Origin of the sequence: Pseudomonas sp. C9, assembly GCF_002000165.1 — a bacterium.
In the GTDB taxonomy this organism is placed as follows: Bacteria; Pseudomonadota; Gammaproteobacteria; order Pseudomonadales; family Pseudomonadaceae; genus Aquipseudomonas.
On record NZ_MPAK01000001.1, the window covers coordinates 980,164 to 1,036,655 of the forward strand.

A 56,492-nucleotide genomic window follows, 5' to 3' on the forward strand; every position below is an offset into this window, starting at 1 on the left:
GAAATGACGGGACACAAACACAAAAAAGGGCGCCGATGGCGCCCTTTTCATTACTCTGCCTTAGTGCTGCAGAGCCGGTTTTTGCGTCCCGTTGATCGGGATGCGCTTGGCTTTCGCCTCTTCTGGAACGATGCGCAACAGATCAATGCTCAACAGACCGTTACGCAGGTCAGCGGCTTTGATCTCGATGTGATCCGCCAGGCGGAACGACAGCTTGAACGCACGCTGGGCGATGCCTTGGTGCAGGAAGGTCACGCCTTCGCTCGCGTCACGTTTGCCACCACTGATGGTCAGCACACCTTTCTCGACTTGCAGGTCCAGGTCTTCTTCCTGGAAACCGGCGGCGGCGACGACGATGCGGTATTGGTCATCACCGTGTTTTTCCACGTTGTAAGGTGGGTAGGTGCTGCCTGGCTCATTACGCAGGGCGGTTTCAAACAGGTCGTTGAAACGGTCGAAACCCACCGAGGAACGGAACAGTGGGGCCAGGGAAAATGCAGTAGTCATGGTTCAAATCTCCTGAAAACATCAGCAAGGTTTTTTGTCTCCGCGACCCGAATTCGGCATCGCGTAACCCTTAGATAGGGACCGCTGATTGCATTTCAAGAGATTATTTCGAGATTTTTTTCAGGCCGCTTCCGGGAGTCTCAGGCCCAACAAACGGCTGACCTGATCCAGTTCGGTCTCGCGACGCAGGACAGTAAACAGCTCGACGGCTTCCGGATAATTGCGCGTCAACATGGCCAGCCACTGCTTCAAGCGACCGGGGGATTGGCGGGGAGTCATCTGCGCCTTAGCTTGCAGCCAGAAGTCTTGGATCAGTGGTAACAGCTCGGCCCAGGTCATCTCGACGACGGCTTCACCGGCGCGTGCCGCCGCGATTTGCCGGGCCAGGTCCGGACGCGAGACCAGGCCGCGACCGAGCATGATGTCTTCCACGCCGCTGATTTCGCGGCAACGACGCCAGTCTTCGACACTCCAGATGTCGCCATTGGCAAACACCGGCACCTTGACCACCTCTTGCACTCGCGGGATCCACTCCCAGTGCGCCGGTGGTTTGTAGCCATCGGTTTTGGTCCTGGCATGCACCACGATATGCGCCGCGCCGCCTTCGGCCAGGGCTGTGGCACACACCAGCGAGCCGTCCGGGCTATCGAAACCAAGGCGCATCTTGGCGGTCACCGGGATGTGCGCAGGCACCGCACGACGCACGTGTTCGACGATTTCGTTGAGCAGTTCAGGCTCTTTGAGCAGCACCGCGCCGCCGCGAGACTTGTTGACTGTCTTCGCCGGGCAACCGAAGTTCAGGTCGATGACTTCAGAACCCAGTTCACACGCCAGCGCGGCGTTTTCGGCCAGGCACACCGGATCGGAACCCAGCAGTTGCACGCGCAGCGGCACGCCGGAGGCGGTGCGGGCACCGGTCAGCAGTTCAGGGCCGAACTTGTGGTAGTAGGCAGGCGTGAGCAGTTGATCGTTGATCCGGATGAACTCGGTCACGCACCAATCAATACCGCCCACACGGGTCAGCACGTCCCGCAGGATGTTGTCGACCAACCCCTCCATGGGCGCCAAAGCAATTTGCATGAAAAACACACTCGACGAAAAACGTGCGGCAGTTTACTGGTTTCGGCGCGCAGAAGGTATTTCGTCAGACCGGACGGTGACGATTGTGCAGACGCCATCGCGGGCAAGCCCGGCTCCCACAGGGTTAGCGTCGTACACAAATCTGTGCCCAGCACCGAACCCTGTGGGAGCCGGGCTTGCCCGCGATGAGGCCAGCGAAGACAGGTTAGATCGCGACTGCCAGCGCCGGGCCGTAGCCCTCGATGAACTCGGCCGGCATGCGCTTGGGCTTGCCGGTCGACAGCTCGATGCAGACGAAGGTGGTTTGAGCCCGCAGCAAGGTGGTGTTGTCGCTCGGGCGCTTCAACTGGAAGTGTCGGGTCATTTTAAGGCGCTGATCCCAATCGACGATCCAGGTCGCCAACTGCAATTCGTCATCCTCATAGGCCGCGGCCAGGTAATCGATCTCGTGCCTCACGACCGCCATTGCCCTGTCCAGCCGCCGGTACTCGACCAGATCAAGGCCCAGACGCTGCGAGTGGCGCCAGGCACAGCGCTCGAGCCACGTCACGTACACCGCATTATTGGCGTGACCCAGCCCGTCGATGTCCTCGGCGCCTACTTGCAGATCAATGATAAATGGCGTTGCCCGATCCCAACTCATGCCCCACTCCCGGTCAGATAATGTCCACCGGGGCAGTGTAACGGATGCCTACGCCGATTGGCGCGATTGCAGACTGCGACCGGCCAACAGTGATAGCACGCCATCAATGACCCGAGGATCGGCCAGCACCCGCTGATGGCCACCCTCTTGCAGACGCAACAAGCGGCTGTCGAACCAGGCTTCGTGGATCAGCTGGGATTCCTTGACCGAAACGTAGCAGTCATCCTCGGCATGGACGATCAGACCGGGCATGTCGAGTTGATAGTGCGCCACATCCAGTGCCGCAGCGCGCATGCCCACATCTTTCTCAACCTGACGAATAAATGCCGAGCGGGCTTTGGGGGGCAGTCGTACGTACTTGGCGAAACCGCGCAGCACCCCGAGAATTCGCGCCGGAGCAGCGATAGTCACCAGGGTTTCGGTACGCAGGCCCAACTGCACGGCGAGCATGGCACTGGCGCCCCCCATCGAATGACCAATGACCGCTTGCAGCGGGGGCAGTTCGGCAGCGGCTTCCAGCATGGCCCGGGCGAACAGAACGACGTTGGCTTCTTCACCGGGTGAGCGACCATGCGCCGGGCCGTCGAGGGCGACCACGGTGTAACCGGCCTCCACCAGCGCGGTGATGAGGCTGGCGAACTGCGTCGGCCGACCTTCCCAACCGTGCATCAACAACACCGCAGGGCCTTGCCCCCAGCGCAGCGCCGAAAGGCCGAAACGCAGCGTGATGCGTTCGGACTTCGCCAGCAACGGCAGCTCCCAATCACGCGGCGGCAGTTCTCGCGGCGTCATGAATGCCAGTCGCATTTTACTCGCGACCAGTTTCGGGGCGAACCAGCCCAAGGTGCCATTAACGCCACGAACCCACTTCAACGTGCTCATCGCATTCTCCCCAGGCCGCAGCCTTCAGGTCACTGCACCGCAGATTTGGCGGCGCGCAGTAATCGATCGGACAACTCTCCCGGCCCCAGCGCCCGCGCCAGAGCCAGACCACCCACCATCAACGCCATGTCAGCCAGGGCCTTGTCGGTGTCTTCCGGGCTGGCCGCCAACTGCGCGACCATCATTTCCACATGCTCATTGAGTGCGACACGAAACGCGTCCGGCAGCCGCCCCAGTTCACCAACAGAAGCCGGAATCGGGCACGCCGACTCGGAGGAATCACGGTGTTTGCGTGACAGGTAAAAAGCCGCCACCAACGCGCGACGCTCTTCGCCAGTCAACTGGGCGTCCATGTCAGCAATCAGGTCACGACGGTGACCCAGCAATTGCTTGAAGGCCTCCAGCATCATGGCGTCCTTGCTTTCGAAGTGGGCGTAGAAGCCGCCGACGGTCAGGCCGGCTGCGCCCATGACTTCGCCCACGCTCGGCTCTGCCGGGCCGCGCTGGATCAGCGCTGCACTGGCAGCCTTGATGATGCGTTCGCGGGTTTGTGCTTTTTTATCGTTCATCGTTGCCTCCGAATATTACGACTAGAATATTATTCTCATAATAATTTTACGCAAGTCGTGGATGTGACCGCTGGTCTGAAGAACAGTTTGAAAGAATTAGGGGGATTTGGCCAAACGCCAGACAAACAAAAGGGCCATTCAATAATTGAATGACCCTTATAAAATCCCGCAGAGCGGGTAATCGTGGCGTCCCCTAGGGGACTCGAACCCCTGTTACCGCCGTGAAAGGGCGGTGTCCTAGGCCACTAGACGAAGGGGACGCAAAACCTTCTATACAACTGATCAGTGCTGAGAGCTGATCGATTCAAAGTCTGCGTGGCCAGACCTTGAACTGTAAAATTGGTGGAGCTAAACGGGATCGAACCGTTGACCTCTTGCATGCCATGCAAGCGCTCTCCCAGCTGAGCTATAGCCCCGATTTATCGCCTGGCGGCGGAGCAGCATCTTGCGACACTGCTTCTGTAAAACTGGCGTCCCCTAGGGGACTCGAACCCCTGTTACCGCCGTGAAAGGGCGGTGTCCTAGGCCACTAGACGAAGGGGACGCAAACCCTTCTATACAACAGATCAACGCTGAGTGTTGATCGCTTCAAGGCCGGTGTGGCCAGACCTTGAAGTGTAAATTGGTGGAGCTAGACGGGATCGAACCGTCGACCTCTTGCATGCCATGCAAGCGCTCTCCCAGCTGAGCTATAGCCCCTCATCGCTGAGGACGGGGCGAATCTTAATGGCGGATCGAAAAGCTGTCAAACTTATTTTTAAAATATTTCAAAGTTTTTTGCCGACATAACAATCACTTACCGCCGAACCCCGTAAATCCGAGGCCAGATCCGTCCCTGTAGCAGCTGCCGCAGGCTGCGTTCGAGTGCGCAGCACTCGCGATTCGGCCACCCTGCCCTTTCAGACAGAATGTGTAGCGGCCACAAAGGGCCGCTGCGCAGCCCAACGCAGCCTTCGGCAGCTGCTACACGGGAACGGAGTGGATCAGGCGATGTTGCCCAAGAGTTTTTCCCATTCCTTGTTTTCTTTCTTCGACACGCCGCCCAACAAGTCAATTGCCTGGCGCAGACGGAAACGGGTCAGGTCCGGACCGAGGATTTCCATCGCATCCAGCACCGACACCGAGCTGGCCTGGCCAGTGATCGCGGCAAACATCAGCGGCATGGCGTCACGCAGCTTCAATTCCAGCGATTCGACCACTGCCTGAATCGTCGCGGTGATGCTGTCCTTTTCCCACTGACGCAGGCTTTCCAGCTTCCACAGGATCAACTGCATCAACTGACGCACCTGATCGCCCGAAAGCTTCTTGGATTCGAACAATTTGGCATCCGGATTCACGCCGCCGGCAAAGAAGAAACCGGCGAGCGGAGCCACCTGGCTGAAGGTTTCAACGCGGCCCTGAACGTGCGGCGCGATCTTCATCATGTATTCCGGGTTCAGCGCCCAGGTCTGCAGGCGCGAGGCGAACTCTTCCACCGGCAGATCACGCAGCCATTGGCCGTTGAGCCAGGACAGCTTCTCGATGTCGAAAATCGGCCCGCCCAGCGAGACTCGGCTCAAGTCGAAGTTGTCGACCATTTCCTGCAGCGAGAACTTCTCGCGCTCGTCCGGCATCGACCAACCCATGCGGCCCAGATAGTTGAGCATCGCTTCCGGCATGAAGCCCATGCGCTCGTAGAACGTCACCGAGGTCGGGTTCTTGCGCTTGGACAGCTTGCTCTTGTCCGGGTTACGCAACAGCGGCATGTAGCACAACTCCGGTTGTTCCCAGCCGAAGTACTCGTAAAGCAGGATCAGTTTCGGCGCCGACGGGAGCCATTCTTCGCCGCGCAGCACGTGGGTGATACCCATCAGGTGGTCGTCGACCACGTTGGCCAGGAAGTACGTCGGCAGGCCGTCGGTCTTCATCAGCACTTGCATGTCCATGCGATCCCACGGGATCTCGACATCGCCACGCAGCATGTCCGGCACCACGCACACGCCTTCGCTCGGCACTTTCATGCGGATGACGTGCGGCTCGCCTGCCGCCAGGCGACGGGCGACTTCTTCCTTGGACAGCAACAGCGCACGGCCGTCGTAACGCGGGGTTTCGCCGCGTGCCATTTGCTCGGCGCGCATCTGGTCCAGCTCTTCGGCGGTGCAGAAGCACGGGAAGGCATGACCCATTTCAACCAGTTGCTGGCAATACTTCTGGTAGATATCGCCGCGCTCGCTCTGACGGTAGGGACCGTGCGGGCCACCGACGTCCGGGCCTTCGCTCCAGTCGATGCCCAACCAGCGCAGGGCGTCGAAAATCTGCTGTTCGGACTCGCGGGTCGAACGCAACTGGTCGGTGTCTTCAATCCGCAGGATGAACTCACCGCCATGCTGCTTGGCAAAGCAGTAGTTGAACAAAGCGATGTAAGCGGTACCTACGTGGGGGTCCCCGGTAGGCGATGGCGCGATGCGCGTGCGGACGGTGGTCATGGCAAGTCTCGAAATGAAGATAAAACAAAGGGCGAATGGTAACAGGCGATACCCGCCCCGCTCCAGTGAACAGGGCATTTAAGCCAAGTTTGCGTCTACAGAGCGCGTATGGCGTGGTGAATGGCCGAATATCAACCGATGGCATTTACCGCTTGTCGGCTGTATGACAGATTCACCTGCTGATAACTTTCCTTACAATTTCTCGACTACAGTCTGCCCCATGCCTGCCCAACTCAAGCGTCGCCTGTTTATTTTCTTGTTGCTCGTCCTGCTGATTGCCGGGGCCTTCTTTGCCCAGTGGTTCTTCAAGGGGCGATTTTATGAAAGCACCGATAACGCCTATGTCCAGGGCGAGATTACCCGCGTCTCAAGCCAGTTGAGCGCGCGCATCGACCAAGTCTTGGTACACGACAACCAGCATGTCGAAAAAGGCCAGTTGCTGGTCAAGCTTGAAGGCGCCGACTTCCACCTCGCCGTTGACCGTGCCAGCGCTGCCCTCGCCACTCGCGAGGCCGAACGCCTGCAAGCCCAAAGCAAGCTGACCCAACAATCGAGCCTGATCGCGGCCAGTGAAGCGCAAGTCGCGTCCAGCCAGGCGAGCCTCGGCCGGTCGCTCATCGATTTGACTCGCGCCCAAACCCTGCGCAAACCCGGTTTTATTTCCGAAGAACGGGTGACCACCCTGTCCGCCGATAACCACATCGCGCGCTCGCAGGTCGTCAAGGCTCAGGCGGACGCCCAGAGCCAACGCCAGCAGGTCAACGCCCTGACCGCTGAGATCAAACGTCTTGACGCGCAGATCGCCAACGCCAAGGCCGACCTGGCGCAAGCCGAACTGAACCTGACCCGCAGCGAAATCCACGCACCCATCAGCGGCCTGATCGGCCAGCGCGCTGCCCGCGAAGGCCAGGTGGTGCAGGCCGGCGCGTATTTGCTGTCGATCGTCCCGGACCAGGACATCTGGATTCAAGCCAACTTCAAGGAAACCCAGATCGGCCACATGGTGCCTGGCCAGAGCGCCGAACTGATTTTCGACGCCTACAGCGACACACCGATCAAGGCGCGAGTCGACAGCCTGTTCGCCGCTTCGGGCGCGCAGTTCAGCCTGTTGCCGCCGGACAATGCCACGGGCAACTTCACCAAAGTCGTCCAACGGATTCCGGTCAAACTGACCTTCGCCGCGGACAATCCGCTGCAAGGGAAGATCCGCCCGGGCATGTCTGTCACCGCCAAAGTGAACATCAAAGACGCCCCTGGCGATGGCCGGTGATCAACTGATCCGCCCGGTCGGCGAACCGACCCGGCGGGACTGGATCGCAGTCATGAGCGTGATGCTCGGCGCCTTCATGGCCGTACTTGACATCCAGATCACCAACTCCTCGCTCAAAGACATTCAGGGCGCCCTGTCGGCCACCCTTGAGGAAGGTTCGTGGATTTCCACCTCGTACCTGGTGGCGGAAATCATCATGATTCCGCTGACCGCCTGGCTGGTGCAATTGCTCTCGGCGCGGCGACTGGCGGTGTGGGTTTCACTGGGATTCCTCGCCTCCTCGCTGCTGTGTTCCATGGCGTGGAGCCTGGAAAGCATGATCGTCTTCCGCGCCATGCAAGGCTTTACCGGCGGCGCGCTGATCCCGCTGGCGTTCACCCTGACGCTGATCAAACTTCCGGAACATCACCGCGCCAAGGGCATGGCCATGTTCGCCATGACCGCCACCTTCGCGCCCTCCATCGGCCCGACGCTGGGCGGCTGGCTGACCGAGAATTGGGGCTGGGAATACATCTTCTACATCAACGTGCCGCCGGGCCTGATCATGATCGCCGGCCTGATGTATGGCCTCGAAAAGAAGGAAGCGCACTGGGAGCTGCTCAAAAGCACCGATTACATGGGCATTCTCACCCTTGGCGTCGGACTCGGTTGTTTGCAGGTGTTTCTGGAGGAAGGCCATCGCAAGGACTGGCTGGAATCGAACCTGATCGTAACCCTGGGCAGCATCGCACTGATCAGCCTGATCACCTTTGTGATCGTGCAGTTTTCCAAACCCAACCCGCTGATCAACCTCGGCATCCTGCGCAATCGCAACTTTGGCCTGTCGAGTATTTCCAGCCTGGGGATGGGGGTCGGGTTGTACGGCTCGATTTATCTGTTGCCGTTGTATCTGGCGCAGATCCAGAACTACAACGCCCTGCAGATCGGCGAAGTGATCATGTGGATGGGCGTGCCGCAGCTGTTTTTGATTCCGCTAGTGCCCAAGTTGATGAAGTACATTTCGCCAAAGTGGCTGTGCACCCTGGGATTCGGGTTGTTCGGGCTGGCGAGTTTTTCATCGGGAGTGCTGAACCCGGACTTTGCCGGGCCACAGTTCAATCAGATCCAGATCATCCGCGCGCTGGGCCAGCCGCTGATCATGGTCACCATCTCGCTGATCGCCACCGCGTATATCTTGCCGCAGGACGCGGGGTCGGCGTCGAGCCTGTTCAACATCCTGCGCAATCTCGGCGGCGCGATTGGCATCGCCCTCCTCGCCACCCTGCTGGATGCGCGAACCAAGACGTATTTTGATTATTTGCGCGAAGCCATTGTGCCGAGCAATGCGCAGGTGGCCGAGCGGCTGTCGTCGATGGCGGACAGGCTAGGCAATGAGACGGCGGCACTGGCGAAAATCAGCGAGATTGCGCACCAACAGGCGTCGATCATGGCCTACAACGATGCGTTTCACTTTGTCGGGATTGCGCTGGGGGTGAGCATGCTGGCGATCTTGTTGACCAAGAAATTGCCAGAGGGGATTAAGGCTGGGGAAGCACACTAAGACCGAGTACGCCCCTATCGCGAGCAAGCTCGGCTCCTACATGTAGGAGCCGAGCTTGCTCGCGATGGAGGCCTGACAGGCACCGCAAATCTCAGACAGTAATCAACCGCTCCCGCAACTTGCCAATCTCATCACGCATCTGCGCCGCCGCTTCAAACTCCAGGTCACGCGCGAGCTGATACATCTTCTCTTCCAGGGCTTTGATACGCTTGGCAACCTCGCCCGGCGAGCGCAATTCCGCTTCGTACTTGGCGCTTTCCTCGGCAGCCTTGGCCATGCCCTTGCGCTTCTTGCTGCGCGAACCCGGCACGGTGGCGCCTTCCATGATATCGGCGACGTCCTTGAACACGCCCTTGGGCGTGATGCCGTTGGCCAGGTTGAAGGCGATCTGCTTGTCGCGCCGCCGCTCGGTTTCGCCAATCGCCCGCTCCATAGAGCCAGTGATGCGGTCGGCGTACAAAATCGCCCGGCCGTTGAGGTTACGTGCCGCCCGGCCGATGGTCTGGATCAGCGAGCGCTCGGAGCGCAGGAAGCCCTCCTTGTCCGCATCGAGAATCGCTACCAGCGACACTTCCGGCATGTCCAGGCCTTCACGCAGCAGGTTGATCCCCACCAGCACATCAAAGGTGCCCAAGCGCAGATCACGAATAATTTCGACCCGCTCTACCGTGTCGATGTCAGAGTGCAGATAACGCACGCGAACGCCGTGGTCGGCCAGGTAATCGGTCAAGTCTTCGGACATGCGTTTGGTCAGGGTCGTGACCAGAACCCGCTCTTCGAGCGCAACGCGCTTGGTGATTTCCGAAAGCAGGTCGTCGACCTGGGTCAGCGCCGGGCGGATTTCGATTTGCGGATCAACCAGCCCCGTCGGACGCACCAACTGCTCGACGACGCGGCCGGCATGCTCCGCTTCGTAATTGCCCGGCGTCGCCGAGACGAAAATCGTCTGCGGGCTGATGCTTTCGAACTCGTCGAAACGCATCGGCCGGTTATCCAGCGCCGACGGCAGGCGGAAACCGTATTCCACCAACGTCTCTTTACGCGAGCGGTCGCCCTTATACATGGCGCCAACCTGCGGCACGCTGACGTGGGATTCGTCGATCACCAGCAAGGCGTCAGCCGGCAGGTAGTCGAACAACGTCGGCGGCGCCTGGCCGGACTCACGGCCGGACAGGTAGCGCGAGTAGTTTTCGATCCCGTTGCAGTAGCCCAGTTCGAGGATCATCTCCAAGTCGAAGCGGGTGCGTTGCTCCAGACGCTGGGCCTCAACCAGTTTGTTGTTGGTGCGCAGATAATCGAGGCGTTCCTGCAACTCGACCTTGATCCCTTCGACGGCGCCCAGCAGGGTTTCACGCGGCGTCACGTAGTGGCTTTTCGGATAGAAGGTAAAGCGTGGCAGCTTGCGGATCACTTCGCCGGTCAGCGGATCGAACGCCGACAGGCTCTCGACCTCGTCATCGAACAGTTCGATGCGGATCGCTTCGAAATCGGATTCCGCCGGGTGGATATCAATCACATCGCCACGCACCCGAAAAGTCGCACGAGCGAAGTCCATGTCGTTGCGGGTGTATTGCAGGTCCGCCAGGCGACGCAGCAGCGCACGCTGATCGAGTTTGTCGCCGCGATCCACGTGCAACACCATCTTCAGATAGGTCTCCGGGCTACCCAGGCCGTAGATGCACGACACGGTGGTGACGATGATCGCGTCTTTGCGCTCCAGCAACGCCTTGGTTGCGGACAGGCGCATCTGCTCGATGTGGTCGTTGATCGAGGCGTCTTTCTCAATGAAGGTATCGGACGACGGCACGTAGGCTTCGGGCTGGTAGTAGTCGTAGTAGGAAACGAAGTACTCCACCGCGTTGTTCGGGAAGAACGCCTTGAACTCGCCGTACAACTGCGCGGCCAGGGTCTTGTTCGGCGCCAGCACCAGGGTCGGACGCTGCACTTGTGCAATCACGTTGGCGATACTGAAGGTCTTGCCGGAGCCGGTCACACCGAGCAACGTCTGGTGCGCCAGCCCGGCTTCGATGCCCTCGACCATCAGGCGGATGGCTTCTGGCTGATCGCCGGCGGGCTCGAAGCGGGTGACTAGCTGGAATTCAGACATTCAATACCCCTGGATTCGCGCCTGCCCGGTCAAATGGGACAGCAACGAAAAAGACCGCAAACGGCTAAAACCGCCCGAGGAAAAAACTGGATTGTGCTCAATGTGGAGTCGATTGCCTGCTCTTTCAAGGCAAACGTCCTACATCCGGCGAATCGTTTGACGTCAGCATTCGACTAACGGTCGGAAAATAATCGGAAAAACTTAACGGAAAAGCCCAATCGTCTGTCGCCATCGATCGCAGATGGCCTCTATACTAGCTCCCCGTTTGTGCACCGCTCTAGTGCATTCGGCTGGAGCGCGACACGTCCCTCCATTCTCCATTCAGAGCCGCCGCAAAAATGAGCCTGTTCTCCGCTGTCGAAATGGCACCACGCGATCCAATCCTGGGCCTCAACGAAGCATTCAACGCCGATACCCGTACCAACAAGGTCAACCTGGGGGTCGGTGTTTACTGCAACGAGGAGGGGCGAATTCCACTCCTGCGCGCCGTTGTCGAAGCCGAGACGATTCGCGCCGCTCAACACGCTTCCCGCGGCTACCTGCCAATCGACGGTATCGCTGCCTACGACCAGGCAGTGCAGAAACTGCTGTTCGGCAACGACTCGCCACTGATCGCCGCTGGCCGCGTCATCACCACCCAAGCGGTGGGCGGCACTGGCGCACTGAAAATCGGTGCCGACTTCCTCAAGAAACTGCTGCCGAACGCCGTTGTGGCAATCAGCGACCCAAGCTGGGAAAACCACCGCGCACTGTTCGAGACCGCCGGCTTCCCGGTACAGAACTACCGCTACTACGATGCCGCGACCCACGACGTTAATCGTGCCGGCCTGCTGGAAGACCTGAACGCCCTGCCAAACGGCTCGATCGTTGTGCTGCACGCCTGCTGCCACAACCCGACCGGCGTGGACCTGAGCCCTGCCGACTGGAACAACGTGCTGCAAGTCGTCAAAGCCAAGGGTCACGTACCGTTCCTCGACATGGCCTATCAAGGTTTCGGCGATGGCATCGACGAAGACGCCGCCGCTGTGCGCCTGTTCGCCGAATCGGGTCTGACGTTCTTCGTATCCAGCTCGTTCTCCAAATCGTTCTCGCTGTACGGCGAGCGCGTTGGTGCGCTGTCGATCGTCAGCGAGTCCAAAGAAGAAAGCGCGCGCGTACTGTCGCAAGTCAAACGCGTCATCCGTACCAACTACTCCAACCCGCCAACCCACGGTGCAAGCATCGTCGCCGCTGTGCTGAACAGCCCGGTATTGCGCGCCCAGTGGGAAGAAGAACTGGCTGAAATGCGCCTGCGGATTCGCGGCATGCGCATCCAGATGGTCGACACCCTGGCAAAAAACGCGCCTCAGCGCGATTTCAGCTTTGTGGGCCGCCAGCGTGGCATGTTCTCTTACTCCGGCCTGACGGTTGAGCAAGTCACCCGCCTGCGCACCGAGTTCGGCATCTACGCCCTGGACACCGGCCGCATCTGTGTGGCTGCGTTGAACCAGAGCAATATCGACGTGGTGACCAAGGCCATCGTTCAGGTGATCTGAGTCGTCGCGTGATTGAAAACGGGAAGCCTTATGGCTTCCCGTTTTTTTATGGGTTGCAGATATCTCTCGACCCGACGGCCAAGCCCTCTAGACTGCACACCATCCCATTGTGGGAGCCGGGCTTACCCGCGATGAGGCCATCATATTCAACATTGATGTTGGCTGATCGACCGCTATCGCGGGCAAGCCCGGCTCCCACAAGTTATGAGTAAACACGAGAATTCTTGCGAGAACCCCATGAAAAACGATGACCTACGCGCTGACCGCGATGAGCTGGACCACTTCGTGCCTCGCACCCCAGCCAAACGCGGCAACAACCTGGTGCTGCAAGTCGCAGCGGGCGTATTTCTTGGCGGCCTGGCCTTGTGGCTGGTGCAACTGGGCGCCACGATGCTCTATGCCAAACTGATGCTCGGCACCCTTACCTTCGGCGGTTAAGCCAGTTCGGTGGCACGCTGACTGGCGGCGTCGTCATAGGCGACGTAGAGCGATTCCGCCACCTGACTCTTGATGGCCTTGGTGCTTTCAAGCCCCAGAACAAACCCTTCGGCCTTGCCGCCAGCACGGTTCAACTCCTCGGCGTTGCTGGCCTGAGTGATTGCGTCGAACAGTTTTTCGGCGTGCGGGCCAACCCCTTTGGGCAAGCTGATCTGAGCGATGCTCATGCGAACACCCCGTTGTTGAGAGGTGTAAGGATTGAATGGTTCATGGCGCGTACCTTTTCGGCGAATGGCCGGCAGCGCGTGTGACCACTTCCGGGCGGCCATGGTAGACCCCTGAAACGATTCTGGTAACCGCCCACGACCGATTAACCGCCGTCTGTCCCGACGAATCGGTCAAGTTGCTATCAGACGCTTGACTTCTCTTTTTGAATCAGTAACATAGGCGCCATTCCGCGATAGCTCAGTTGGTAGAGCAAGTGACTGTTAATCACTGGGTCCCTGGTTCGAGTCCAGGTCGTGGAGCCAGACAAGGTTCCAGAGAAGGCTTTCAAAATCTCTGCCCCCCCGAAAAACCCGCCTTCTGGCGGGTTTTTTTCGTTTGCAGGTCAAGCGAATACTGGCGGATGCCATTGCCCCCCATAGAAGCTAGAAGCCAAGAACCAAGCCAAGACGGAGGCCCCATCAACGGCCGCCACCTGGAAAGCGTTGCCCTCGACTGGCATTACGGCACGACCAAAGCACACAGTGATCGGTGGCAAGCGGTACTCAAGCAACGTGAGTGTTCGCTGCAAGCTCATGCGCGGGCTCAGGCTTGATCTTGAACCAGAGGGCGTACATCGCTGGCAGGAACACCAGGGTCAGCACTGTGCCGGCAAACGTACCGCCAATCAGGGTGTACGCCAGCGTTCCCCAGAACACCGAATGGGTCAGCGGAATGAACGCCAGCATCGCCGCCAACGCCGTGAGAATCACGGGCCTCGCGCGCTGCACAGTGGCTTCGACCACTGCGTCATAAGGCGACAGACCGGCTTGCTTATTAGAGTGAATCTGGCCAATGAGGATCAGCGTGTTGCGCATCAGAATCCCTGACAAGGCAATCAATCCCACCAAGGCGTTGATCCCGAACGGCTGCTGGAACAGCAGCAGAATTGGCACCACACCAATCAGGCCCAAAGGCGCGGTGGCGAACACCATCATCATTGCCGACATCGAGCGCACCTGAACGATGATGGTCAGCAACATCAGCGCGATCATGATCGGGAACAACGGCAGCAATGCCTTGTTTGCTTTACCCGACTCCTCGATCGCGCCGGCAAACTCAATGCGGTAGCCCGCCGGCAGCTTTTCGATGATGGGTTGCAACTGCGTTATCAAGGCGTTGGAGACATCGGGAGGCTGAAGACCTTCAGCCACGTCACCGCGCACGGTTATCGTCGGCGTACGATCACGACGCCGCAGAATGGGCTCCTCCATGCGCACATCCACCGCCCCTACCTGAGACAGCGACACGCGCTGCCCTTGGGCGCCGGTCAGCGTGAAGGCGGCAATTTTCGATGGATCCAGACGCGTCTCTCCCGCCGAGCGAGCGACCACCTGAACCGAACGAATGTCCTCACGCACCTCGGTGACAGGCACCCCCGTGAGCAGAAATTGCAGCTGTTGCGCGACATCGCTCGAGGTCAAGCCGAATGCTTGCAGGCGATCCTGATCCAGCGTGAGATGAAGTGCCGGTGCGCGCTCGCCCAAGTCGGTGTTGACGGTCCTCATCAGGGGGCTGACGCTCATGACCGCACGCACCTGCGCGGCGATATCTCGTAACACCGCGGGGTCGGCGCCCATAACCCGAAAGGCCACCGGATACGGTGAATAAGGACCAAATACCAACTGCGTCACCCGCACCCGAGCTTCAGGCGCCAAGCCATCGGCCGCCGCTTGTCTGAGGCGGAGCTTGAGCGCCTCACGCTCTTGCTGATTCGCGGTCAGGACGACGATTTTTGCGAAGGATGGATCGGGTAGTTCAGGGGCCATCGCCAAGTAGAAGCGCGGCGCGCCCTGGCCAATGTAAGCAGTGACGATCTTGGCCTCCGGCTGCTGAGCCAACCACGCCTCGACCTTGGCCGCCGCCTCATCAGTCTGTTCGATAGAGGTGCCGTAAGGCATCTGCACCTCAACCAGCACCTCAGGTCGGTCGGACGTGGGGAAGAACTGCTTGTTGACCACGCCCATGCCCAAAATCGCAACAACAAACAAGCCCACGACGGATGTCGCCACCAGGCCTTTGCGGCGGATCACACTGCCCAGCAGGCGCCTGAAACGCTGGTAGTTCGGTGTACCGTAAATCGCCGTATGCCCGCCTTCAGGCACCTTGATCTGCGGCAGCAGTTTGACGCCCAGGTAAGGGGTAAACACCACGGCCACCACCCAGGAAGTGATCAGCGCGATGCCAACGATCCAAAACATGTTCGCGGTGTACTCACCAGCGGTCGACTTGGCAAAACCGTTGGGCATAAAGCCGATCGCTGTCACCAACGTTCCCGACAACATCGGCGCGGCCGTGTGGCTCCAGGCATAAGCGGAGGCCTTGATTCGGTCGTAGCCCTCCTCCATCTTCACCACCATCATTTCAATGGCAATGATTGCATCGTCCACCAGCAGTCCCAGCGCCAGAATCAACGAGCCCAGGGTAATTCGATCAAAGTCTTTGCCCGTGGCCGCCATGACAATGAACACGGCCGCCAGGGTCAGCGGCACCGCCGCGGCAACCACAACGCCGACACGCCAGCCCATGCTGAGAAAACACACCAGCAGCACCACGCCCAAGGCAGCAAAAAACTTCACCATGAACTCGTTGACGGAGGCGCCAATATTCACCGCCTGATCCGTGACCTTGGTCAGGCTCATGCCCAAAGGCATCTGCTCGTTGATCGCTGTGGCCTCAGCGTCCAGCGACTTCCCCAAATCCAGGCCGTTCCAGCCGTCGCGCATGACCACGCCGAGCAACAGTGCCGGCTCGCCGTTGTTACGTACCAGGAACGTCGCGGGGTCCTCATAACCACGCTTGACCTCAGCCACATCGGACAACTTGAGGGTTCTGCCTTGCACCGTCAGTGGGGTATTGCGAATCTTCTGCAGGTCATCAAACGCGCCATCCAGGCGGATGAAAACCTGTGGGCCCTTCGCTTCTACCGAACCTGCCGGGGTTATCATGTTTTGCGTGTTCAACGCACTGAAGATGTCTCGTGCGGAAATGCCCAGTGTCGCCAAACGCTCGTAGGACAGCTCGACAAAAATGCGCTCGGCCTGTTCACCGATGATGTTGACCTTCTTGACACCCGCCACATGCAGCAGACGCTGGCGCAAGCTCTCGGCTTCGCGCACCAATAGACGTTGCGGCTCGCCCTTGGCCTTGAGCGCATAGAGCGCGAAGGTGACATCGGAATACTCATCATTGACCATCGGGCCGATCACCCCAGACGGCAACCCCTTCTGCTCATCCAGGATTTTCTTGCGCGCCTGGTAAAATTCCTCCTGGACGGCTGAGGGGGGCGTGCTGTCGAGCAGGTACACCGTAGTGAATGCCAAGCCGGGCCGGGTAAAGGTCTCGGTTCGATCGTACCAACGCAGTTCCTGCATGCGTTTTTCCAGCTTTTCTACCACCTGGTCTTGCATCTCCTGGGCCGTCGCCCCAGGCCAGGCAGTGACCACCGTCATTTGTTTAATGGTGAATGCGGGATCTTCCGCACGCCCCAGTTTGAAGAAGGCGTACAACCCACCCACAGAAATCAGCAGGATCAAAAACAGGGTGATTGAGCGCTCGCGTACGGCCAGCGCCGAAAGATTGAAGCCGCTCATCGACTTACCTCAACCACTGAATTTTGCGGAGCATCGGCGAGTTCAGTCCTGACCTTCTCTCCCTCGCTCAGCAAGTGAGCACCCAATGCGACAACTCGATCACCCACCTGCAGATCCCCCGTCACGCGCACGCTGGCCTCATTATTCAGGCTGCGAACCTTGATCGGGCGCCATGCCACCTGCTCCGGTTCCCCGCCCACCACCCAGACCCCCGGGCCTTTACCGGCGTCGTAGAGGGCCCCCATGGGCACCTGTAATTCCTTGGCATCAGCAACATCCGTGTCAGCGATAACCACTGAGATCGTCGAACCCAGGGTGGCGTTGGAGAGCGCCCCCTCCAGCACATAACGCGCTTCAAACGTTCGGGTCTGTCGGTCGGCAGAGTCGGACAACTGGCGTAAACGCGCGCTACCTGCAGTCTGGTGCTGGCCGTATAACTCAACCGTCGCCGCCGAGCCCAGCGCAGGACGTAACGTCTCGGGTAACTGGATCACGGCCTCGCGCTGCCCTGAATGGGCAACGCGTACCACCACCTGCCCTGCGCCAACTACCTGCCCCGGCTCCGCCAAGGTATCCACTACCACCCCGTCAGCATCCGCCAGCAACGTCGAATAACCGGTCGCGTTTTTCGCCACATCAGCCTGGGCCTGGGCAGCGTTGAGTTGGGCTTTCGCCGAGTCGGCAGCTGCTTTGAACCCTGCGTAAGCTGAAGCAGATACCGCTCCGACGGACACCAGATCACGGTAGCGAAGCTCGTCATCGGAGGCCTGCCGAGCTCGGGCCATGGCGGCCAGTACCGCTTCCTGCTGTGCCCGCGCGGTCAGCGTCAGGTCGTTGGCATCGATTCGCATAAGTGACTGCCCGCGCTTGACACTTTGTCCAGCATCCACCAAACGCTCCAAGACCTTCCCAGGTACCCGAAAACCGAGATCGCTCTGAACTCGGGCCGCGACGATACCGGTGAATACCCGTGCCGCAGGCGCGGAGGGTTGAACCACGCCGATACGCACCAAGGGCACTTGAAGGCGAGGATCGGCAGGCGTGGCCTCGTTGCAGGCCGCTAGGGCAAACGGCAACAAGACAATGAAAATGGCTGACATGCGGTGGCGCTGGATCATAAAGATCTCTCGGTAGCGGATGCACCATGCTTATTCAAGTGACCATTTATGTCAATAGTCACTACCGAGACGAATGAACATCGCCCACTTGATCAGAGCAAAGCAAAGAGGCTCGATATCTAGTTTTTTCAGGCGCACACGCTGATACGGATGCGCAGCGCATCCGTCAGCAGAGGTTTAAGGCATCAGGCTGCGCAGAACAAGATTGGAGATAAGCGAGGGGGCTTCTTCAACAAAATCGAGGTTGTACTGCAATAGCAGAGGATTGATGAAGGGCCGCAGAGCGAGATGAATCGCCTCTACCGTCTCGTCCAGCGGAGTCTTGCGTTCAAACTCACCGAGCTCTCGCCCCTCACGCACGATTTGCAACACGAAGCTCTTGATCTGAGCGTCATAGACTTGTGAGCAGGGCCATCGCTCCGACGCGGCGAACGCTGCGATGTCGTAGAGTTTACGGTCGTTAAAGAACAGGCTCACCCCTGTAGCGATTAAGGTTTTGACCAGGCGCCGAAAACGTTCAGTCGGCGAGATGCCGTCTACATTGATGGCTTGCTCCACTGCCGCAACGATTTCAGTCAGGCAATTTGTACAGATTGCTTCACCAATCGCCTGCTTGGATTCAAAGAATTTGTAGATGTAAGCCTTGGAAAAGCCGATGGCCTTGGCTAGGTCAGAAACCGTTGTTTTGCCATAACCGTATTGACTGAAATGTTCGTTGGCCGCCGCGACAATCTGGTCTCGAATGTCGTGATCGGCTGGGCCACGGGCGCTGGGCGAAGAAACTGATGGCTGATTCATGCGAGCAGCTTACTCATCCCAAAGGTGGTTGACAACTTGTGACCAGTTTGTAATATCGTCACAAACCGACCCTTTCGCAGGTATCGCATGCACCCTCCTCCTCGTTTCGCCGTTTTGCTGTGTTTGGGTATGGTTGCAGGTTGCGCAGTGGGCCCTGACTACTCAAAACCCCGTGTGGAATTGCCCGAGCATTTCTCCGCGCAAACGTCCAAGGCACGACAACTGGGCGCCGCAAATGACGATCTCGCCGCTTGGTGGAACGCATTTAATGACCCAATACTCAGTCAGCTGATAAATCGAGCACTTGAACAGAACCTCGATTTAGCCCAGGCAAACGCAAGGATCGAGCAGGCTCGCGCCGGTTTGGGCGCAGCTAACGCAGCCCTCCTGCCGTCGGCTACCGTCAATGGTCAAGCGGCCCGAGCCCGTCAGTCATTGGAGACGCCGTTGGGCCAAGCGCTGAATTCAGACCCTTCCTATAATCGCTACGGCAGTGCCTATGAGGCGAACTTGAATGCCGGCTGGGAGCTGGATGTGTTTGGTGGGCTGCGCCGAGGTAAAGAAGCCGCCTTCGCCGATTATCAGGCCTCGCAAGCTGGAGCGATTGCCACACGCCTGGCAGTGGTCGCGCAGACAGCCGATCTTTACATCAGCATCCGTGGCCTTCAAGCACGCCTGGAAATTGCCCGGCAGCAAGTAGACACACGACAACAACTGCTCACCACCATCGAACACCTCTACGCAAAAGGCCTGGCGGCTGAATTGCAGTTGAACCAGACCCAAGGCGCGCTGAACCAGGCGCAGGCCACCGTGCCGGTACTGCAAGCAGGCATTGACACGGCAATGAATGCGCTGGATGTCATGTTGGGCAAGGCGCCCGGCACTTACAGCGCGCAGTTGACTAAGCTGGCGCCCATCCCTGAGGTGCCAGGCGTCTCGGACATGGGCGCTCCAGCCGACCTGCTGCGTCGGCGTCCAGACTTGATCGTCGCGGAGCGCCGTCTTGCGGCATCCAGCGCGCGCATCGGCGAAGCCATGTCCGAGTACTACCCCAAACTGTCTGTGGCTGCGCTGCTCGGCAGTGCTACATCGGTATCCAGCGCAAACCTGTTCAGCAACGGCGCCAGTCAGGCTTCGGCGGCACTGGGATTACGCTGGCGGCTGTTCGATTTTGGCCGCATCAACGCCCAGATTGATTTGGCAAAGGGCCAGGAAGCCGAAGCCTTGGCCGCTTACCGCCAGTCCGTTCTGCGGGCCTGCGAAGATGTGGAAAGCGCTGTTTCGGCACGGATCAACCGCGAGCAACAATCGACCCAGCTCGCCCAGGGCGAGTCGGCGTATGCGAAAGCCAGAGCGACATCGTTTGCCGCCTATGAAAAAGGCGTGGTCAGCTTGATCGAAGTGCTGGATGCCGATGAACATCTCCTAGCGGCATCTGATGGCAGAGCCCAGGCACAAACTGAATCGGCTCGCGCTGCAGTGGGCACGTTCAAAGCATTGGGCGGCGGTTGGCAGCGAGATGACTCAGATGCTCGCGTTGTCTCAAAAAGAGCGGAAACTCGAATGTTTTTTCCTGATCCAGGGATATCGAAAGAACTCCAATAAAATACGGGCTGGATAGGATAATCGTAGGGATATATATACTAAAAAACAGAATATTTTCATTGTAGAACAAATGCTTATTTTTCTGTTCGAGTCCAGGTCGTGAAGCCAGACAACGTTTCAGGGAAGGTTTTCAAAATCTCTGAAGCTCCGAAAAAACCCGCTATTTGGCGGGTTTTTTCGTTTCTGGCTACCGAGCCTACTGCTGCAGTATGAACGTTGCCAGGGTTTGCAGATTGTCCGGACTTATCTGTGCGAACGGTGGCATCGGGATATTCCCCCATTTGCCGGTACCGCCGTGCTGGATGCTGGATGCCACCTTGACCAGTGCCTGCGGGTCACCGGCGTACTTGGCAGCTACAGCATGATAGGCCGGCCCTACGACTTTTTGATCGATCGAGTGGCAAGCCAGGCAACCGTTGCTCTGGAGCAACGCCATGGCATCGACTTTTGCTGCTGGCGCCGCCGGGGGCTGCCCCGCCGATGGATTCAAAGCAGCCTGCACATCGGCATCGCTCGTTTGGGCACTCCCGTAGGTCACCGCCAGGTAGGCGCCGATAGTGCTCACATCCTGATCGCTGATCGGAGCCCCGTACACGTGCTGCATCTTGCCCGCCTCAGCGGTCCACTGCGCCAGCGTCATGCCCGGAGGCTGGAAGTTGATGTAATCGGCCGAATGGCAGGTGGAGCATTTCTGCTGGGCCAACGGATAGCCAGGCAGCGCACTGGGTTTGAGCACAGCCGTTTCGGGCGGCAAGGTGATCGATAGTGGCGCTGCGTTAGCCCAGCCAGCCAAACAAACCTGAGCCGCACAGAGCAAAGTCATCATGTATTTCATGCGTTTCATGCGAGCCCCTCAGGCGACAGTCACGTGGCTGGTTTCTACGACGTGGCGGCGGTAGCCAGCCGGGTTCCAGTCGGCCTGCAGCGGCTGCGTCTCGCCCGCACTGTTACTGGCTCGCACCATCAACTGGGTGGCACCCGCGCTGGTAAAGGTGATCGGCAGCGTCCACTCACGGAAGGAGAAACGGCCAAGGTCCTGCCCAAGCGCGGCTTCGCGCCAGACTTTTCCGCCGTCGATCGAGATTTCCACCTTGTTGACGCCAACACCGCCGTCGAACGCAATACCCTTGAGCACCACGCTTTTTTTCAGCGGCAACACATCGCCATGTTTAACGCTGGTGATGAAACTGCGCACCGCCAACTTGGAAATCGGCAGGGTTTTTGCCGCTGTGGTGCCAGGGGCAATGCAGAAGCAATCGTTGTCCGGCAGGCGGTAACCTTTCGCCATGAAGAAACCTTCATAGGTATGGTCGACGACTTCAATCTCACTGAGGTGCTTGACCCAATAGGTGCCGAAATAACCGGGTACGACCAGACGTATCGGGTAACCGTTGAGGAATGGCAGATCGGTGCCATTCATCGACCAGGCAATCATGGGCTCGCCGTCCATGGCATGGCTGATGTCCAGCGCCTTGATGAACTCCGGCGTACTTGGCAGCACGGGCTTATCGAGCCCACGGAAGGTCACTTGCCTGGCATCGGCTGTCACACCCGCCTTTTCCAGTACCGCCTTGAGCGGCACCCCCACCCAGCGCGCATTCCCCATCGAACCATTGCCCAACTGAGCACCAAACACGCGGGGCATCGAGAAGCCGCGGCTGTTACCTGAGCACTGATTGACGGCCACCACTTCTACCGGCTCGGCAAGGGCCTTGAGCTCTGCCAGGGAAAGTGACAGCGGCGTGTTGACCGAGCCCTTGATCGTCAAGCGGTAGCTGTCTGGATCAATGCTGGTAGGGAAATTGGCCAAGTGGTAACGCACGAAAAACGCGTCATTGGGCGTGATGGGCCCTTCGTTGAAGACCGGAAACGGCGTCTCAAGGTGCGGCGGGCGTGTGGTCACCAAGGTCAACGGGCGTTTTTGCGGATACTGCACCAGTGGCCGGGGGCCGGCGGCAAAGGTCACCTCTTCGGCGGTTTCGTCGGCCTTGGTTTCGTCGGCTGCCCTGGCCAGGCTCGCCAACGGAGAAGCGGCCAAAGCGAGGGTGAAGGCATCGCGCAGAACGCGTCGGCGGCTCGGCTTGCTGTTATCTATAAAACTGAACTTCATTCGGTGCTCTCTATAATTGTTTTACTGAGATGCAACTGTCAGCCCGGCCAAGGCACGCAGGCCTCGGGCTCGATGTTTTTTTAAGGGTTTCGCTTCACGGTTGGACTTCGGTGCGAAACCAGTATCGTCACGCCAAAGTCGACCGCTTTTCATTTGACGTCAGCGGCTTAACATTTGACGACAGTCGTTGCCGACGCATGCGGTCGAGCGTGGTATCTCAACAGACTTGTCCCAAGCCACACATTCAGCCAAAAAAAAGGCGTCCCGAAGGACGCCTTTTTTATATTTCCATGCCTTGAATGTTGTCAGACATGCTCACTGCTTTTCGCATGCAGCGCTCGCGGCTCTCCATGCCCATGGTCGGTTTCCACCACCGGGATTTCTTTTCCGTCGCAGTCATGCAGTTTGCCTTCGCTGAAATAATCCCCTTCGCGCAACGCCGCCAGGTCCTGATAACGCAACACGCGCTCAGTACCGGCCGCGAACACCGACTGCTGATCCGAGTTACCCGCCGTGAGGTGGTTGAATGTCAGGTTCAGCACGATGGCCATGATCGCCGACGAGCTGATGCCCGAGTGGAAGATGGTCGCGAACCAGCTAGGGAAATGGTCGTAGAAGTTCGGTGCAGCGATGGGGATCATGCCGAAACCGATAGAGGTAGCGACGATGATCAGGTTGACGTTGTTGCGGTAATCGACCTTGGACAGCGTCCGGATACCACTGGCCGCCACCGTACCGAACAGCACGATACCTGCACCGCCCAGAACAGACGTCGGCACAGCGGCGATGACCCGGCCCATGAACGGCAGCAAGCCGAGAATCACCAGGAACAAACCACCCGTGGCGACCACGTAGCGGCTCTTGATCCCGGTCACCGCCACCAGCCCGACGTTCTGGGCGAAGGCACTTTGGGTGAACGAACCGAAGATCGGCGCAATCATGCTCGACAGCATGTCGGCGCGCAGACCGTTGCCCAGGCGTTTGGAGTCGACTTTGGTGCCAATGATTTCACCGACGGCGAGGATGTCCGCCGAGGTTTCCACCAAGGTCACCATGACCACGATGCACATCGACAGGATGGCGGCGAAGTGGAAGGTCGGCATGCCGAAATGAAACGGCGTCGGGAAGCCGAACATCGGACCTTGGGTGACGGACGAAAAGTCCGCCATGCCGAGGAACACCGCGATGACCGTGCCGATGACCATCGCCAGCAGAATCGACAATCGGGAGATGGTCGCGCTACCGATCTTGCTTAGCAGCAACACCAGCACCAGCGTCACCGCCGCCAGGCCAATGTTCGCCACGCTACCGAAGTCCGGCGCGTGGCTATTGCCACCCATGGCCCAACGCGCAGCCACCGGCATCAACGTCAGGCCGATGGTCGTGATCACAATACCCGTGACCAGCGGCGGGAAGAACTTGGTGATGCGCGAAAACACCGGCGTGATCAGCAAACCAATCAACGACGCGGCAATCACCGCCCCGAGAATCGACTGGAATCCGCCCTCCCCGCCACTGCTGACTATCGCCACCATGGTCGCGACACCCGAGAACGACACGCCCTGTACCAGCGGCAACTGACAACCAAAGAACGGTAAACCGAGGGTTTGCAGTAATGTCGCCAAGCCCCCCGCAAACAATGAAGCTGCAATCAACAAACCGATGTCCGCCGGCGAGAGTCCGGCCGCCTGACCGATGATCAAAGGCACCGCGACGATGCCTCCGTACATGGTCAGAACATGTTGCAGGCCGTAAGCCATATTCGCGCCGATCCCGAGATTTTCATCCTCGGGCCGTTGGTGTGAAACATGGGGCGTTTTCATGGTTGGGGGGTTCCCTGGTTTTTGTTGTGCGCACACTGTATTCAAGACACAGGACAAATGTCTATAGAGTTGTATACAACTTATCAGTCAGATTATGGACAGGTGTCCATTTTGCTCGTCGAGTGACGAACCTGGCCGCACAAAAAACCTTGAAATACATCCCTCCAGGTACACGCCCCTTCTGCCGCTAATCTTTTTCGTTCATGGCGACCGCCGGCACGGATGCCCTCTTTTTTATACATATAAAGTATGCATAATGAAGCCATTCGACATTCAGTATGACAAGGCAAAGAACGCGGCCAACAAACTCAAGCATAGGGGCATCAGCCTGGCGGAAACCGAACCGGTGTTCGATGACGAGCGGGCCCTGACGCTGCAAGACCACGATCACGACGAACAGCGCTGGATCATCATGGGGCAGGATGCCAAAGGTCGTTTACTGGTGGTTGCCTACACGTGGCGCGAACCGAATTTCGTTCGAATTATTTCCGCACGCGTCGCCACCAAAAACGAGCGTCGCCACTACAGGGATGCATGACCATGAAAGACGAATACGACTTCAGTAACGCCAAGCGCGGGGCCATTGCCTCCAGCAAAGGCAAGACCCGCATTACCATCATGCTGGATGATGCCGTCATCGAGGCGGCTCGCTCGCTCGCGGAGAACGAAGGGTTTGGTTATCAAACAGTCATCAACAACACGTTGCGCCAGAGCTTGCTCAGCGACAAAGGACAAGGCGCGAAGGTCGATCAACCCAGCGGCGCCACTGCCGGCCAACTCAAAAAAGGCGTAACGGCCACCGACCTCAAGAGCCTCGAACAGAAACTCGCAGAGGCCCTTAACGAAATCCGTCGTGTGATGGAGCCGGGGATTCGGCCATAGGGGATAGGATCATGAAGGCAAGTCAAGATCAGCATTAGTGCGCAAGGCAGATCGGCAGATCTGCCTTGCGCAGGCTCGGTCAGACCTCTTCCTTCGGCGCGATCAAACGCTCGATCACCTGCCTCAACCGGGCGCTCTCAGGTACCAGAATTCCGAACTCGCTGCCCAGCAGCTCGATCAACTCATCCACATCCGTCACTTGGCGCCGCGCACTCTCGTGACCGATCCGATGTATTGCAAAGTTGCCGTTGTTGAGCGTACGGCGCCAGCCCTCCCCGGTCCGGGCAACCATCAGTTGTTTGGCAAACGAAGACTCGGGATGGGTCGAGACGTACCAGTTGCCGAGGGTGTAATCGATGTCTTCCTGGCGCTGCAGGTCGAAGATGTACATCGCCCGCCACTCGCCGCCGACATTGGCGCGCAAGGTGTAGCCATCCGCATGTTGTTCAATGCGATACGGCTCATGAGGGGTGGGTTGCCCGGCTTCGGTGTCGAGCATCAGTGGTGCCGTGGGGACCATGCCGCCAAAGCCGACGTCGGTGATGTAGCGCACACCGTCCAGAGTGACCAGGCTCAAACGGTGAGTGCGAGCGGTCCACGCGCCTTCGGGCTGCCCCATCACAACCCGTCCGGTGATGCCACGGGCGTCGAAGCCCAGCTCCTGAAGCAAAGCCAGGAATACATGGTTGAGCTCATAACAGTAGCCACCGCGACCGTCGAACAGGACTTTCTGTTCAATGGACGGCAGGTCTATCCGCACCGGTTCGCCCGACAATGTGGTGAGGTTTTCAAACGCGAAGGCACCGGTGTGGCGCAACTGCAACTGGCGCAGGGTTTCCAGGGTGGGTGACGGGGGCGCATCGAAGCCCAGGCGCTGCAAATACAACTCAAGGTGGGTCAGGCGTGGCTCGCTCATTGCTCAGTCCTTATGCATGGGGCCGCGGATCGCTCCGCCGATGGCCGCCATGTATAAGGGATAAAGCGCTTCGACTGACAATTGATTTCGCCAATCACTATCCCCGCCGAAATCAATGTTACTTGCGCGAACTCACACGAATCCATGTCGGCGCATGGTCACTGGCATGCGGCTCGTTGCGCACCCAGGCGTCGACACCGGCCTCTTGCAAATAAGGGCTCAGCACCGGGTTCAGCAACAGGTGATCGATGCGCAGCCCGGAGTTTGTCTGCCAGTGCTGCCGGAAATAATCCCAGAAGGTGTAGAGCCGGTCCTGCGGATACAGATGTCGCAGGGAATCCGTCCAGCCCTGATTCAGCAAACGTTGATAACACTCGCGGCTTTGCGGTTGCAGCAGCGCATCCTTGAGCCAGGACCGAGTGTTGTAGATGTCCAGATCGGTGGGCACCACGTTGTAGTCACCGGCCAGCACCACCGGGTGTTCACTGCCCTGCAGTTGTTTGGCGTAGGCGATCAGCCGTTCGAACCACGCCAGTTTGTAGTCGAATTTCGGCCCCGGTTGCGGGTTGCCGTTGGGCAAGTACAGGCACCCCACCAGCACGCCATGCGCCGCCGCTTCCAGATAGCGACTGTGGGTATCGGTGTCATCGCCTGGCAAACCGCGCCGACTCTCCAACGGTTGCGCATCTCGCGCCAGAATCGCCACCCCGTTCCATGAAGATTGACCCTGCCAGATGGCACCGTATCCGGCCGCCTCAAGCTCGGCGGCAGGAAAGGCTGCGTCCACCGATTTCAGTTCCTGCAAACAGGCGATGTCCGGTTTTTCCCGTTCCAGCCATTCCAGTAAATTGGGAAGGCGCGCGCGCAGGTCGTTGACATTGAACGTGGCGATTTTCAGGTTTTTCATGGTCCGACACTCGCTACGGATTGACGGTATCCAGTTCTGACCGGAGTGCGTGGCAACAGTTGCCCTCGCACACCCGGCGGTCGATTAAAGGTGTCGCAGCGGGACTTGCCAATCGACGGCGGCTCCCTTGTAATGCCCCCTGCGATTCTTTTCCGAGACAGCCTCGAACATGGACACCCTGGAAGGTCACCGAATCAGCCTGCGTCCCCTGCAACTGAGTGATGCCACCGCCCTGCTCAATGCCGCGCAGGACGGCGAATTATGGAACCTGACAGTTACCGTCGTGCCCTCGCCCACCACCATTGATGGCTACCTGAAAAAGGCGCTCGATGGTCGAGATGCCGGCACCGTCCTGCCTTTCGTCATCGTGCTCAACGAAACCGGCAAAGTGATCGGCTCTACGCGCTTCTGGAAAATCGACCGCCTCAACCGCAAGCTGGAAATCGGCAGCAGCTGGATCAGCGCCCGCTGGCAGAAAACCTTCGTCAACACCGAAGCCAAATACCTGATGCTGCGCCATGCGTTCGACGTGCTGGACTGTGTGCGGGTGCAGTTCACCACCGACGAAAACAACCAGAAATCACGTCACGCCATTTTGCGGCTGGGTGCGCAACAGGAAGGTATCGTGCGCCACGAACGGATCATGCCGGACGGACGCAAGCGCAACTCGGTGCGGTTTAGCATCATTGATGATGAGTGGCCGACGGTGCGCAGCAATCTGGAACAGAAAATGACCGAATACAGCCTTCGATAGTGCTCCCACATTGAATAGCGACCACCGACCGCTCGTCATCCAACCGGTACCCATCGACCCGCCTTCGGACCAACATCAGGTAACGACTCACCTTGGGGAGACGGACCATGATGACCACAAAACTCACTTCACTCTTACTGACCGGGTTGTTATGCGTCGCAGCGACGGCCTCGTTTGCAGCGCCCTACGACAGCCCCCATCCGGCGGACACACGGCCCAGCGCCACCCGCGGATCAACCCTGTCCCCCGACTACACCCGCAGCGCGCCTTCGGCCGGCAACAACTCAGGCTCGGTTAGCGGCACCGGTACTAATGGCGGGGCCAGCGGCTCGGGCTCTGGCGCAGGCGGCGGCACAGGGGCGGCTGGCGGCGGAACCGGTGGTGCGGGAGGCGGAACAGGCAGCTGGACGAATAAAAGCAAGCCATGAAGCACTTCATGGCCTGCTTTCGCTATAAGTCCATCACAGTCGTTTGACGACTGGCGGGTTCCATTTGCCGTTCAATGCCTCGGGTTTTGGGCCGTACAGGCGCATGGTCAGGTTAAACGGGCCTTTGGGGGCGGGAAGCCAGTTGGCCTCAAGGTCTTTGCCGGGGCTTTCGTTCTGGAAATAGATGTCCAGGGAACCATCGGCGTTAGTCTTGAACGGCATCCAGCTGCTGACTGCAAAACGGTTTAGCGTATTACCCACTTGGAATCCTTCCGGATCGTACAACGTGATCGACCAGAAAGCGTTCACCGGCGGTACTTCAGCTTTATCAAAATGCAGGACGTACTTGTTGGCCCCATCGAGCGGCTTGCCCTTGTCGTCCCCCATGTTCAGCGGATAAATCGCATCCTCGGGTAAGTTCGCCCCCAACCCGACCTGCGCCACGATCGCGCGTTTAAGGTAGTAATTGCCGTAGACCCCCATGGTGTCGGTGTTCATCGACCAGCCGTTGACCACCCGAGCAAGCGTTTCAACCTTCCACTTCATCAGTGTTTGCGCTTCTTCAGGCACGGTCTGCAATGCGGCTTTCACGGCCGGGTCCAGTGTCTCGATGTTGAACGATTTACCCACCTCGATACCGATGCGTTGCATCTGCGCCAGGATCGGCTGATCGGTGAGGTGAGGCGGATGCACTTTGAGCAATTCGGCGGCGTAGGCAAAGTATTTTGCCGCCGACAGCGTATCGACCTGAATCTTCGGCGGCGTTTTCATGTCCACCGCCGGGTCGATTTTCACGGTGACCGGTTCAGCTTTTTTACCCAGCTGCGACAACGGCGTCACGGTATAGCCCGCCTGAATACTGTGCACTGCCGCGTAGTCGGCTTCCCCGTCGGTCTTGGTCCGGCCGATGATCCAGACGAAAGGCGTCGGCGCTGGCAAATGACTCAATCCGGCAGGTACCGTTCCCGTCCAGCCCGGTGGTGTCACCAGAAACTGACTGGCCTGTGTGCCGGTGGTGCGCCAGCCGGGCGACGCGAAGACGTCGCTCCACATGTCGAGCATCGGCAACAGATAAAAACGCCCCGCGGTGTCCGGCGCGGAAATCACCAATGGCTCCTTGGTCAAATCGAGCCAGGCGATGGAATACAACGTATCGAAGTTCGCCCGCACCACCCCTTTGAAACTTGCGGGAGGATACTGCGGCACACTCACAAACATGTTCATCGGGCCTTTACCAAACTCCTTGCCGGGTTCGATATTGGTAAACTGCTTGCGGGTGATGTCCATGGTCAATAGCGGATAAAAATACAGGTAGGCCTCAACGCCGATGGCATGTGCTTCTTCAGGGGTGACTTTGGTTTGAGCCTGGCTGGCCAGTGGAAAAACGGCGGCGGCCGCAAGGGTTAGAGCAACGGCTGTCAATGCTTGAGTAATCAACATTTAGGCGATCGTCCGTGCTATGGGAAACGCTGCCGGGTTCGGCAGGGCTAACGGAACTCTAGACGATCGATTCAGGAAGAACTGACAGGCGGACGACCGGTTGTCGGGTGTTGCAAGGCTCAAACAACAGCACTGAACGGCTCAACGATCCGAGCGCATCAGCGCCTCCACGCCCCCTTCCATGGACAACACCGCAGAACGATTGCGCCCCGAATGCTTGGCTTGATACAGCGCTGCATCGGCACGCTCGATGAACACTTCGATGCTGTCGCGCCCTGACGGTATGAACGCGTAACAGCCAAGACTGACCGTCACATAGCCGGTGGGTGAGCCGCTGTGAGTGATGTTCTTGTCCATGACGCTGCGGCGGATTTGTTCGGCAATCGCGAGCGCGCCGTGGATATCGGTATTGGGTAACAACACCGCGAACTCTTCACCGCCATAGCGCACCGCCAGATCAGCTTTGCGATGACAGCAACTCTTCAGCGCTCGCGCCACTTCGGCCAGGCAATGATCGCCGGCGACATGGCCGTAAGCGTCGTTGTAACGTTTGAAGAAATCGATGTCGAGCATGACCAGGCTCAATGAACTCAACTGCCTGGCACCGCGCGCGAACTCGATGTCCAGCGCTCGCTCGAACAATCGACGGTTGGCCAGCCCGGTCAGGCTGTCATGGGTGGCGATCAGCTCCAGGGCTTCTTGCGCTTTGCGCAAATCGGCCTCGATCCGCTCGCTATCGCGCACTTGATGGATGAACACCCAGCCGAACAGCCCCACCCCAAGGATCACCAACGCCACAATGACGCTGGATTGAAACGCCGTGTCGTACCAGCCCTGCAAAACCGCGTCCCGCGAAGAAGCCGCAGAAACCACCAGTGGATAACCCTCCAGCTGACGATAACCATGCAATCGAACGATGCCATCCACCATCGAACTGATCATCGCGTTGCCGGCGGGCGCGTTGGGCAGCAGGTTCCGGAAAATGTCCCCCTGGGCCAATGACGTATTGATCTGCGACTCCACAAACGGCCGTCGCGCCAGCAGCGTTCCATCGGTCAGCGCCAAAAACATCGACCCCTGGTCATCGAGGCTGAAGCTTTTGAAGAACTGATCGAAGTACGCCATCTTGATCCCGGCCAGCAATACCCCTTGGAAGTTGCCGTTTTTGTCATTGATGCGCCTGGAAACCGGAAGGATCCACTCGCCATTCTCCCGACTGCGGATGGCCGGCCCGATGTGCGCAACCGAGGACACATTCTGCTGGTGAAACTTGAAGTAGTCCCGATCGGCCACTCCAGCGCCCCGAGGCAGGTCCTCGAACGAAGTCACCACCCACTGCCCCTGCTTGTCGAACAGGAAAATCCCGTGCAACTGGTCCAGCGCCAGCACCCTGCGGGCAAAGGTTTTCTGCAAGCGCGAGTGTTGCGCAGGGCCATAGCCGTCAACCTGAATCCAGTCCACCAGACTGGTCAGCACCAGATCGGCCTTCATGAAGGTGTCTTCAGCTTGCTGCGCCATGGCTCGGGTCAGGTTCGACGACGCCACTTGCGCCACTTCCAGGTCGTGGCGCTGCGACTGCTGTAGTTGCAGGTACAGCAAACCACAAAGACACAGGCACACTGCCGCGATAAACAGCACCGCGGCTTTAAGCAGCGGTAACCGTTTCAACGTGCCACCGGGGGCGTGATGCGGGTCGTGAATGGGGATAGGCAAAAACTCGTCCTGTAAGGGCATGCGCGGGCGAAGACCCAAAAACCCTTATTTTTTGTGAGCTTAGTCTACGCCTTAGTGAGGAACAATTGTCCTGTGGAGCGTCGGCAGTCGCGCAAACCGGAGCGCTCACCAGGAAACGAATTGTCACGCTTGTATCGCGGGCATGACCCAAGGCAAGACCTGGATGACGTTGTAGCAGCTACGATTACTCTTACATCACGACAGGGAATCGAAATGAGTAAGGCAGACGAACTCGCCGCGAAGTTGAAACACACAGGGTCTACCAACGCAGATCAGATCATCGATAGTTGGCCGGGCCAGGTTTACGACCTGTATCACCAGATCGAGCATTGGCTGCTGCCGCTGACGGAGGTTGGCCTGGTTTTGCGGCGCAATCCTGTTCACATATTCGAGAGCGATCCGACTGGGGAAACGTTCGACTATTCCATCGACCAACTGGTGATCGAGGGCAACCGCTACTCGCTGACTTTCGACCCGGTCGCACGATTCACCGCGGATGGCGCGGGTCGGGTAGAGATCCATTCCAAAGACAAGGAGCTCGCACTATTGCGCACTGTGGATGAGCACGGCGAGACGCATTGGTGGCTGCAAACGATTGAGCAATCCGGTCAACAGGAGGATGCGGTAGCGCTGACAGAGCACACCTTGCTCTCGGTGGTGCAGGAAGGGCTGGAGCTCTGAACCCGAGGGATTTATAGCGGGCAGACTCGGTTCATTGAGCCTGCCCTTTGCGGTTACAGATCCGGCCTCACCGCGACCACAGACCCCGTCGCCGCGTGCAAATCCAGCGCCGGTACTGGCGAAGGCCGGTTCAGCGCCTGCAACACCGGCGCATCGTAGCCATACACATCCGGCTTGAACGCCACCCGCCCGTCACTCTCCAGATCCACCGTCCAGTACGCCAACAACACCGGCACTTTCACAGGAAGCATGATGTTCTCGGTCTTGCCATTGGCCAGTTGTTTTTGAATGCCGGCGCTGTTCCATTTAACCGGATCGTTGAACAACAGCTCCACCAATTGCAGCGGGTTCTCTACGCGGATGCAGCCCGAACTGGTTGCCCGGACCGTTTTGGCAAACAGTTCGCGATGCGGTGTGTCGTGCAGGTAAATCGCATAGTCGTTGGGGAAGCGGATCACCACCTGCCCCAACGAGCTGTCGGGCCCGGAGTCCTGACGCAGGGTGAGCCCGCGTGCGTTGCTCCAGTCGACGGAAGATGGGTCGAGCACATTACCCTCGCGATCAAGTACTCGCATCCGGTTGGCGGCCAGGTAACCGGGATTGGCCTGAATTTTTGGCAGCACGTCTTCCTTGAGGATCGTAGGCGGCACGGTCCAGGTCGGATTAAACGTGATGTAGGTGATCTGCGCCTGGAAAATCGGTGTATTGCGCGCCGCTTTACCGACCTGTACCCGGGAACGCCAGATCGGCTTGCCATCGCGGTACATCGCCACCTTGTAGCCGGCGATATCGACAATAACGAACGTGCCCTGAAGTTTATAAAGCAGCCAGCGCGCCCGTTCCAGGTTCACCCGCACCTGGTCGATACGCGCATCAACGGGCACATTCAGCGCCGCCAGCGTCGTCGCCCCCGCCACGCCATCCGCCCCCAGGTATTGCTCGGTCTGATACTTCTGCACCGCAGCAGTAACGGCGCCGTCGTACTTCGTGCCGCGGATCAATCGCGGATCGAGAAAGCCTGCCGCGACCATCCTCGCGCGCAGTTGGGCGACAGCAGGTTCGTCCATGCCGGGTTTGAGCGAATGGTCTACAACCACTTTCGGCCAGCCGCCCCTGTCCCGAATCCCGCGCAATTGCGCAAGCGCCTGGCGCAAACCAACGTATACCGCTGCTTGCGGTGGCGCCTGAGCAAAAGCGCTCGCCACGTCGTGATGGTCGAGTGCGACGAAGAAGGCATTGACGTCCTCACGGGGATCGACGCCATTGCCGTCAAAATTCCAGTGATTATCGAGCCGCGACGGATCGACTTTGCCGCGCCGCAATTGCAGCAGCGCAGTAATAAAGGTGTGGGTGGTGGCGATATCAAACGCGGCCCGCTGCTCAGGTGTGACCGTCAAGGTTTGTACTGAGGGCTGCGTACGGACAATTTCATCGATATGGAAATCCGCCGGGTTCAAGCCGTCGGCCTGCGTGTCGTTCAGGCTTTTGATCAACTGCGCGACATCGCTGTCATTCGTCCACGCCGCGCGATAGGCGCGATGGGTGTAAAAATCCATCACCAGACGACTGACATCCACCCGCCGATGGCGCTTTGAGGTGAGCAAGGGCGGGAAGGCGGTTTTCAGAGGGGCGAGCGAGGCCTGAATCGTTTGAGCGACGATGTCGTCCGCTGCGGCGTCCATAACGGTGCTCGGCGCAATTGCCGACTCAATCGGCGAAGTTTCAGCAATCGCTGCACCACTTATCAGAAAGCCCATAAAAAGTATGCGGCTTATGACGAATAACCTTGTTAATTGCACCATAGATAATCCTTAATCTCCCGCATTCAATCGCTAGCTTCCCATGCACTGCTAGACTCGAACTTAACATGATGAGACATCTATATGGCGCTACTACGTATTGGCCTTCCATTCGCGGCCCTGATACTGACTGCAATGTCCGTACCGTCAGCCTACGCCGATTCGCTTGCCGCCGCCCTCGTCAAAGCAGCGCCGAGCGCCGACGCCAAGGTCATTGACCTGGCCGTCCGCGCTTCAAAATGCAGCATCGCTCAAGGCAGAGCCCCCGTCCAAAGGCTCGCCATTATCGACTATTCCTTGCCTTCGACTGAACAACGTTTGTGGGTCTTTGACCTGAAAAAACGCAAACTGCTGTTCCATGAACTGGTAGCACACGGTCGAAACAGCGGCGAGAACATGGCCGTTAACTTCTCCAATCAAAACGAAAGCTTCGCCACCAGTCTCGGCTTGTACCGTACACAGTCAAGTTATGTCGGCCAAAATGGCTACTCGCTGCGCATGGAAGGCCTGGAGCCGGGTTTCAACGACAACGCGTTCGACCGGGCGATCGTGATTCATGGCGCCCCCTATGTCAGCCCGATGCTGGCCCGTGTGAATGGCCGGATTGGCAGAAGCCTCGGTTGCCCGGCCGTTCGCCCGGCGATTGCGCATCGGCTGATTGATTCGATGAAGGATGGACAACTGTTGTTCTCCTACTATCCGGATCAGCGCTGGTTGAAGTCGTCTTCTTATATCAATTGCGGTAGCGGCACGGTTGCTTCGGCATCCAAGCCAAATAAAGGCTGACAACAAAGGGCAGCCTTTCATCACCGCCCTCCCCCCGATATCACACAAAGTGATATCGGTCCCACAAGAATTAATTCTGTGCTTCACGCAGAAACAAACATTTGTGGCTACTCCGTGGAAGAAAACACCGAACGGTACTAGCGTATGAGGACGGATAGCACATTTAAGCCGTTTTTGTTCTACGCTTCCATCACGAACAGAAGTCACAGAAGGTGATCACAGTCAACAACCCGGTCTTTACTTAACCTAAAGTCACGGGCCGTTATGCGCGCATACAACTTGGAGGCACGCTTATGAAAACAGGCTTGTTAATACTACCTGCCCTCATATCGCTAACTTCTGGCTGCGTATCATTGGACTCGGTCAAAAACTACGCCTCCTATTCAAAATTAACTGTAGAAAGCACCAGGCCAATTGCACAAGACTACTTTGATTCCTGCATGAGGGCCAACAATTACAAACCTTATAGCCATGCCAGCAAATGCCAAAGCGAAAGAGCTACTTCAAACGCAATCTCCGAGATCGCAGAAGTATTGGCCGCTTATAGCGATTCGCTCGGCGCTCTTGCCTCTGACGAGCTCGTTAGCTATGACGACAATCTTAACGAAGTCGCATCCGAACTAAAAAAAATCAAGGGCACCTCTCCGGAAAAAGTTGACGCAATCAAAACTCTTTCAGCAAAAATTGCATCAGCGACGACTAACGCCTATCGACAGAAGCAAATTGTAAAATACATATCAGAAAGTAACGATGCAGTGGTTTCGGTTTCCGACACATTGGCATCAGTCATTGAGCAAAATAACTCCTTTGCAATTTCTCTAGAAATTGATGCTTGGAGTGACAGCTATCGTAAAGTAGAAATAGTTGAGCGTGATGCTCACCCCTTAGCGTGGGACGCCTTTGCGACAAGCAAATGGCAGGAGAGAGAGAATCTGGAGAAAAAACAATCTGCCGCCACTGCTTTGGCAGACAGCATCAGAAAAATCGGCTCAACACATGCAAAATTAAAAAAAGATGCAGAACATATTACCGGCGATGAGGTTTATGCATCGGTCAGATCCTTTATTAGCGATGTCAAACCAGCCATTAATCAGGTTAAGGCAGCCTATACTGAAAAATAGAGGTCTTCACAATGAGCATCAATATATCTTCAGAAAATATTCTCGCTTTGAGCCGGGCATATCATGATCTATCTACGGGCTTGGGAAACTACAGATTTGACAACTGGAAGACTCTGTCCGACGATGAGCGTAAAGATCTGGAGGACAAACAGTGGACTTTATTTAACCTCTCCAGCGACCTGAACGCCCAATCCGCGTTATTAGCGTTGAGCGCTACGCGCGAAGATATAGAAACTCTACAAAAATGCACCAAAGGCATGAAAAAAGCCGCCCAGACCATAGAAGACATTAAAGACGCCATTACTATCGCGAGTAAAGCTATCGCTTTAGGCGGAGCATTTTATCTAGCAATGTCTACAGGCCAGTTGAGCGTCGCCGTGATAGCGGCAAATGAATTGATCGCGCAGATGTCGAATTAACACCTATTCATCACCTCGACCGGAGTGAGCTGACATCATGATGTATCGCCCTAGAACGCCGTGAACTACTCCGTGTCACTTAAAGCCGGTGGGGGAGATGCGTGGTTCATCTCAAAAACGCTCAGCAGTCGTGAGACTTTGCTCCAGAACCACGGGCATACGCCTCATTGCCCCACTCGATAATCGATGGCCTTCGCCAGCAATATCCCGCGAACCTGTCAAATCTGTAATCCCCGCCTCAGTTTTCTGAAAGGCTGCGCTCGTTAGTCTCGGCGTCAACTACACGTTGACGGACCGGGAACAACGGCATGCATTCCACTACTTCAAGACGCACCTTCGTGAAGGGCCTGGCCGCCGGCGGGTTGCTCGGCGGCCTCGGTTTATGGCGCACGCCTGTCTGGGCGGTCACCAGCCCCGGCGAAACGCAGGTCCTGGCGGGTACCGATTTCGACCTGTTGATCGGCGAAACTTCAGTCAACATCACCGGCAACCCGCGCACCGCCATGACCATCAACGGCGGCATTCCCGGCCCGTTGCTGCGCTGGCGTGAAGGCGACACCGTCACCTTGCGGGTGCGCAACGCACTCAAGGACGACACCTCCATTCACTGGCACGGCATTTTGCTGCCGGCCAACATGGACGGCGTGCCGGGGTTGAGCTTCCACGGCATCGAACCCGGCGGAATGTACGTCTACCAATTCAAGGTTCGGCAAAACGGTACTTACTGGTACCACAGCCATTCTGGCCTTCAAGAACAGTCCGGCGTCTACGGCCCGTTGGTGATCGACGCCAAAGAGCCGGAACCCTTCCAGTACGACCGCGATTACGTGGTGATGCTGACCGACTGGACCGACGAAGACGCGGCCGGTCTGATGAAGAAACTGAAAAAACAGTCCGACTACTACAACTACAACAAACCCACCGCGGGGGATTTCATCCACGACGTCGGCGAGAAAGGTTGGGGCGCGACGGTCGCGGATCGAAAGATGTGGGCCGAGATGAAGATGAACCCCACCGACCTGGCCGACGTCAGCGGCGCCACTTATACCTATTTGATGAACGGCCAGGCGCCGGACATGAACTGGACCGGTGTGTTCCGGCCAGGTGAAAAACTGCGCCTGCGCTTCATCAACGGTTCCGCCATGACCTACTTCGACGTGCGCATTCCCGGCCTGAAAATGACCGTGGTGGCAGCGGATGGATTGCACGTCAAACCGGTGAGCGTCGACGAGTTTCGTATCGCGGTGGCGGAGACGTTCGATGTGATCATCGAGCCGACACAAGAGGCCTACACCCTCTTCGCCCAGTCAATGGATCGCAGCGGTTATGCGCGCGGCACGCTGACCGCGAAGGCCGGGTTATCCGCGCCAATCCCTGCGCTGGACCCTCGCCCGCTGGTGACCATGGATGACATGGGCATGGGCGGGATGGACCACGGCAGCATGGGGGATATGGCGGGCATGGATCACAGCAGCATGGCGATGCCGGGCATGCAATCTCATCCAGACACGGAAAAAGACAACCCGCTGGTGGACATGCAAGCCATGACCACGTCGCCAAAACTCGACGACCCGGGATTGGGCCTGCGCAACAACGGGCGACGAGTCCTCACCTATTCCGACCTGCGCAGCACTTTCGAAGACCCGGATGGCCGCGAGCCCGGTCGCACCCTTGAGCTGCACCTCACCGGCCACATGGAGAAGTTCGCCTGGTCGTTCAACGGCGTGAAATTTTCCGATGCCGAACCGCTGCGCCTCAAGTACGGCGAGCGGGTTCGGGTGGTGCTGGTCAACGACACGATGATGACCCACCCCATCCACCTGCACGGCATGTGGAGTGATCTGGAAGACGAGAACGGCCAGTTCATGGTGCGCAAACACACGATCGACATGCCACCGGGTTCCAGGCGCAGCTACCGGGTGACCGCCGATGCGCTTGGTCGTTGGGCCTATCACTGTCATCTCCTGTACCACATGGAAATGGGCATGTTCCGTGAAGTTCGCGTGGAAGAATGAGGCGCTCATGACCAGACTTATCCCGATTTCTTTCGCACTCATGACTGTGGGCCTGCCGCTCTCATCGGCCATGGCCGCCACCCCCGACATGCAGGGCATGGACCACAGCCAAATGACCGGCATGGACCCCAGCCAGATGCAAAGCATGGACGACTTCCAGATGCAGCCCGCCGCGCCGACCGAAAGTCGCACGCCGATCCCGGTGCTGACCGACGCCGACCGCGCCGCCGTGTTCGTCAGCCCCGGCGGCCACAATGTGCATGACAGCGCGCTCAACTATTACTTCCTCGCCGACAAACTCGAATGGCAGGACGCCGACGACGCCAGCACGCTCGCGTGGGATCTCTCCGGCTGGGTCGGCGGCGACATCGATCGCCTGTGGTTGCGCTCCGAAGGCGAGCGCAGCAACGGCAAGACCGAAGACGCCGAAATTCAGGCCCTATGGGGCCACGCTATTTCCCCCTGGTGGGACGTGGTGAGCGGCGTTCGCCAGGACTACAAACCCGGTGCCCCGCAAACCTGGGCGGCATTCGGTGTACAAGGCATGGCGTTGTACAACTTCGAAGCCGAGGCCACTGCGTTCATTGGCGAAGCAGGTCAAACCGGCGCGAGGCTGGAAGGCGACTACGACATCCTGCTGACCAACCGGCTCATCTTGCAGCCGACAGCCGAACTGAATGCCTATGGCAAAAACGACCCACAACGCGGCATCGGTTCAGGCCTGTCCAACACCGAAGCCGGCCTGCGCCTGCGTTACGAAATCCGCCGAGAGTTCGCGCCATACATCGGTGTGACCTGGAACCGCACGTACGGCAAAACCGCCGATTACGCCGCTGATGAAGACGAAGATCGCAGTGAAACGCGCCTCGTCCTCGGCGTTCGACTGTGGTTCTGAATGCATCAAATAAAAATCAAAATCAAAAAAACAACCGCTTAAAGAGGCCTTGCATGCGCACCATCAAAATCACCGCTATCACCCTCGGACTGCTGATGAGCACACTCGCTCAAGCGCACCCGAAATTGCTCTCCTCCACCCCCGCTGAAGGTGCCGACGGTACGTCGCCGAACACCATCGAACTGCATTTCTCCGAAAACCTCATGACCCAATTCTCCGGCGCAAAACTGGTCATGACCGAAATGCCCGGCATGGCCCACTCACCGATGCCGATGAAAGCCAAAGTCGCCGCTGGCAGCGACCCGAAAACCATGCTCATCACCCCGCTCTCGCCACTGCCCACGGGCAGCTACAAAGTCGAATGGCGCGCGGTGTCTTCGGACACGCATCCGATAACCGGCAACGTTTCGTTCAAAGTGAAGTGATTGATGAGCGAGTCGTTCAGCGTTGCCCTGCGGTTTGTGTTGTATCTGGACTTGATGTTGTTGTTTGGCATAGCGGCATTCGGGTTGTACAGCCTGAACGGACGGGAACGTTTGTCCGGGGTGGTGTTGCCGTTTCGGTCGATGCTTGCGGGGACGGCGATGCTGGGTGTGTTGCTGTCTGTCGCGAGCATGGTGGTGATGGCGAGCGCCATGAGCGGTGAAACGGACTTTACCCAATTGCGCCCGCACATCGAGATGATGGTGCTGGAGACGGACGTCGGGTTGGCCTGGGTGGCGCGAATCGTTGCGCTGGCTGCCTGCGGTCTAGCCATGGCGCTCAACACTCGCGCACCCGACTTGAGCTTGCTGATCGCCTCTATTGCCGGCGGCATCGCCCTCGCTTCCCTGGCCTGGAGCGGACACGGAGCGATGGACGAAGGCAGCCGGCGCATTTGGCATTTCACCAGCGACATCCTTCATTTGTTGGCGGCAGGTGCCTGGCTTGGCGCGCTCGTGGTGTTTGCGATGATGGCGAAGATTAATGCGCTGCAATCGCAAGAGCCCGTCAGGCTGCTGGCTCGTGCGGTTGCACGATTTGAAACGGTGGGTGCGGTGATCGTCGTCGTCATTTCGGTGACGGGAGTCGTGAATTACCTGTTCATCGTCGGCCCCAAACTGGATGACGTTTTACTCAGTACTTACGGGATTTTGCTGTTTATCAAAGTGGCACTGTTTGCCGGGATGCTGGTGCTTGCTGCCTTGAACCGGTTTCACTTGGGGCCTTTTTTGGAGCAGTCGTTGCGGGACGGGCAGTATCGAGTCGCGGCAAAGGCGTTGCGGCGCAGCGTGATCCTGGAATTGGCAGCCGCCGTGTTGATTTTGGGATTGGTAGCGTGGCTGGGGACGTTGAGCCCTGAAGTAGAGACGAGCAATCTTTAGCAAATCAAGTTCTACTCTGAGTCCCAAATCCATCATGGAAGCCGGACAACAATGAAACACATAAGCAGCACAATCATGCTCGGGGGCTTACTCGCTCTATCGTTTGGCGTTCAGGCAGAACCTTCGCACCTGGACAGCGTCATTCAACAAGGCCAACTACGGGTTTGTACGACAGGCGACTACAAACCCTACACCTACAAAGCCGAGACCGGCGAATACTCAGGCATCGACATTGCCATGGCTCGTTCACTGGCGGACAGCCTGGGCGTCAAGGTTGAATGGGTGCAGACCACTTGGAAAACCCTGATGCCCGACTTGCTGGCGGGCAAATGCGACATCGGCATGGGCGGGATCTCGGTCACCCTGGAGCGTCAGAAAAAAGCCTTCTTCAGCACCACACTGGACGTCGACGGCAAGATCCCGCTGGTGCGCTGCGAAGATCAGTCGCTGTACCAGACCGTAGAGCAAATCAACCAGCCTTCAGTTCGTCTGGTTGAACCGGCCGGTGGCACTAACGAAGCCTTTGTTCACGCCTTCTTGCCCAAGGCGCAATTGAGCCTTCACGACAACGTGAGCATCTTCCAGGAGCTACTGGACAAGAAGGCGGACGTGATGATTACCGATGCGTCGGAAGCGCTTTACCAGCAGAAACTCAAACCCGGTTTGTGCGCGGTTAACCCGAGCCGGTTTATGCAGTATGGGGAAAAGGCCTACCTGCTGCCGCGCGACGACATCACCTGGAAGTTGTATGTTGATCAGTGGCTGCACCTGGCCAAGGTGACGGGCAACTATCAGAAAGTCCTAAGCCAGTGGATAGCCACACCGGAAACTAAATAACCCACAACCTGCCACGCCCCCCCCTGTAGCAGCTGGCGAAGCCTGCGTCCGACTGCGCAGCAGTCGCCAGCCCTCAAGTAAAACGCAAAACGGCGGAAACACTTCCGCCGTTAATCAATCATCGTGCAACAACCCCGAACTGTACTCGCCAAAGCTGTTGCCGAGCGCACTGCCATGGAAATTCAACTTACCGGGATTGTTGGTGGGGCCCGGGCCAAAGCCGGCAGAGGGCACGGATTCTTCCGAATAATTGCTCTGGGTGCTCACACCCGAACAGGCGCTCAACAGCAACGCACCACCGATCAGCACGACTTTGAACAGTTTCGAGATCATTTTCAGTTCCCTCTATGGGATGGGATGCAAGCGCGGTGATACGACCTTAAGTGGTCATCCTAGACTGCCATTTCGCCGGGCATCATGAAACTTTGCGCGCCGACAGCATTGGTTCAGCTTCGGCGGCCCGGGAGGTGAAAAAGGGTCGTTCAACGGTAGCAGAACGTTACAAAGCAGCCTCGCCAACGGGTGACCTCGTCCAGCCAGATGACATCACACGTTGCCGTCGGTGCTTTGGCCCATGCGGGCCACGTGCGACTTATTTGGGCTGACGTCACCCTTACTCTTTTCCGAGACACGATGAATGAAGCAATGGCGAACATGGATACCTGTATTGATGCTGCTGATCTTGACGGGCTGCACAACGTCGCCACCCAAGGACCAAAACAACCTCTGCAATATTTATCGTGAATACCCTGACTGGTACGAAGACTCGCTGGAGATGCAGGAAAAGTGGGGCACGCCTCAACATGTGGCGATGGCAATCATGAAGCAGGAAAGCAGTTTTGTTGCCGATGCGCTCCCCCCTCGCGACTACCTGCTGTGGGTCATCCCTTGGGGTCGAGTCAGCTCCGCCTACGGCTATGCGCAAGCGCAAGACCCCGTGTGGGGCGAGTACAAAGACGGCACCGGCAATGGCGGTTCGCGCGACAACTTTGATGACGCAATCATGTTCATCGGCTGGTACACCACCGGCACTCAGCGCCAACTCGGGATCTCCAAATGGGATACCTATAATCAGTATCTGGCGTACCACGAAGGACGCGGGGGATATCGCAACGGCACCTATCTCAGCAAGCCCTGGCTAATGCAGGTAGCGCGCAAAGTAGAACAACAATCACAGAACTACAGCTCGCAACTCAAGCAATGTCGCCAGGAACTGGAAAGTGATCGCAGCTGGTTTTTTTGAGCTGCGCACTCGTCTAGTGTCCAGTCCTGAAATAGGTGTAACCCTATTTCAGGACTGGACATAGAACCGCGAAACCTAAACCTGCGCCTGTAATCGCCGCCCCACTACATCCATAAAATCACAGCCATCACGCAACGGAATCGCCAGCACCCGTGCGAAGTCTTGCAGCAACAATGCGTCGCGACCGATGCCCTCGCCGAGAGACAGCGTTTCCAGCAGTTGTGTCACGGCACGGATGCGGTACGCGGCGGTGTCGTGCAACACGTCGACGGGCGCTTCGGTATCAATCAGCAGCGACGGGACGGTGCAGTCGATGCCGGTGATGGGCATGTATCTAGCCATGGTTGAACCTCCATTGAATAAACGAGCGTGACCGCTTAGGCCTGGCTGGCGGATGGAACTTCGGACACGCCTTCGGGCGGGTCGAGATTGTCCAGGGCTCGATTTATCAATAGCTCGCCGATTACTGCTAGTTGCTGGATTGAGAGGGCGAGGCTGCGGTTTGAACCTTCGAGCTTGCAGGCCAGATCAGTGGTCAAGACGTTTAGCGACGCGAGCGTTTCGCAGGCGTGGCTCAGGAGAGATTCGGTGTCGATGTTGGGGAGGATGGTGAAGACGTGGCTGACAGGGTCGGCGTGGGTTGGGTTGCGGAGGCGTTTGCTGGTGGCTCGCTCCGTGGCTTCGAAAAGCTTTAGGGAATCCGAATCCATTGAGGTTTCGGGGGGATTTGGAGTGATCTTCTTCATAAGCTTTGTTCCTAGAATTAAATTAAGGAACTGCCAGCATCACTTCCACATGATGGGTGGCAGCTGTACGCAGGTGTGGAAGACCGGGGGGATCTAGGAACCCGGCGCACCCGAAAGTGCCCCGCGCACAGCCGCCATAATTTAACAGCAGACACGAAAAAAGCGCCCGCTGAAATTTTGGTGGCGCTTGTGCGCCTAGATCTTGTAAAGGGCTTCCACACCCTTGTCGCTGATTTTGCAGCGACGGGGAGAAGGTTATCTGGGCGCTCTGGGAAGCGCAAGATGGGTTATGGCGACGCGGGTTGAGGGAAATGTCCGACGTTTTTGCGGTGTCATCAACAGAAAGCTATGGCCACTTTCCGATGATGGATTGGATGTACTGAGATCTATCACCTCGGAATCAAAGGTCTTTAGCGATAAAAAATTACTTCTGTACCAATTTCGCACCATCAAATGATAAAAATTCTTATCATTTCGATTACTACAGACTAAATTTCCAATCCCGCACAAAAAACCAAACTAGCGTAACCACGCCACAAACGCAGATAATAGTCATTAGCAATAATGCACCGATGGGTTTTTGTACAAATTTTTGTGAAACTAGCACATACCTCCTCCTAATCTATAAATAATAATGTGAACCGATGACCGAATTCATTAGCAGTATCAGACCTATTATAGAAATTATTTACTTCCTAGCAAGCACGTCCCTATTAGTAGGGGTTGGCTTGGCTTATCGACAACTCGCACTAATAAAAGCCGACATTAAAATAAAAAACCAGCGATCATCCGCTGAGAAAGCAATTGAGGCTTGCGAACGTTATTTCTGCGAGTATGTCCAAATCTCCAAACAGTCCTTTATTGATAGACAAGCAAAAAACCTTAATCTTTATAAAGGTGCGATCGGCGATTTCACAACAGCCTCAGTACCAGCAGATCAGATTGAAAGAAGCAACAAACGCTACACACTAACTTCCTGGCTTCCCGCATTAAATAGACTGGAAGCTATTGCCGCATATTTCACTACTGGAGTAGCCGACGAGTGTGTTGGATTTAGTGTAATAGGAAGAACATATTGCTCAGCCGTAGAACTCAACTACGACATGATCGCACTCTCAAGAAGATCAGGAGCTATCGATTACTGGGAAAATATTGTTAAGCTTTATCTACTTTGGCGCCCTAGATTGAGCAAAGCTGAGCTTGAGTTAGCAAAAAACGAAATGGAGAAAAAGATCTCTTCTCTCCAACAAAGTAAAGTTCCACCTATCGGCACAGTACTTCCATAACTTCTCTGGAAGTGCTTTAGAAAAGTGGATGGGGACAGACTTATTTAATTCGTCTGTCCCTCTCACCACCAATATCAGAAAGCCTCAACCGGCTTCTTAGCTGCCTGAATAACCTTATTAGCCTCCAACTGCGGAAACGAAAACCGAATCAACAACCCTGCATCAGCCCCCTCCCCCGCAAGCACCAACTCAGCAGACCTCGTATTTTCAGGTGATGCGCTCAACGCGCCAACTGCATTTGACTGCCCTCTGGCATTCACACCTTCCAGAAACGTATAGGTCAGACTCCCAGAGGTCAGACCGACCTGTTCGAAGTTGGACAACTTCGCTGTCAATTCGTCTTTGTTACTCACTTTCTTCGCGACTTCGACCACGTCCAGCACCGACTTATCATCGCTCATGGAAACCAACGTGAATGTCTTGGAAAGCCCTGCGATGGCTTTGCCATACAAATCCTGATCGAACGGGCTGATTAACGACACCATGATCAACTTGTCACTCGAGAATACCAACGCTATGGTGAATTTCTCCTCCAGAAAATCGACGTCGTCGATGCACCTTGCCGTCCCGCCGACATCTTCGGAGCAGTCGTAGTAACCAGTGGCTTCGGTGTAGTTCGCGAGGGGGGATTGATAGACGTAATTCTTGAAGAGCTTGTCTTCGGCAGCTGCGCCTTGCGCAAATACAAAAATGCTGGCGGCGACTAAAGCAAATGACGCAAATTTCTTCAGCATGGGATCCCTTCCTCGAACAGCTTTGTAGTTAGTAGCCAGATGCTATCAGCCTACCTGATAACTGTCTCGCTCAATCCCACCAACAGGCTTGCCCTTGGCACAAGAGGATGACTGCCGTAGGACTCGCCTCAACCCAACTGACCCATTCCTGATAAACTCCCGTCTTTCGCCCCACCGATTCCAGACCGCCAATGCCCCCAATCACCGCCACACCCGCCCCACTTTCCCGCCGCTTCAGCGTGGCCCCGATGATGGATTGGACTGACCGCCATTGCCGTTTTTTCCTACGCCTCTTGTCGAAAAACGCCCTGCTCTACACCGAAATGGTCACCACCGGCGCGCTGCTCAACGGTGATCACGACCGTTTCCTGCGTCACAACGAAGCCGAACACCCGCTCGCCCTGCAACTCGGCGGCAGTGTCCCGTTGGACCTGGCCGCCTGCGCCCGCATGGCACAGGAGCACGGTTACGACGAGGTGAATCTGAATGTCGGCTGCCCGAGTGATCGGGTGCAGAACAATATGATCGGCGCGGTGCTCATGGGGCATCCGCAGTTGGTGGCTGATTGTGTGAAGGCGATGCGTGATGCGGTGTCGATTCCGGTGACGGTGAAGCACCGCATCGGTATCAATGGGCGGGACAGTTACGAGCAACTGTGTGACTTCGTCGGCACAGTGCGGGATGCCGGGTGCACGAGTTTTACCGTGCATGCGCGAATTGCGATTTTGGAGGGGTTGTCGCCCAAGGAGAATCGCGACATTCCGCCCCTGCGTTATGACGTGGCAGCGCAGTTGAAGAAGGATTTTCCGGACCTGGAGATTATTCTCAACGGCGGGATCAAGTCGCTGGAAGCCTGCCATGAACATTTGCAAACGTTCGACGGCGTGATGCTGGGCCGCGAGGCTTATCACAATCCTTATGTGATGGCTGAAGTGGATCAGCAACTGTTTGGCAGTACGGCACCGGTGATCACTCGGGCCGAGGCGCTGGCGCAGTTGCGGCCTTATATAGCGGCGCACATTGATGCGGGCGGTTCGATGCACCACATCACTCGGCATGTGCTGGGGCTGGGCACCGGGTTTGCGGGGGCGCGCAAGTTTCGGCAGCTGTTGTCGGTGGATATTCACAAGGCCAAAGAGCCTTTGGCGTTGCTGGATCAAGCAGCGGAGTTACTTGAGGGACGTTAACGGTTAGCCGTCTGGATTTACGAAAACCAGGCTGTATGTCCTCAGCCTGGTGCACGTATCAGAGTGCTGCCGCCTCAGTCCAGTTAACCCAACCGAATACCCACGTTGCCAGAATCAACAAACCGAATGCGATCCGGTACCAGGCAAATACAGCGTAACTGTGGCTGGCGATGAACTTGAGCAAGCCGCGCACAGCAATCATGGCGAAAAAGAACGCGGTCACGAAACCCAAGGCAAACACCGGCAGGTCGCCGGCCTGGAACAGTTCCCGATATTTGTAGCCTGAGTAGACCGCGGCACCGACCATGGTTGGCATTGCCAGGAAGAACGAAAACTCGGTTGCGGCCTTGCGTGACAGCCCAAACAGCAGTCCGCCAATAATGGTCGATCCAGAACGTGAGGTGCCCGGGATCATCGCCAGGCATTGGGCGAAGCCGACTTTAAGGGCGTCGGTCCAGCGCATATCATCAACGTGATCGACATACACCACATGTTCTCGTCGCTCAGCCCACAACATGATGATGCCGCCCACTACCAATGCCACCGCCACGGTGATTGGATTAAAAAGATATTCATGGATCTTATCGGCGAACAACACGCCCAGGACAACGGCCGGTAAAAAACCGATCAATAAGTTCAAAGTAAAACGTTGTGCATTACGTTGAGTCGGCAAGCCTGTGATGATCTCGAGGATCTTGCGACGAAACTCCCAGACGACCGCGAGTATGGCGCCCAGTTGAATAATGATATTGAAAGCCATCGCTCGTTCGCCGCCAAAATCGAGCAAGTCTGCAACAATAATTTGGTGCCCAGTACTTGATATGGGCAAAAACTCCGTAAGCCCTTCGACCACCCCTAAAATCAATACCTTTACGGTAGTCAAAAAATCCATTGTTCCCCCTCATCGTCAAAAGCACACACTGACGTGCTTTTTAATGTATCGCCAAGGAGAAAGTAAACCGCATCCACTCCAAAATTAAAACCCAATGTTAATAATTGTCCAGCGCCACAAATAACATACTCGATGTTATGTATCGGCACAAAGTGGATAGATCATGACTGTAGAAAAACTCAAACTAACCAATTAAGCAATCACGCAATGGTAATTCATAGCACCCCAACAACAATCCAAGTAACAGCAGCATTACCCGACCCCATAGCGAATCGATCTGAAAATGCAGGACATCACAGCAAAAGATGGCACAATGACACTCTCGCCTCAATCGTCACCTCTCACACACGAGCGCAAAGATTCACGTCCTCCTCACCAGCAATGTTAAAAAAAACTATGCCGTCCGCTAGGAAAACCAATGAAATGTTACCAATTGTCAGTCACAAATGAGAATTGGTGCTTTAACATTCAAATGTCAGCACCCAGCCGAGTCAAAGCATGATGCTTACAAGGAAAATAACGACTACCCGTCACAACCATACAAAGGAAATGACCGGTATTCTCACCATCGGACGGACCCATACGTTAGTGGAGAGCTTTAAGACTTTAGTAGTACACCACGTCACCGATGATATATCCGTTGATACGATGTGCTACAGCAACCCCTTCAAACAAAACAAGGACCTCCACTCGTATCGCGCAGTTTTTATTGTCATTGACAGCCCTCAGGCGTTTGCTGAAAGCCTCACCCTGGTTGAAAACATTCGCGCCGGTAACCATGCACTTATTATTGTAGTAGCCATCACCGGAAAAGGCACCTTCAACAAGATGAAATATTATCTTGCCGGCGCCGATCACTGCATTAAATTTGACACTGTAACTGAGGAAAACCCGGACGTGATTTCCGAGTTTTTTAATAGCGCCGAATGGAAAAAGCAGCATAATCTACTCTTGGATCCGACTCGCATGTGTCTGATCGGAGACTGTAAAAAACTAGATGTTTCGTTTTCTGAAATGAAGATTCTTGAAGCATTCTCCGAAACTAAAAACCAAATATTGAGTCATGATGAAATCGCCATAATCATGGGCCTCAATATAACTTTTTATGATCCAAGGGCCTTGGAAAAGTCCATTAGCCGCCTTCGCGGAAAAATAAAAGGCCTGTATGGCACGAACGCTATTCAAAGTATTCGTGGTCATGGATATCGTTTAATCAGGGGTCTGATCTCGACCGCCTGATGATTAATGTGCAAGGGAGTTACTGCTGTATGAACGCAACGGGAAGCGTGTCTCACGTCAATCGTGCAAGTCATTACTTGTCTCGACAACTGATCCTCGCTCGCGATGACTGCCCATTTGGCAGTGAGATCAGAATACAACTTGACGACAGTCAGGTTTCGCCTACTCGTGCATCCTGTACGCCACCGCTGCATCAGATGAGTGGCATCTACAGTGAAGTACTCATGCAGACTCGACTGATTGCCTTCTCGCTAAAAGATCAAAATGCCACTAGCGAAAACAAGTACTTAAGCCGACGTTTTGTATGCGTAGCACAATCGGATCTCACCAGTGCGGCCCTCACCGAAGAGTTGATACAGTGCAACGATGCGCTGCGCAATTTCGGTCAGACATTGGCTATCGCTCTCAATGAGCTGCCTCTTTCGGCGATCAGCTTCACCGACAAAAAGAAAATCCTCAACAACGTATATCTGTTGAAAGATCACGGCATAGAAATCGCTTTCGATGGCTATAACATCCACGACGAAAGTATCGAAATCTTTACAACCCTGAATCTATTCGACTATATAAAAATCTCCCTTTCAACCCTAGACTCTGGCCTTAAACTGACTGGCAACCCCGAGTTATTCAATCGACTGCATGAACGTATGACCATGCTGACTCACACTACAAAAGTCGTCTTTATAGCTGACCGAGTCGAGCATGCCGCCAGCCACATATTGGCCCGTGCACTGCCCTTTGATTACTTCCAAGGGAGCCACTACTCCCCCGCCGACATACTTTTAAATTAAAACCGAGAGTGCACTTCAGGAGAGAAGACATGGAAAGCCGCACACCCCTCCCCAGAAAATATTTTGTCGTAGTTACTCATAGCCCGGCATTACAACTTGAGCTTGAGGAATTACTGTCAAGCGAGCGATACAACTCATTTGGCACGTCACAGGCAAAAATGTTTGTCGAAGGTGTTGTCATGCCCTCTTCCGCCCCTAAACTCATGGAATTCATTCCCCCTCACTTGGACAACATTGTCCCACCTGTTATTAAACACGATACGCAACGCATACTTTCGATGTTTGAATCCGAATGGCTAGTGGCTCATTCCGATTCTCGGTTTGACAACATCCATTCACTTGCAGTTGAAACCAGAGACACCCTCTCCAAAACGGCCAAACCGCACACCCCCTATGCAGATGCCTGGCGACTGAGCAATGGCAACGGCGCCTTAATCAAAGATGACATCGAGATTGTCTTGACGGGCCTGGAGGCCACACTGGTCAAAAGAATGTTGCACCATGACGATCGCGTGGTCAGCAAGGATGATCTTATTCGGAGCATTGGCAGAGAGCCCGAATATTATCGAGGTCTCGAAATGTGCCTTAGCCGATTACAGGAAAAGTTTAAAAATGCCAGCAATGGCGAGCGTCTTTTCCGCGCGGTCAGGAACCGCGGCTACTGCCTTATACAAAAAATCATTCGAGGAAAAGGCCTCAACTGAGCAAACATAACAACCAGACTGATCGTGCATTACAAAAATAAAAAGCACACTAGTCCCTCCTTGGCGCCAAAACAAACTCCTCTAGTAATACTCCGCCGCCCTCCGCACATTATCGACTATTTCTAACACTTTACCGTCCAGGCTAATGGACGCAGAAACTAACTACTCGTTAGAAGTCGTCAGACAGCCCTCTCCCCAATAATTTAACCTATTCACTGACGAGTACGCCGCACAGTGGCGTTTCGGTCGTCAATGTTTTGCCAACTTATAAAAATAATAACGCCTGTTTCATCAACTTTGGCTGTTGTCTGTCGACGCGCAAATGGACGTATTTTGGGGATATCGCATGGTTAACAATCTTCGTATCAATCGAAATACCCACCTCAAAGGATTGACCTTCTGGGGACAATGGGCACTGGGTCAGGGCTTTGTTATTGCCCTGTTATTTTCATTGGTTTATTACAAGACCGGAACGGTAGAGTTTTATTATCGAGTGTGCGCAATTCTTACTGTGCTTGCCTCGGTTCCCGCCTATTCGTGGTGTGGTGTCTATGCAAAAAAGGATAACTACCTGACAGGCTTGGGACGATTGCTGATGGGGTGGTCAATGACCTTGGCCGCGTTAGCCTGTGTGGCGTTTATCTGTAAGGCTGACGAACTGTTTTCTCGTCAACTTATCCTGATATGGGCCGCCTGCGGCTACATCGGGCAAGCCCTGCTGTACGTCCCACTGCACGGATTCTCGCAATACTATCGACGGTCACTACAACGCGAGCATAAGACCCTGATCGTGGGTACTGGCGAGTTGGCGCTGGGACTGGCCAGGAACCTTCGTAGCCTGGAACACTCCCCACTCGTGGGACTGGTCAGCACGGATACCTCACTCCCGCCAGGAATGGGTTCACCGCGTATTGTGGGTCCGCAGGAGCAACTGCTGGAATTGATCAAAGTCCATGACATCCGACGCTTGTACATTACGCTGCCCCTGAGTGAAGCGGCAAAAATCGAGGCCATGTATATCGATTTGCTGGGAGCTAACGTAGACGTGGTATGGGTGCCGGACTTGAATAGCCTGACACTGCTTAATCATTCTGTGAGTATCGTGGACGGCTTGCCGGCGATTTACTTGAATGAAAGCCCGTTGACCAGCCAGCCCACCGCTGCATTGAGTAAAAGCCTGCTGGAAAAGGGCGTTGCGCTCTTGGCCATTGTTCTGCTGAGCCCACTACTGTTGCTCATTGCCTTGGCCGTGAAATTCAACTCGCCTGGCCCGGTGTTCTTCAAGCAGGACCGTCACGGCTGGAACGGCAAGGTGATCCAGGTCTGGAAGTTTCGCTCGATGCGCGTGCACGATGATCATGAAGTAAAGCAAGCCAGTCGTAACGATTCACGGATTACTTCAGTGGGACGTTTTATCCGCCGCACCTCGATCGATGAACTGCCGCAACTGTTCAATGTATTGCAAGGCCAAATGGCGCTTGTCGGGCCACGTCCGCACGCCGTTGCACACAATGATTACTACTCAGGGAAAATTCTCGCCTACATGGCGCGCCACCGAATCAAACCGGGGATTACCGGGCTGGCTCAAATCAACGGTTGCCGCGGTGAGACCGACACCCTCGACAAGATGCAGAAACGCGTCGAGATCGACCTCAAGTACATCAACAATTGGTCGTTGTGGCTGGACCTGAAGATCCTGGTGAAGACGCCCTTCACCCTGCTGTCTAAAGATATTTACTGATGGCTTGGTAGTTGGACACAGGCAAGCTCGACAAGGGGACGCAAGTCCCCTTTTTCGTGGGCGCCGATTGGGCTCTCTGATGGCCACTCAAGTACGACCAACCACCTCAGGGATTCCCGGGCTTAGTGTTGCATTGGTGTCTTGGGGGGAGATAGCGCAGAGAACTCTGCGCCACATCTTGCGGTTGTTCCGGGTGCGATCTACAGCGCTGATTGCCCTGTAGATCGCCCGCAGTCACTCAGTGATCTTGTCAAAGTTGCGATAGAACAGATCGGTGTCACGGCTATCGGTCATGGCGTGCAACGAGTAACTGCGATTGAGCCGTGCACCACCGTCCCGGGTCAGTGGGGACCAGACGATATTGGCGCGACGCATCGTCGACATACTCATCATTTCGTCGAACGGTATGGAGATGTAAATGCCCTTGTCGAAACTGCCCTCGCCGTATTCCTCACTCGTTGCGGTGGTCAACGTGGCCCAGGCCCCGAATCGCACACCATTGGCGAACTCCCGTGACAGATCGACCGTAGCGCCCCAATCCCGCGCCAGGTAACGACCGACACTGACAGCCGCCTGAGCCTCGAAAGGCAAGTCGGTATAACCGGTGATGTGGCCCGTAACGGTCGAGTAATCCCGCAGGCCGAAGCCTTGGTCAAACTCGCGCTGACGCACGAAATTCAGGTCCGCGCCGACAGACCAGCGCTGCCCCATTGGACGAAACAGTACCTCACCGCCAACGCCGGCAAACATCGACTCCAGGTAGCCGCCATAGACCATGCCATACAGGTCTTTATCCAGCCGTTCAGCGTGATTGAGTTGGAACGTCGGCATGGTGACATCCGAGGTCGTCAGGTACTTGCGCAGGTCCGTCCTCACCCGGGGTAAACCACTTGGCGCGTCGTAGGTGAAGTGATCGTAGTTGTTGGCCAGATTGGTACTGAGCAGGCCACTCCACCAGATATTGCGCGTGAAGCGGTACTCGGCGTCCACATCGGCAGTCAACTGATAGAGCAACCCATCAGGGCCGCCCACGTTCTGTTTGTAGCCCAGCCCGATGCCATATTTGAATGGATCGAGCGCCCCGGTATAGAGCGTGGTCTCCGTGTGCGGGAGCGGGTTATTGACCTCAGTCGCACGGTGCAGACTTTGCAATGGCTCCTCATTGTTGACCACCTCGCGAAAGGTCTCGCGAGGCACACTGGTTTCGTCCAGCGGCATGTCGTAGCGCTTGTTGACCACGGTAAACCAGTCGATATCGTCGTTAACGCTGTTGTCCAGAATCCGGCTGGCCCGGCCGACGGCTTTTGCCGAATAGAAATAATTCGACTGTTCGCCGTACACCAATAACTCTGAGCCGCGCTGGGCAATGCGCTCAACGTTGTAGCCCGCATTTTTTTGCAGCCGTTGAGACACGTTGGCCCAGTTGACCTGGTCCGGCGCAGTCGCGGGTGCATGCGCCGGCAGGCGCTCCGCTGGCGGATCGTAGGTCTTGGCCGGCGCCTTGCGGCTGACAAAGTTGGTGTGCAGGGTGATGCCGAACATGGCCGTATTGCCACGCTCCCAGCCAGCGCTTAGATCAACCGAATCGGTCAGCTTGAACACTGCGCCAATGTTGATGGGCGAGTCTTGCTTGATGTGGTTGTCCTTCGGCTCGTTTTTATAGTCGTTGCCTTCGTACTCGAGTTTGAGACTGAGCGGGTCCCAGGGCGTCTGGTAGGTCACGCCACCGAACAAAGAGGGTCGACCACGGAAGTAGGCGTTGGTATTGACGTCGCCCGTGCCTTCGCTTTGTGGCCGGGTATTGAAGCGGTCATCCACCCAACCTGGCGGGTTTTCAAAATCGCCTCGATTCCCCAGATAACCCCAGGCAACACCCGCGCTGAAATCAAAGTCGTCATAGCGCTTGTTGGCCACCACGTATTCGCTGGAAAACAGACCGGTACCACCGACGTCGCGAAAACCCACGGCCAATTCAGGTGCCCAATGGCTTTCTTGCCAAAGGCGCAGCTTGACGTCCACAGCCTTGTCTTTATAGCTCTGGTCACCACTCAACGACTCGGGGCCATACTTACGGTTGGTGATCGCGGTATAGCGAAACGAGCCTTCCAGCCATTCAAATGGCTGCAGTGAAACGCTGTAACGACTATAGGGACTGGTTCGACTGGCATTCACGCTCAGTTCGCCGGCCGGCGCCATCCGGGCAGTCGGTGTCTGCATCAAGCCCACACCGCCAAAATCACTCTGAGTAAATCGCGGTTCTCCATGAACCAAACCACATGGCAACAACAATACCGCTGCAAAACGTAAATTCAAGGAACCACCTCAGCCAGTTGCGTGGCAAGAAATTCGGCCAACTGCTGATTCAGTTCAGGTATAGGCGGATTAAGATCATCGTTTTTGATAGGGACCAGGATTTTGCTACCCGCGGCAGGCACCTGCCCGCTTTCGCGATTCCACGGCGCAATGCCGACCCGGCGGATAACGCCATCGGGCTGAATGATCCAGAGGTAATCGGCTTCAGCATCGGCAAGCGGTGCACACCCTTGCAGGTAGTCACGCGCTTCCTGCATGGGGCGATACGCGAGCCGGCACGGTTCGGCGACAGCACCCAGCACTTCAACCACACTGGAGCGCATCGGGTAGATCAGGCTGTCGCCGTCAGCGAGGCGGAAATTGCGAGCGAACCCGACCTCTACCGCGACCGGATCCAGGACGGCCACCTGGCGCCCCGTGACGGGCAAGTAGCTGACTTGCTCGTACATCCGCAACGCCAACGTCGCCCGGCTGGTTCGCTCCAGGAGCAACGCGGTACGTTGCAATACCTTCAAGTCGAACAAGACTCCGGCTTTAAGCCGAGTCTGCTCTTCGAGCAATGACCGTCGCAGCCACCCTGCCGCCATCCAATAGCCTTCAGGATTGGGTTGCGCGACGCGGATCACGTCCAGCACTCGACCATCGGGTTGCAGTTCGACCACTCCCGGATTGCGCACATCACCGCTGACGGTGACAGCTGCACTCACGCCGCCGGAGATCAACCACAGGCACGTCCATAACACCTTGGGAAACTTCAACGGACAGCCCTGCGTTCAGAGGTCAGTTGAACGATCGTCACCCTGAGTTGCGCTGTCAGTTGCTGCTCGCTCTGCAGGATGAAACCGTTATCCGGATTGACCCAATAATGATTGGTCGCGTGCAGTCCAATAAGCGGCGCATCAATATGCTCATCAACACGCATCACAGCGTATTCCTTGTCCAGAATCCTGATGGTTTCCATGGGTTGTCGCGTGAAGCGACTGTTCACGACAACACCCACTTCGTAGCCTTGATAAAGATCGATCCAGCGCTGGCTGGTGTATCCATCGGGCAGCCGATGAAGCCCCTGTTTGAACGGCGAGACCGCTTCAAAACGGGTCCCGTCCAGATCCCCTCCGACGCCAAGACCGACACTGCGAATTGCCAGGCCATCGCGCAGCAACAACACCTGCTTGCCGGACGCGACCCAGTACTGCAAGTCACCTCGTTCACGCACCATCGCCAACACCCCTACGCCGGAAGGGGTGGTCAATTTGAGTTGGGGGTAGTGAACTTCGGCTACTTGAGCCGGGGTCAACTCCAGATCATCAGGTCCGCCGGCCACGGCTTTGAAGTTCGCCAGCGTGGCCTTCATCAGCGGATTACATCCACACAACAGCAACGCCGCCATCAAGCAGACGCTAACTTTCAACGCTCTCACAGTTGGACCAGACCTTATCGGTTGTTAGCTTCGCTTAAGTTGTTTTGTGCGGCAGCGCCTATGCCCAGAATCGCGGCCGAAGGCACCAATTGACTGATGAAGCGGTTCCAGCGGGTGACGTTGGCAGGTCCCACATAAACGATGTCCTGGGGGCGAACATCGAAGTGAGTGGCGAGTGCCATGGCGGCAGGCGACTCAGCTTGCAGCTGAAAGATTTTGGCGGGTTCTACATCGAGGTTTTCTACGCCCCTGATGACGTACACGGCGTTGCCATTCGAGGTGGCCTGATTCAATCCCCCTACCGAACCTATAACGTCAGAAAGATTCATGGTGCGTGTCTTGAACGTCAACGCGCGTGGCTGATTGACCTCGCCCATTACATAAATCTTTTTGCTGTCGTTGTACGGCAGGTACAACTGATCGCCGCCTTTGAGGTAGACCTTTTGCAACGCCGCATCCTGTTGATTGAGCGCATCAAGGTTGAGCGGATACACCCGCCCGTTTCGCGTCAACAGCAACCCGGACAAGTCAGCATTCAGCGGGTCAATGCCGGCGGAACCCAAGGCTTCAACAACATTGAGCGGGGTGGTGGAAATCGCTTGAGGACCTGCTTTCAATACGGCGCCCGACACCACCACTTTCTGGCTGGCAAAACGCAACACGGCGACATCCACTTGCGGATCAGAGATGAAGGTCGACAACTTTTCTGCGATATCGGATCGCAGTTGCTGGATGGTTTTGCCGGCGGCCTGGACTTCCTTGATATAGGGGTAGTAGAGCGTGCCATCGGAACGGACAAGTCGTCCGTTTGCATCGATCTGCTGCTGCGCCCCTGAGGGTGCAGTCAACTCGGGGTGATCCCACACCGTGA

General features: G+C 56.7%; 54 protein-coding genes and 5 tRNA genes (2 of these 59 only partly in view). 27 read left to right on the top strand and 32 right to left on the bottom strand.

Annotated features, from left to right (window positions below; translation table 11 throughout):
- Positions 1-7 carry the end of a PAS domain S-box protein gene (locus BMS17_RS04675; protein ID WP_077430539.1) on the top strand. 3,272 nt of this gene lie to the left of the window's left edge, so 7 of the gene's 3,279 nt are visible here — the last part of the coding sequence; the start codon falls outside the window, past its left edge; the stop codon is at positions 5-7.
- Positions 8-60: 53 nt separating this feature from the next.
- Here BMS17_RS04675 and BMS17_RS04680 read toward each other — a convergent pair whose 3' ends face one another.
- The 10 genes from BMS17_RS04680 to gltX all read right to left on the bottom strand — a co-directional run bounded on the left by BMS17_RS04680 (position 61) and on the right by gltX (position 6,146).
- Positions 61-507: an Hsp20 family protein gene (locus tag BMS17_RS04680; RefSeq protein ID WP_046026902.1), complete on the bottom strand. Its 447-nt coding sequence runs from the start codon at positions 505-507 to the stop codon at positions 61-63.
- A gap of 120 nt (positions 508-627) precedes the next feature.
- On the bottom strand, positions 628-1,587 hold the full coding sequence (locus BMS17_RS04685; RefSeq protein WP_046026903.1) for a tRNA-dihydrouridine synthase: 960 nt from the start codon (positions 1,585-1,587) through the stop codon (positions 628-630).
- 205 nt (positions 1,588-1,792) lie between these two features.
- Entirely contained in the window at positions 1,793-2,230 is a 438-nt protein-coding gene (locus BMS17_RS04690; protein ID WP_077430540.1) for a thioesterase family protein, read from the bottom strand.
- Between the two features lie 48 nt (positions 2,231-2,278).
- On the bottom strand, positions 2,279-3,112 hold the full coding sequence (locus BMS17_RS04695; RefSeq protein WP_046026905.1) for an alpha/beta fold hydrolase: 834 nt from the start codon (positions 3,110-3,112) through the stop codon (positions 2,279-2,281).
- Between the two features lie 29 nt (positions 3,113-3,141).
- Complete coding sequence (locus tag BMS17_RS04700; RefSeq protein ID WP_077430541.1) at positions 3,142-3,681, bottom strand: TetR/AcrR family transcriptional regulator; 540 nt, start codon at positions 3,679-3,681, stop codon at positions 3,142-3,144.
- A gap of 184 nt (positions 3,682-3,865) precedes the next feature.
- Positions 3,866-3,941 (bottom strand) — tRNA-Glu (locus BMS17_RS04705).
- Between the two features lie 80 nt (positions 3,942-4,021).
- Positions 4,022-4,097: transfer RNA gene (locus BMS17_RS04710), tRNA-Ala, on the bottom strand.
- A 52-nt stretch (positions 4,098-4,149) separates the two neighbouring features.
- A tRNA-Glu gene (locus BMS17_RS04715) sits at positions 4,150-4,225 on the bottom strand.
- Positions 4,226-4,304: 79 nt separating this feature from the next.
- Positions 4,305-4,380, bottom strand: a tRNA-Ala gene (locus tag BMS17_RS04720).
- 284 nt (positions 4,381-4,664) lie between these two features.
- Entirely contained in the window at positions 4,665-6,146 is a 1,482-nt protein-coding gene (gene gltX, locus BMS17_RS04725) for a glutamate--tRNA ligase (RefSeq protein WP_008037650.1), read from the bottom strand.
- A 220-nt stretch (positions 6,147-6,366) separates the two neighbouring features.
- Here gltX and BMS17_RS04730 point away from each other — a divergent pair, with 220 nt between their 5' ends.
- On the top strand, positions 6,367-7,416 hold the full coding sequence (locus tag BMS17_RS04730) for an HlyD family secretion protein (RefSeq protein ID WP_077430542.1): 1,050 nt from the start codon (positions 6,367-6,369) through the stop codon (positions 7,414-7,416).
- Positions 7,406-8,956: an MDR family MFS transporter gene (locus BMS17_RS04735; protein WP_046026908.1), complete on the top strand. Its 1,551-nt coding sequence runs from the start codon at positions 7,406-7,408 to the stop codon at positions 8,954-8,956. The genes BMS17_RS04730 and BMS17_RS04735 overlap by 11 nt, the downstream gene beginning before the upstream one ends.
- A 91-nt stretch (positions 8,957-9,047) precedes the next feature.
- Here the strand turns inward: BMS17_RS04735 and uvrB are convergent, their stop codons facing one another.
- A complete protein-coding gene (gene uvrB / locus BMS17_RS04740) occupies positions 9,048-11,063 on the bottom strand; it encodes an excinuclease ABC subunit UvrB (protein WP_046026909.1) in 2,016 nt (671 codons plus the stop codon).
- A 338-nt stretch (positions 11,064-11,401) separates the two neighbouring features.
- Here uvrB and BMS17_RS04745 point away from each other — a divergent pair, with 338 nt between their 5' ends.
- Together BMS17_RS04745 and BMS17_RS04750 are read left to right on the top strand one after the other, a co-directional pair.
- On the top strand, positions 11,402-12,598 hold the full coding sequence (locus tag BMS17_RS04745; RefSeq protein WP_077430543.1) for an amino acid aminotransferase: 1,197 nt from the start codon (positions 11,402-11,404) through the stop codon (positions 12,596-12,598).
- 237 nt (positions 12,599-12,835) lie between these two features.
- A complete protein-coding gene (locus BMS17_RS04750) occupies positions 12,836-13,036 on the top strand; it encodes a hypothetical protein (RefSeq protein WP_077430544.1) in 201 nt (66 codons plus the stop codon).
- On the opposite strand, the gene BMS17_RS04755 is transcribed toward BMS17_RS04750, so the two are convergent.
- On the bottom strand, positions 13,033-13,263 hold the full coding sequence (locus BMS17_RS04755) for a hypothetical protein (protein WP_046027137.1): 231 nt from the start codon (positions 13,261-13,263) through the stop codon (positions 13,033-13,035). The genes BMS17_RS04750 and BMS17_RS04755 overlap by 4 nt on opposite strands.
- 227 nt (positions 13,264-13,490) lie before the next feature.
- Between BMS17_RS04755 and BMS17_RS04760 the strand changes: the two genes are divergently transcribed.
- Positions 13,491-13,566, top strand: a tRNA-Asn gene (locus BMS17_RS04760).
- Between the two features lie 240 nt (positions 13,567-13,806).
- Here the strand turns inward: BMS17_RS04760 and BMS17_RS04765 are convergent.
- The 3 genes from BMS17_RS04765 to BMS17_RS04775 form a co-directional block, all read right to left on the bottom strand.
- Entirely contained in the window at positions 13,807-16,893 is a 3,087-nt protein-coding gene (locus tag BMS17_RS04765) for an efflux RND transporter permease subunit (RefSeq protein WP_077430545.1), read from the bottom strand.
- A complete protein-coding gene (locus tag BMS17_RS04770; RefSeq protein WP_077430546.1) occupies positions 16,890-18,011 on the bottom strand; it encodes an efflux RND transporter periplasmic adaptor subunit in 1,122 nt (373 codons plus the stop codon). Before BMS17_RS04770 ends, BMS17_RS04765 begins: the two co-directional genes overlap by 4 nt.
- Before the next feature lie 177 nt (positions 18,012-18,188).
- Positions 18,189-18,809 (bottom strand): TetR/AcrR family transcriptional regulator, encoded by a 621-nt coding sequence (locus tag BMS17_RS04775; protein ID WP_077430547.1) that lies wholly within the window; start codon positions 18,807-18,809, stop codon positions 18,189-18,191.
- A gap of 87 nt (positions 18,810-18,896) precedes the next feature.
- On the opposite strand from BMS17_RS04775, the gene BMS17_RS04780 reads away from it, so the two are divergent.
- Entirely contained in the window at positions 18,897-20,414 is a 1,518-nt protein-coding gene (locus BMS17_RS04780; RefSeq protein WP_077430548.1) for an efflux transporter outer membrane subunit, read from the top strand.
- A 196-nt stretch (positions 20,415-20,610) separates the two neighbouring features.
- On the opposite strand, the gene BMS17_RS04785 is transcribed toward BMS17_RS04780, so the two are convergent.
- From BMS17_RS04785 to BMS17_RS04795, 3 genes are all read right to left on the bottom strand, one after another.
- Positions 20,611-21,258, bottom strand: coding sequence for a c-type cytochrome (locus BMS17_RS04785; RefSeq protein ID WP_077430549.1), 648 nt, complete (start codon positions 21,256-21,258; stop codon positions 20,611-20,613).
- Positions 21,259-21,267: 9 nt separating this feature from the next.
- On the bottom strand, positions 21,268-22,524 hold the full coding sequence (locus BMS17_RS04790; RefSeq protein WP_077430550.1) for a molybdopterin-dependent oxidoreductase: 1,257 nt from the start codon (positions 22,522-22,524) through the stop codon (positions 21,268-21,270).
- Positions 22,525-22,829: 305 nt separating this feature from the next.
- The gene (locus BMS17_RS04795; RefSeq protein ID WP_077430551.1) at positions 22,830-24,347 is read right to left on the bottom strand and encodes a nucleobase:cation symporter-2 family protein; all 1,518 of its coding nucleotides are present in this window, start codon (positions 24,345-24,347) and stop codon (positions 22,830-22,832) included.
- Positions 24,348-24,603: 256 nt separating this feature from the next.
- Here BMS17_RS04795 and BMS17_RS04800 point away from each other — a divergent pair, with 256 nt between their 5' ends.
- Positions 24,604-24,885 carry a BrnT family toxin gene (locus BMS17_RS04800; protein WP_046026925.1) on the top strand — a complete coding sequence of 94 codons (282 nt, stop codon included), beginning with the start codon at positions 24,604-24,606 and terminating at the stop codon, positions 24,883-24,885.
- 2 nt (positions 24,886-24,887) lie between these two features.
- On the top strand, positions 24,888-25,229 hold the full coding sequence (locus BMS17_RS04805) for a BrnA antitoxin family protein (protein ID WP_046026926.1): 342 nt from the start codon (positions 24,888-24,890) through the stop codon (positions 25,227-25,229).
- Positions 25,230-25,308: 79 nt separating this feature from the next.
- Here the strand turns inward: BMS17_RS04805 and BMS17_RS04810 are convergent, their stop codons facing one another.
- Both BMS17_RS04810 and xth read right to left on the bottom strand, forming a co-directional pair.
- Entirely contained in the window at positions 25,309-26,145 is an 837-nt protein-coding gene (locus BMS17_RS04810; RefSeq protein ID WP_046026927.1) for an arylamine N-acetyltransferase, read from the bottom strand.
- A 118-nt stretch (positions 26,146-26,263) separates the two neighbouring features.
- Positions 26,264-27,052, bottom strand: a complete 789-nt coding sequence (xth, locus tag BMS17_RS04815; protein ID WP_077430552.1) for an exodeoxyribonuclease III — start codon at positions 27,050-27,052, stop codon at positions 26,264-26,266.
- 169 nt (positions 27,053-27,221) lie between these two features.
- On the opposite strand from xth, the gene BMS17_RS04820 reads away from it, so the two are divergent.
- Positions 27,222-27,806: a GNAT family N-acetyltransferase gene (locus BMS17_RS04820; protein ID WP_046026929.1), complete on the top strand. Its 585-nt coding sequence runs from the start codon at positions 27,222-27,224 to the stop codon at positions 27,804-27,806.
- 107 nt (positions 27,807-27,913) lie between these two features.
- Complete coding sequence (locus tag BMS17_RS30590) at positions 27,914-28,234, top strand: hypothetical protein (RefSeq protein WP_077430553.1); 321 nt, start codon at positions 27,914-27,916, stop codon at positions 28,232-28,234.
- Between the two features lie 33 nt (positions 28,235-28,267).
- Here BMS17_RS30590 and BMS17_RS04830 read toward each other — a convergent pair whose 3' ends face one another.
- Positions 28,268-29,674, bottom strand: coding sequence for a DUF1254 domain-containing protein (locus BMS17_RS04830; protein ID WP_046026930.1), 1,407 nt, complete (start codon positions 29,672-29,674; stop codon positions 28,268-28,270).
- A 141-nt stretch (positions 29,675-29,815) separates the two neighbouring features.
- Positions 29,816-31,387: a GGDEF domain-containing protein gene (locus BMS17_RS04835; RefSeq protein WP_046026931.1), complete on the bottom strand. Its 1,572-nt coding sequence runs from the start codon at positions 31,385-31,387 to the stop codon at positions 29,816-29,818.
- Positions 31,388-31,621: 234 nt separating this feature from the next.
- Here BMS17_RS04835 and BMS17_RS04840 point away from each other — a divergent pair, with 234 nt between their 5' ends.
- Complete coding sequence (locus tag BMS17_RS04840; protein ID WP_046026932.1) at positions 31,622-32,089, top strand: hypothetical protein; 468 nt, start codon at positions 31,622-31,624, stop codon at positions 32,087-32,089.
- Between the two features lie 53 nt (positions 32,090-32,142).
- Here BMS17_RS04840 and BMS17_RS04845 read toward each other — a convergent pair whose 3' ends face one another.
- Positions 32,143-33,891, bottom strand: coding sequence for a murein L,D-transpeptidase (locus BMS17_RS04845; protein WP_077430554.1), 1,749 nt, complete (start codon positions 33,889-33,891; stop codon positions 32,143-32,145).
- Between the two features lie 81 nt (positions 33,892-33,972).
- Between BMS17_RS04845 and BMS17_RS04850 the strand changes: the two genes are divergently transcribed.
- From BMS17_RS04850 to BMS17_RS04885, 8 genes are all read left to right on the top strand, one after another.
- Positions 33,973-34,674, top strand: coding sequence for a murein L,D-transpeptidase catalytic domain family protein (locus BMS17_RS04850; protein WP_046026934.1), 702 nt, complete (start codon positions 33,973-33,975; stop codon positions 34,672-34,674).
- Between the two features lie 293 nt (positions 34,675-34,967).
- The gene (locus BMS17_RS04855) at positions 34,968-35,795 is read left to right on the top strand and encodes a hypothetical protein (RefSeq protein WP_046026935.1); all 828 of its coding nucleotides are present in this window, start codon (positions 34,968-34,970) and stop codon (positions 35,793-35,795) included.
- A gap of 11 nt (positions 35,796-35,806) precedes the next feature.
- Entirely contained in the window at positions 35,807-36,214 is a 408-nt protein-coding gene (locus BMS17_RS04860) for a hypothetical protein (RefSeq protein ID WP_046026936.1), read from the top strand.
- A gap of 308 nt (positions 36,215-36,522) precedes the next feature.
- Positions 36,523-38,229 carry a copper resistance system multicopper oxidase gene (locus tag BMS17_RS04865; RefSeq protein WP_046026937.1) on the top strand — a complete coding sequence of 569 codons (1,707 nt, stop codon included), beginning with the start codon at positions 36,523-36,525 and terminating at the stop codon, positions 38,227-38,229.
- 7 nt (positions 38,230-38,236) lie between these two features.
- A complete protein-coding gene (locus BMS17_RS04870) occupies positions 38,237-39,124 on the top strand; it encodes a copper resistance protein B (RefSeq protein ID WP_046026938.1) in 888 nt (295 codons plus the stop codon).
- A 53-nt stretch (positions 39,125-39,177) separates the two neighbouring features.
- The gene (gene copC, locus BMS17_RS04875; protein ID WP_046026939.1) at positions 39,178-39,549 is read left to right on the top strand and encodes a copper homeostasis periplasmic binding protein CopC; all 372 of its coding nucleotides are present in this window, start codon (positions 39,178-39,180) and stop codon (positions 39,547-39,549) included.
- Positions 39,550-39,552: 3 nt separating this feature from the next.
- Positions 39,553-40,488 carry a copper homeostasis membrane protein CopD gene (copD, locus tag BMS17_RS04880; protein WP_077430555.1) on the top strand — a complete coding sequence of 312 codons (936 nt, stop codon included), beginning with the start codon at positions 39,553-39,555 and terminating at the stop codon, positions 40,486-40,488.
- A 51-nt stretch (positions 40,489-40,539) separates the two neighbouring features.
- Positions 40,540-41,325, top strand: a complete 786-nt coding sequence (locus tag BMS17_RS04885; RefSeq protein ID WP_046026941.1) for a transporter substrate-binding domain-containing protein — start codon at positions 40,540-40,542, stop codon at positions 41,323-41,325.
- Positions 41,326-41,439: 114 nt separating this feature from the next.
- On the opposite strand, the gene BMS17_RS04890 is transcribed toward BMS17_RS04885, so the two are convergent.
- Complete coding sequence (locus BMS17_RS04890; protein WP_046026942.1) at positions 41,440-41,658, bottom strand: hypothetical protein; 219 nt, start codon at positions 41,656-41,658, stop codon at positions 41,440-41,442.
- 304 nt (positions 41,659-41,962) lie between these two features.
- Here BMS17_RS04890 and BMS17_RS04895 point away from each other — a divergent pair, with 304 nt between their 5' ends.
- Positions 41,963-42,568 carry a hypothetical protein gene (locus BMS17_RS04895; protein ID WP_046026943.1) on the top strand — a complete coding sequence of 202 codons (606 nt, stop codon included), beginning with the start codon at positions 41,963-41,965 and terminating at the stop codon, positions 42,566-42,568.
- Between the two features lie 75 nt (positions 42,569-42,643).
- Here the strand turns inward: BMS17_RS04895 and BMS17_RS04900 are convergent, their stop codons facing one another.
- Together BMS17_RS04900 and BMS17_RS04905 are read right to left on the bottom strand one after the other, a co-directional pair.
- Entirely contained in the window at positions 42,644-42,910 is a 267-nt protein-coding gene (locus tag BMS17_RS04900) for a hypothetical protein (RefSeq protein ID WP_077430556.1), read from the bottom strand.
- Between the two features lie 35 nt (positions 42,911-42,945).
- Entirely contained in the window at positions 42,946-43,314 is a 369-nt protein-coding gene (locus BMS17_RS04905; RefSeq protein ID WP_077430557.1) for a DUF6124 family protein, read from the bottom strand.
- Positions 43,315-43,958: 644 nt separating this feature from the next.
- On the opposite strand from BMS17_RS04905, the gene BMS17_RS29625 reads away from it, so the two are divergent.
- On the top strand, positions 43,959-44,600 hold the full coding sequence (locus BMS17_RS29625) for a hypothetical protein (RefSeq protein ID WP_139348069.1): 642 nt from the start codon (positions 43,959-43,961) through the stop codon (positions 44,598-44,600).
- Between the two features lie 74 nt (positions 44,601-44,674).
- Here the strand turns inward: BMS17_RS29625 and BMS17_RS04910 are convergent, their stop codons facing one another.
- Positions 44,675-45,334 carry a hypothetical protein gene (locus BMS17_RS04910; protein ID WP_077430558.1) on the bottom strand — a complete coding sequence of 220 codons (660 nt, stop codon included), beginning with the start codon at positions 45,332-45,334 and terminating at the stop codon, positions 44,675-44,677.
- 191 nt (positions 45,335-45,525) lie between these two features.
- Between BMS17_RS04910 and dusA the strand changes: the two genes are divergently transcribed.
- Positions 45,526-46,521, top strand: coding sequence for a tRNA dihydrouridine(20/20a) synthase DusA (gene dusA / locus BMS17_RS04915; protein WP_046026947.1), 996 nt, complete (start codon positions 45,526-45,528; stop codon positions 46,519-46,521).
- 58 nt (positions 46,522-46,579) lie between these two features.
- Here the strand turns inward: dusA and BMS17_RS04920 are convergent, their stop codons facing one another.
- On the bottom strand, positions 46,580-47,413 hold the full coding sequence (locus BMS17_RS04920; RefSeq protein WP_046026948.1) for an undecaprenyl-diphosphate phosphatase: 834 nt from the start codon (positions 47,411-47,413) through the stop codon (positions 46,580-46,582).
- Between the two features lie 498 nt (positions 47,414-47,911).
- Between BMS17_RS04920 and BMS17_RS04925 the strand changes: the two genes are divergently transcribed.
- The 4 genes from BMS17_RS04925 (at position 47,912) to BMS17_RS04940 (ending at position 51,888) form a co-directional block, all read left to right on the top strand.
- Positions 47,912-48,652 carry a winged helix-turn-helix domain-containing protein gene (locus BMS17_RS04925; RefSeq protein ID WP_046026949.1) on the top strand — a complete coding sequence of 247 codons (741 nt, stop codon included), beginning with the start codon at positions 47,912-47,914 and terminating at the stop codon, positions 48,650-48,652.
- A gap of 29 nt (positions 48,653-48,681) precedes the next feature.
- On the top strand, positions 48,682-49,443 hold the full coding sequence (locus BMS17_RS04930) for an EAL domain-containing protein (RefSeq protein WP_046026950.1): 762 nt from the start codon (positions 48,682-48,684) through the stop codon (positions 49,441-49,443).
- Between the two features lie 29 nt (positions 49,444-49,472).
- The gene (locus tag BMS17_RS04935; protein WP_046026951.1) at positions 49,473-50,147 is read left to right on the top strand and encodes a helix-turn-helix domain-containing protein; all 675 of its coding nucleotides are present in this window, start codon (positions 49,473-49,475) and stop codon (positions 50,145-50,147) included.
- Positions 50,148-50,493: 346 nt separating this feature from the next.
- Positions 50,494-51,888 (top strand): undecaprenyl-phosphate glucose phosphotransferase, encoded by a 1,395-nt coding sequence (locus BMS17_RS04940; protein WP_046026952.1) that lies wholly within the window; start codon positions 50,494-50,496, stop codon positions 51,886-51,888.
- Positions 51,889-52,122: 234 nt separating this feature from the next.
- On the opposite strand, the gene BMS17_RS04945 is transcribed toward BMS17_RS04940, so the two are convergent.
- The 4 genes in view from BMS17_RS04945 to BMS17_RS04960 are tightly spaced (at most 14 nt apart) and all read right to left on the bottom strand, a layout consistent with a single transcriptional unit that may run on beyond the window.
- Positions 52,123-54,201, bottom strand: coding sequence for a YjbH domain-containing protein (locus BMS17_RS04945; RefSeq protein WP_046026953.1), 2,079 nt, complete (start codon positions 54,199-54,201; stop codon positions 52,123-52,125).
- Positions 54,198-54,959, bottom strand: coding sequence for a capsule biosynthesis GfcC family protein (locus BMS17_RS04950; protein WP_077430559.1), 762 nt, complete (start codon positions 54,957-54,959; stop codon positions 54,198-54,200). Before BMS17_RS04950 ends, BMS17_RS04945 begins: the two co-directional genes overlap by 4 nt.
- On the bottom strand, positions 54,956-55,621 hold the full coding sequence (locus BMS17_RS04955) for a YjbF family lipoprotein (RefSeq protein WP_139348070.1): 666 nt from the start codon (positions 55,619-55,621) through the stop codon (positions 54,956-54,958). The genes BMS17_RS04950 and BMS17_RS04955 overlap by 4 nt, the downstream gene beginning before the upstream one ends.
- Positions 55,622-55,635: 14 nt before the next feature.
- A protein-coding gene (locus BMS17_RS04960; RefSeq protein ID WP_046027141.1) for a polysaccharide biosynthesis/export family protein crosses the window boundary here: on the bottom strand, positions 55,636-56,492 show its 3' portion. Its footprint extends 199 nt past the window's final position; 857 of the gene's 1,056 nt are visible here — the last part of the coding sequence; its start codon lies beyond the right edge, outside the window; the stop codon is at positions 55,636-55,638.

What these genes read in the sequence shown, in the direction of transcription:
- BMS17_RS04780 (WP_077430548.1), top strand. Translation starts at nt 18,897, where the DNA reads ATGCACCCTCCTCCTCGTTTCGCCGTTTTGCTGTGTTTGGGTATGGTT.
- BMS17_RS04925 (WP_046026949.1), top strand. Translation starts at nt 47,912, where the DNA reads ATGATGCTTACAAGGAAAATAACGACTACCCGTCACAACCATACAAAG.
- uvrB (WP_046026909.1), bottom strand. Translation starts at nt 11,063, where the DNA reads ATGTCTGAATTCCAGCTAGTCACCCGCTTCGAGCCCGCCGGCGATCAG.
- dusA (WP_046026947.1), top strand. Translation starts at nt 45,526, where the DNA reads ATGCCCCCAATCACCGCCACACCCGCCCCACTTTCCCGCCGCTTCAGC.
- BMS17_RS04855 (WP_046026935.1), top strand. Translation starts at nt 34,968, where the DNA reads ATGAAAACAGGCTTGTTAATACTACCTGCCCTCATATCGCTAACTTCT.
- BMS17_RS04820 (WP_046026929.1), top strand. Translation starts at nt 27,222, where the DNA reads ATGGACACCCTGGAAGGTCACCGAATCAGCCTGCGTCCCCTGCAACTG.
- BMS17_RS04910 (WP_077430558.1), bottom strand. Translation starts at nt 45,334, where the DNA reads ATGCTGAAGAAATTTGCGTCATTTGCTTTAGTCGCCGCCAGCATTTTT.
- BMS17_RS29625 (WP_139348069.1), top strand. Translation starts at nt 43,959, where the DNA reads ATGACCGAATTCATTAGCAGTATCAGACCTATTATAGAAATTATTTAC.
- BMS17_RS04745 (WP_077430543.1), top strand. Translation starts at nt 11,402, where the DNA reads ATGAGCCTGTTCTCCGCTGTCGAAATGGCACCACGCGATCCAATCCTG.
- BMS17_RS04730 (WP_077430542.1), top strand. Translation starts at nt 6,367, where the DNA reads ATGCCTGCCCAACTCAAGCGTCGCCTGTTTATTTTCTTGTTGCTCGTC.
- gltX (WP_008037650.1), bottom strand. Translation starts at nt 6,146, where the DNA reads ATGACCACCGTCCGCACGCGCATCGCGCCATCGCCTACCGGGGACCCC.
- BMS17_RS04885 (WP_046026941.1), top strand. Translation starts at nt 40,540, where the DNA reads ATGAAACACATAAGCAGCACAATCATGCTCGGGGGCTTACTCGCTCTA.
- BMS17_RS04860 (WP_046026936.1), top strand. Translation starts at nt 35,807, where the DNA reads ATGAGCATCAATATATCTTCAGAAAATATTCTCGCTTTGAGCCGGGCA.
- BMS17_RS30590 (WP_077430553.1), top strand. Translation starts at nt 27,914, where the DNA reads ATGATGACCACAAAACTCACTTCACTCTTACTGACCGGGTTGTTATGC.
- BMS17_RS04690 (WP_077430540.1), bottom strand. Translation starts at nt 2,230, where the DNA reads ATGAGTTGGGATCGGGCAACGCCATTTATCATTGATCTGCAAGTAGGC.
- BMS17_RS04775 (WP_077430547.1), bottom strand. Translation starts at nt 18,809, where the DNA reads ATGAATCAGCCATCAGTTTCTTCGCCCAGCGCCCGTGGCCCAGCCGAT.
- BMS17_RS04785 (WP_077430549.1), bottom strand. Translation starts at nt 21,258, where the DNA reads ATGAAACGCATGAAATACATGATGACTTTGCTCTGTGCGGCTCAGGTT.
- BMS17_RS04870 (WP_046026938.1), top strand. Translation starts at nt 38,237, where the DNA reads ATGACCAGACTTATCCCGATTTCTTTCGCACTCATGACTGTGGGCCTG.
- BMS17_RS04795 (WP_077430551.1), bottom strand. Translation starts at nt 24,347, where the DNA reads ATGAAAACGCCCCATGTTTCACACCAACGGCCCGAGGATGAAAATCTC.
- BMS17_RS04790 (WP_077430550.1), bottom strand. Translation starts at nt 22,524, where the DNA reads ATGAAGTTCAGTTTTATAGATAACAGCAAGCCGAGCCGCCGACGCGTT.
- BMS17_RS04700 (WP_077430541.1), bottom strand. Translation starts at nt 3,681, where the DNA reads ATGAACGATAAAAAAGCACAAACCCGCGAACGCATCATCAAGGCTGCC.
- BMS17_RS04755 (WP_046027137.1), bottom strand. Translation starts at nt 13,263, where the DNA reads ATGAGCATCGCTCAGATCAGCTTGCCCAAAGGGGTTGGCCCGCACGCC.
- BMS17_RS04770 (WP_077430546.1), bottom strand. Translation starts at nt 18,011, where the DNA reads ATGATCCAGCGCCACCGCATGTCAGCCATTTTCATTGTCTTGTTGCCG.
- BMS17_RS04695 (WP_046026905.1), bottom strand. Translation starts at nt 3,112, where the DNA reads ATGAGCACGTTGAAGTGGGTTCGTGGCGTTAATGGCACCTTGGGCTGG.
- BMS17_RS04895 (WP_046026943.1), top strand. Translation starts at nt 41,963, where the DNA reads ATGAAGCAATGGCGAACATGGATACCTGTATTGATGCTGCTGATCTTG.
- xth (WP_077430552.1), bottom strand. Translation starts at nt 27,052, where the DNA reads ATGAAAAACCTGAAAATCGCCACGTTCAATGTCAACGACCTGCGCGCG.
- BMS17_RS04830 (WP_046026930.1), bottom strand. Translation starts at nt 29,674, where the DNA reads ATGTTGATTACTCAAGCATTGACAGCCGTTGCTCTAACCCTTGCGGCC.
- BMS17_RS04890 (WP_046026942.1), bottom strand. Translation starts at nt 41,658, where the DNA reads ATGATCTCGAAACTGTTCAAAGTCGTGCTGATCGGTGGTGCGTTGCTG.
- BMS17_RS04905 (WP_077430557.1), bottom strand. Translation starts at nt 43,314, where the DNA reads ATGAAGAAGATCACTCCAAATCCCCCCGAAACCTCAATGGATTCGGAT.
- BMS17_RS04845 (WP_077430554.1), bottom strand. Translation starts at nt 33,891, where the DNA reads ATGGTGCAATTAACAAGGTTATTCGTCATAAGCCGCATACTTTTTATG.
- BMS17_RS04920 (WP_046026948.1), bottom strand. Translation starts at nt 47,413, where the DNA reads ATGGATTTTTTGACTACCGTAAAGGTATTGATTTTAGGGGTGGTCGAA.
- BMS17_RS04685 (WP_046026903.1), bottom strand. Translation starts at nt 1,587, where the DNA reads ATGCAAATTGCTTTGGCGCCCATGGAGGGGTTGGTCGACAACATCCTG.
- BMS17_RS04680 (WP_046026902.1), bottom strand. Translation starts at nt 507, where the DNA reads ATGACTACTGCATTTTCCCTGGCCCCACTGTTCCGTTCCTCGGTGGGT.
- BMS17_RS04750 (WP_077430544.1), top strand. Translation starts at nt 12,836, where the DNA reads ATGAAAAACGATGACCTACGCGCTGACCGCGATGAGCTGGACCACTTC.
- BMS17_RS04765 (WP_077430545.1), bottom strand. Translation starts at nt 16,893, where the DNA reads ATGAGCGGCTTCAATCTTTCGGCGCTGGCCGTACGCGAGCGCTCAATC.
- BMS17_RS04800 (WP_046026925.1), top strand. Translation starts at nt 24,604, where the DNA reads ATGAAGCCATTCGACATTCAGTATGACAAGGCAAAGAACGCGGCCAAC.
- BMS17_RS04900 (WP_077430556.1), bottom strand. Translation starts at nt 42,910, where the DNA reads ATGGCTAGATACATGCCCATCACCGGCATCGACTGCACCGTCCCGTCG.
- BMS17_RS04865 (WP_046026937.1), top strand. Translation starts at nt 36,523, where the DNA reads ATGCATTCCACTACTTCAAGACGCACCTTCGTGAAGGGCCTGGCCGCC.
- BMS17_RS04735 (WP_046026908.1), top strand. Translation starts at nt 7,406, where the DNA reads ATGGCCGGTGATCAACTGATCCGCCCGGTCGGCGAACCGACCCGGCGG.
- copD (WP_077430555.1), top strand. Translation starts at nt 39,553, where the DNA reads ATGAGCGAGTCGTTCAGCGTTGCCCTGCGGTTTGTGTTGTATCTGGAC.
- BMS17_RS04840 (WP_046026932.1), top strand. Translation starts at nt 31,622, where the DNA reads ATGAGTAAGGCAGACGAACTCGCCGCGAAGTTGAAACACACAGGGTCT.
- BMS17_RS04805 (WP_046026926.1), top strand. Translation starts at nt 24,888, where the DNA reads ATGAAAGACGAATACGACTTCAGTAACGCCAAGCGCGGGGCCATTGCC.
- BMS17_RS04935 (WP_046026951.1), top strand. Translation starts at nt 49,473, where the DNA reads ATGGAAAGCCGCACACCCCTCCCCAGAAAATATTTTGTCGTAGTTACT.
- BMS17_RS04810 (WP_046026927.1), bottom strand. Translation starts at nt 26,145, where the DNA reads ATGAGCGAGCCACGCCTGACCCACCTTGAGTTGTATTTGCAGCGCCTG.
- BMS17_RS04850 (WP_046026934.1), top strand. Translation starts at nt 33,973, where the DNA reads ATGGCGCTACTACGTATTGGCCTTCCATTCGCGGCCCTGATACTGACT.
- copC (WP_046026939.1), top strand. Translation starts at nt 39,178, where the DNA reads ATGCGCACCATCAAAATCACCGCTATCACCCTCGGACTGCTGATGAGC.
- BMS17_RS04930 (WP_046026950.1), top strand. Translation starts at nt 48,682, where the DNA reads ATGAACGCAACGGGAAGCGTGTCTCACGTCAATCGTGCAAGTCATTAC.
- BMS17_RS04940 (WP_046026952.1), top strand. Translation starts at nt 50,494, where the DNA reads ATGGTTAACAATCTTCGTATCAATCGAAATACCCACCTCAAAGGATTG.